Below are 51,886 nucleotides of genomic sequence, written 5' to 3' on the forward strand. Positions count from 1 at the left end.
CGAGAAAGTGCGCATTGCCGCGCAGTGCACGACGGCCGGCGCTGCCTGCCCGGGATGCGGAGCCTACTCGACGGGAGTTCACAGCTCCTACCTGCGGTTTCTCGCTGATGTCCCGAGCGCCGGACGAAGCGTCGTCCTCCAGCTGTGGGTCCGGCGGTTCCGGTGCCGGAACACCAAGTGCCCGCGCCGGACGTTCGTGGAGCAGATACCCGGCCTGACCCGCAGGTATGGCCAGCCCACCGAGCGGCTGCGTTCCACCCTGGCCGCAGTCGGCCTTGCCCTGGCCGGCCGAGCGGGCGCCCGCTCGGCTGCCGTGCTCGGTATGTCCATCAGCCGGAGTACGGTCCTGCGCCTGGTCGAGGCTCTTCCCGAACCGGAAGTGCCCGCGCCGCGGGTGGTCGGCGTCGACGAGTACGCCACCCGCAAGGGCCGCCACTACGGCAACCTGGGTGACCAGGTTCATGAAGGGGACGATTCCGGTCTTCGGCTCGCAGCGGCCGAAGACTTTCGCGCGGTGGACGTCGTAGGCGGCCAGGTAGGCCAGCGCGCCGCCGCGACCGTACTCATGGTTGACGCGCACCGCCCGGGCCCGACCTGGTGCCAGGGTCGGATGGCAGCGGCAGCGGGCCTGGACGGAGGCCTTCTCGTCGCTGGAGACGACGTACTCGTCCTCGCCTAGCGGGACACCGTCGAACGTGCGGGCGTACAGGTCCAGGACACGCTGGGCCTTGGCACGGAAGTCCGGGTCACGGATGAAGATCCAGGACCGGTACTGCCAGGGCTTGAGCGCGTCCTCGCGCAGCCAGCGGCGCACCGTGGACGCGGACACGGTGTTGGTGATCCCGCGCGCGGTCAGTTCGGCGGCCAGCTCAGGGCAGGACCAGCGCGACAGCGGTACGCCGGTCTCGGCGGGTAACTGGCAGGCCAGCGCCTTGGCCTCGGCGACCTGCACGGGAGTGAAACGGGCGGGGCGCCCTGGGCGCTTGCGGTCGGCCAGGGCCGGCAGCCCGCCATGAGCGAACCGGCCCCGCCAGGTCCGGACCGTGTCCACGTGCAGGTGGGTCTCGGCGGCGATCCTGGCATTAGCCAGGCCACGTGCCGCAAGGAGGACGACTGAGGCACGCTGCCGGGCTTGGTGTGGAGTCTTGTGACCGTAAGCCATCTTCTTCAGCCGGTGGCGCTCGACGGCGGTCAACACCACTGCCACGGCAGCGCGTATGGACAAGTACCTGTCCCCTGGATCCTGCGGCAGGCTGATAAGCCCGAGCGATTTGACTGTCCCCCGCTCTTCCTGCCACCTCGTTGGACGTTCGGGGAGGTAGGAGGAGCGGGTAGTGACTGGCACGTATGACGGCCCACCGACCGCGAGGTCGGAGGGCGGCGTGATCGTTGAAGGTCCGTCGGCACCGAGGAAGGCGGCCGGTTGCCTACGCGCGTGTCACCGAGGATCAGGGCGCTCACACAGCGGACCGCACCTTGATTGCGTGGCTGAGGGCGGTCTGCTCCTCGTCGGGAAGGCGACGCTCGGCATGGAGCATGCGCAGGGCGGCGGTGATGCTCTCCTCGTCCTCAGGTGTGCCGAGGCTGCCCATGTACGGAGGCAGCAGCAGACTCAGGGCTTCGAGGTCCGTGCGTGCGCAGAGCTTGGTGAGGAGTTCGCCGACCGGGTCTTCGTGCTGCTGTGGTGCGACCGGGGTGGTGGCACGCAGTCCTGCGGCGATGCGGTAGCGGAGCCATTGCTGGTGGGGGCCTGCTGGGACGTCGTCGATGTGCTTCGCTGCGGACTCGAAGTGTTCGCGGGCCTGGTCGATCTGGCCCAGGTCCCGGTGGGCGCGGGCCATGTTGCCGTGGAGTGAGGCGTAGAAGCCGCGGACACGGTCGTCGCCGACCTTGTCGGCCCGGTTCAGGCACTCCTGGTTCCAGCGCAGGGTCTCCTGCGGGGTCGGCTGGTGCCGGGCGAGGTAGTGGGCGGCGATGCAGGCCTCGTAGTCGTCCTCAGCCGCTTCCCACGCTTGGAGGAAGAGGTCCCGCGCTCGGGCATCTCGTCCTTCGGTCTCGGCCTGCATTCCCTGCACGCACAGCTGCACGACGATGTTCTGGGGGTCGGTCATGGTTCTCCTGCGGTGATGAAGGTGTGGTGTTGAGGCAGAGTCAGCTGGAGGTGTTGAGGGCGACCGGCATGACGAGGGTGGTGAAGCTGCCCTGGTCTGCGGAACGCACCACGACAGGTCGGTCAACGGCGGAGATCTCGAGCAGGACGTCGGGCCCGACACTGGCCTCCAGAGCGGGAGCCAGGACGGCAGGGTCGAACCCGATCCGCTGGGGCAGGTCTCCATGGCAGACCGCAGGCAGGGTGACGGCGTTGGAGTGATCGGCGAGAGAGACGACCAGCTCGTCGCCGGCGAAGCTCAGAGCGATGCGTGCAGCGTCTCCATGGCTGTCGACCGCGTCACGAAGGGCCAGGCGATCCACGATCACGCGGTATTCGGGCGGGGCCAGAGCCGAAAGCATCTCGCGGTAGGCAGGGAACAGGTCATCGGTCGTCACCAGGACACGGGACTCTGACGTACTGCGTGCTCGAGCCCCGTCCGGTCCGACCTGGATGGTGACTTGGTGGACTCGTGCCGCCCATTGCCCGAACCCGATCAGGTCAGCCGCGTGCACCAGCAGACGGCAGGGCCTTCCATCGAGTGCCGTCGGCGTCAGGACGCGCATCGACAGGCGATAGCGATCGGTGGCCACCAGACGGACCTCGCCGTCATCGATTTCGATGAGGACGCAGCCAAGCGCAGGGTGCTCCATGTCGGAGGCTGCGGCTGGCACCACCTGGCGTACTGCACTGGCCAACTCCACGCCGCCGATCCGCGCTTCCGTCGTACCGTCGGCAGTCGACAGGGAACGCAGAGCCACCGCGATGGCGGCCTTGGCGGTCTGAGTCTGGTCCCGCATCCTCTCCAGGTGCTGCTCCAGCACCTCTCGGCCCTCACGCTCGGGCCCGTCGAGCACCACGGTGACCTCGGCCAGCGGCAGTCCCGCTTCTCGCAGACTGCGCAGGAGAGCGGCACGGGCCTCCTGAGCAGGGCTGTAGAAGCGGTATCCGGTCGCCCCGTCAACCCACGCCGGCCGCAGAACGCGGCAGTCGTCGTAGAAACGCAGGGCGCTCGGAGCGAGACCCACTCGCCGCGCAAAGGCGCTGATGCTCAGTAGTTCCGTGGTGCCGTCCATGGACCCGATTGTTGACCTTCATGCAACTTGAAGGTCAACTCGCCCCTCGGCCGCGTTCCACGCCACCACCAGGCACGGGAGCTTCCTCAGCGTCAACCCCCGAAGGACTTCCAAACTCGACCACTTAGTCAACCGCAGTGCTCAGCCACATGTGTGACTGAGCACTGCGAAGCGCTCCGGCCGGCGGGCCGCCCTCTCTCCATGACGTGGCCTACGACGTCTTGATGATGACTGCCAGCTGGTCGGCGCACGGCGTGCGCCTACGGCGCGGTGACCCTCACCGGTGCCGTGTCGGCCGCGCTGTGCCGCTCGGCCCAGTCCTCCAGCGCCGTGCGGCAGGCGTGGTCGACGTGGTGCAGCCCGGACAGGTCCAGCTCCACCGGGCGGTCCTGAGGCAGCGCCTCCAGACTGCCGAGGATCTTCGGCAGCCGCAGGAAGGTCGCGTTGCCCGAAAGGTACGCCTGGACGGGGCCCGCGCCCTTGTCGATGACCTCCAGCTTCACGTGCGAGGCCTGCCAGGCGGTCTTGGCGACCGACAGCGCCAGACCGATCAGCACGCCTTCGAACATGTTGACCGCGACGATGGACACGGCCGTGACCACGAGGATCAGCGCTTCACCGCGGTACGCCGTCCACAGCAGCACGACCTGCCGGAACGGGATCAGCTTCCAGCCCGCGTACACGAGGATGCCGGCGAGGGCGGGCAGCGGGATCAGCTTCAGGACGGACGGGAGGAGCGCCGCGAACAGCAGCAGCCATACGCCGTGCAGCACGCGGGAGGCCTTGGTCTTCGCGCCCGCCTGGACGTTGGCCGAGCTGCGCACGATCACGGCGGTCATCGGCAGCGCGCCGAGCAGCCCGCACACGGTGTTGCCCGCGCCCTGCGCCATGAGTTCCTTGTCGTACTCGGTGCGCGGCCCGTCGTGCAGCCGGTCCACGGCCGCCGCGCTGAACAGGCTTTCGGCGGAGGCGATCAACGCGAACGCCAGGATGGTGCCGAGGACGGCCGGCTGGGCCAGCTGACCGAAGGCGTCGGCCCCAGGCGGCTGGATCGCGCCGAGCAGTCCCTGCACCTCCACCGTGGCGACTGGAAGCCCGAACGCCAGCGAGGCCAGCGTGGCCAGCAGTACCGCCGCGAGCGCGCCCGGCACCGTCCGGGCCCGTTTCGGCATGCGCTCCCACAGCACCATCACCGCGATGGTGGCCGCGCCCAACCCGAGGGAGGCCAGGGCCTCAGCGCTGCCGACCGCGCGGACGAGCGCCCCCGGCAGCCCGACGATCTTGTCGATCCCGGACGCCGGTGCCTTCAGGCCGGCCGCCGCGTACAGCTGGCCCGCGATGATCACGAGCCCGATGCCGGCCAGCATGCCCTCGACCACCGAGACCGAGATGGCCCGGAACCAGCGGCCCAGCTTGAACGCGCCCATGAGAAGTTGGAGCAGCCCGGCGGCCAGCACGAGCACGCCGAGCGCGGGCAGCCCGAACTGGCGGACCGCCTCGAAGACGAGCACGGTCAGACCCGCGGCCGGCCCGGACACCTGCAGGCTGCTGCCGGGCATCAGTCCCGCGACGATGCCGCCCACGATGCCGGTGACCAGGCCCAGTTCCGCCGGGACGCCGGAGGCGACGGCCACGCCGACGCACAGCGGCAGCGCGACGAGGAAGACGACGAGGGAGGCGGCGAAGTCCTGCCTGAGATGCGGAGACTTGATCACAGCATTCATGGCGCCGCTCACAGAGCCTCGAAGGCATCGGTGTCCGCGCGGTGTTCGAGAACGGCCCCGGTGTGCACCTCGTAGTACCAGCCGCGCACCCGCAGGGACCCCTCGGCCAGCCTCTTCTCCACACAGGGGTACGAACGCAGGCGCAGGAGTTGGGCGAGCAGGTGGTGCTGCACGGACGCGGCGACCGCCGGGTCGTCCGGGTCGGCCGACGCCGGCGGGCTCGCAGCGTACGCGAGCCAGTCCCGTACGGCGGGGACGGTGTCGAGGTCGTCGCCGCGCACCAGCGCGCCGACTGCACCGCAGTGCGAGTGGCCGCAGACGACGATGTCCTGGACGCCGAGCACTTCCACGGCGTACTCGATGGTGGCGGCCTCGGAGGTGGGCCGCTCGGAGGCATACGGCGGGACGATGTTGCCGGCGGTGCGCAGCTCGAAGAGCTGACCGGGGGCGGCGCCGGTGATCAGGGCCGGTACGACCCGGGAGTCGGAGCAGGTGATGAACAGGACCTGGGGGGACTGGCCTTCGGCGAGTTTGGCGAACTCCTCAGGGCGCTGTCCGAACGTGCGGGCGTTGTCGATGAGGGGCTGCATGCGTGGTCATTCCTCCTGGCGCGCCGTGACGGCGCGTCGGACGGGCAGGACAGTGGGTGCGCCGCTTCGCTGTCAGCAGCGGAAGACCTGGAGCGCCGCCGGGACGTGGCGGGTGGGCGGGTGGGCCTGCCGGCCCGCCGCGGCCGCCGTGACCGGCGAGGGCGCGCGGCGCCTACCCCGATGACTCAATTCCGGACTGGGCTTCGGCCGCGGCACGACGGGCACTGTGCGCTTGTGCGAACGCCGCTGGGTGTGCCGGGAACAGGCGGCGAGCAGGACGGCGAAAAGGATCGCGAGCGCAGGCCCGGCTGTCGCACCTCGCACCATCCATCCCTCCAGCACAATCGACACCTCTTGTGCGCTCCAAGAACGAGTCAACGGTTGGTCAAGAACACGTTAACCCGACGAAGTTGTTTGCGCGGTTAACACAACGCGTCCGGCCGAAGAGAGCCCGAAAATGCGAGGATCGCTGGCGCGATCTTGTCCCTGATCTCGCACAGGCGAACGACCGAAGGCCTCGACGCGGACCCGCCCTCACGCGTCCCGTGCCGGAGCCCCGCTCGTTCCCCTGGCCCAGCCCCCCTGGCCCAGCCCCGCTCCTGGCCTGCACCTCGATGTTCGCGGCCTGGCAGCCATCGCAGACGTTGCAGCGTTGGTTGAACTGCACCGGGCAGTGGGGACACCTGGACGGTGTACCTCGACGAGGGATGGGTCTAGGCAGTGTCTGATGGCTCTTGCCAGGGCTCCGATCGCCGTGATCAAGGACAGCGAGGATGCGCCCGCTACCCTCGCTCCGGGTGAGAAGGCATACGCAGCCCTGATGACCACCGGCGGCGGCATGGATACGTACGACACGAACACCATCCCCCTCAGCCTCCAGCGCCCCACCCTCGGCACCAAGGTGAGCGAGCCGATCAACGTCGAGTTGCCCGGCCAGGTGGCGTTCGACAACGGTGCCCGCGTCACCTACTGGACGACGGCCTCCGGCCTTGCCCTGCGCTTCATCATGTCGTCCTGACGGACCTCGCCCCGAACCAATCCGCCTCCAGCCGACCAGAACAGGAAGCGGTGAACAGCGGGTCCCGGCATTCCCGATGCCGGGACCTGTCCCCGGCTGCCCCGCCCCCGCGGTTGTCGAGCGCGGGGGCGGGCAGCGGGGGGCCATGTGCTTATGGAAGCGGCCAGCGCCGTCGGCGGCAGTGCCAGGTCGATGAGCGGGTGGGCATTTCCGTTCTGCGGAGCAAGGAGCAGGGCAGCCCACCCTTCGGCGCCAAAGGCGGCTCGGCTTCGGCATCGCCTGTGGGGACGACGGCCTTCTCGTAGGGGGTGTACTGGCAGATCGGCCGGTCAAGGACAGGCCGACTCGGTTCGGACGCGGGTGGCCGCTTCGGGGGCCACAGCGCGTACACGCACAGGGTGGCCGCGTCGTAGCCGAACGGGGGGCGTCCGCACCAGGTCGTCCGCCTGGGTGGGGAGCATTCAGGAGGTCTCCAGGGGCTCGATGTTGCTCACAGCGGTCGGTAGGTCGCGGCCGCAGGTCTCGGGGCGGATGTCGGCGCGGCGGGTCCAGCGCGGGCCGGTGTGGGTGGAGACAGCCTCGAGGACGACGGCCATCAGCTCGCCCTCGGTACCGGAGGCGGCGTCGCGGACCCGGCGGCCCAGCAGCGGGTGATCCTCGTGTCCGAGGCCGAGGCCGGCGGTCTTCTTCACGCCTCGCCCCTGTCGGCGGCGCTGTCTGGGCCCTCGTCCTGGTCGCCGAGGAAGCGGGCCAGGCCACGGTTCGCGCGGGCGGGCAGCTTGGGGGAGGGGGTGCCGTAGCCAGTCTGGGCCGGAGCCCACCGGGTGGGCTCCGGACCGTTGGGGGGTTCGCCCTTCAGGGGGGCCTCCATGCTGCCGGTGGAATCCCAACACCCTTGAAGCCAGGGATCCCTCGTGGCCCGTACTCAGGGCAACTCTGCCAGGACGCCCCGCCGAAGCCCGGAATCGACGTGCACACTCTCTGGCTGACCCTGGTTCCAGTGGCGCCGCCCGTGCCGCAACCCGAACACCCGACCGGTGACCCCTGGGCGGCTCCCGGCGGAAGGACGTTCGGCTTGACGGTGTCCGCAATCGGGGTCACCTACCGAGGGCTGTGTCCTTCTCTTGTTCCCGGGCTGCCGCACGTGTGAGCAGGAGCCACGCAGCATGCGTGCAGCGGACTGCCCCGCTCAGAGCCCGGCGACTTTGGCGCTCGCCGAGAGCTCGTAGACAAGGGTGAGGGTGCGTCGGCTGCCGGGTGGAAGGGTGATGTCCCAGCGGGCGATGCCTTCGGCGTCGACCTCCTCGGGCGTCGGGGAGCAGGCGTCCTTCCGCAGGCGTACCTCCACCGCCGAGACCTCGGAGACCGGGATCCGCTCCCGGAGCACGACCACGCGATCGCCGTGCTCCCCAGGGGCGGAGAACCGGGACAGGTGCACCCGGACCGTGCGGGTGACCACGGTCCGCTGCATGATTCCGGCGGAATCGTGGGACTCCTCGGCCTCCCGGGCCACCGCGTAGTCGTCGCAGCTGCCGAAGGCGAGCTCGACGAGGGCGCCCGGGGCGGTGAAGTCCAGCGTGCTGCGGCCGCTGAATCCACTGCCGCGGACCAGGTCCACCGGCCCGGCGAGCAGCGCGTGGCCGGACCGGTTGTCGAACCGCACCACCTGGGTGACCAGCGGCGACACCTCGGGCGAGCAGGCGTACTCGCTGCTCGCAGCCGTGGTGAAGACGGAGAGCGGCACGCGGTGGGCGCGGCCGTCCCCGGGCACGGAGGCCGGCGCGGGGGAGCTCAGTACGCGGGCCTCGCCGCCGTCGTCCACCCCTGGCAGGCCGAGCACCGGGGCCGGACCGAGCGCCTGGATCTCCTCCTCGCGCAGCTCGACGTCGATGGTGCGGCGCTCCGCTGCGGAGCGGTCCTTGAGCGTGAGCCGGTCCTCGCCCAGCCGCGGCGGATCGGTGGCCAGCCCCGAGCGGGCGGTCGACAAGGTCAGCCGTACGTCCGACCAGTCCTCACCTGTGCGCTGCCAGACCATCGCCTCGGTCTCCAGCGTCAGGGCGTCCCCATCGAGAACGGCCCGGTAGGCGGGCCGCCACAGCGCACACGGGGTGAGGTGGCTCAGGCGTAGTTCGGCTGGCCCGGCGGCCGCGGCCTCCACGGTCAACTCGATGTGGCCGACCAGCTCGGCGGGCTCCTCCTCGGAGATGTGCAGGGCCTGCTGGACTTCCCGGAGTTCGGCGGCGAGAGCGGCCAGCCGGGCCTCCACGGCCCGCAGTTGTTCGCCGTGCGTGTCGCGTTCGTCGTCCACCCGGTCCAGTTCGCGGGCCCAGCGGGCCCCTTCGGTCTCCCCGGAGCCGGCGCCCTCGCCGATCTCCCGCAGCAGATCGGCGGCGAGTCGGCCCAGCAGGCCGAGGCGGGCGTGCAGCCGGTCGCTTCGCCGCCCCAGGGCCAGCCGCTCCTCTTCGAGGGCGTGTAGGCGGTGGCGCAGGGCGGAGTCGTCGGTAGACGGCAGCAGACCGCGCGGCGTCCAGCTGCGGACGATCCGCACGTCGAGCACGGTCGCGGGCGAAACGGAGGTCAGCTCGGCGTGGAGGCTCCGATCGACGGCCAGCGCGCTGACCGGACCGAGACGCAGCCGCTGGACCCCCGCCTCCAGGTCGAGCACGACGGCGCGCTCGACGTGGGCGCGATCCTCGAGGCACGTAACGGAGGTGACGGGGAGGGCGATCGGCTTCGGGGCCGTGGACATGGGGTGTGTCAGCTCCTGCGGTTGCCGCCGACCAGGGCCTTGCCGGTCGGGATGCGGATCTCGTAGCCGCCGTCGAGGGCGGCGGTGGCGCCTGCGGGCAGGTCCAGCCGCCAGACGCGGGTGCCCGGGGCATGGTGCTCGGGCCCGGCGCCTTGCTCGGGTGTCGTCCAGTTGGCCCGTTCCTCGATCCGGACATCCGGTTCGGAGGTGACCGGCACCCGCTCGCGGACCTCGACGGTGACGGGCCGCGCGAGCCGGTTCGCCAGCCCCACGTGGACGCGGTGGTCGAGCACGGTGGTGTTGTTGCGCAGGCCCGAGGTCGACTCGCGCAGGCTCGTACGGCGGGTGACCCGGATGCCTTCGGCGGGCCCGAGCCCCACCCGGCGGACACCGCCGGGGGCGAGCGTGGGCAGTGCGGCGGTCAGCAGGAAGTCGTCGTCGACGATGACCTCCACCGGGCCGGCCAGCAGTGCCTGGTCGGTGGCGTTGGAGAGTACCAACGTCGCGTACACGGTCTGCTCCACGGACGGCACGCAGAGGTACTCGGTGCGCAGGCCGACCGGGATCTCGGCGATGGTGACGGTGTGCCAGGTGCCGTCCGAGGGAACGTCCGCGCGGGCGGCGGCATCGAAGCGGTGGTCGAAGGAACCCGCCGACTCGCGCGGCCGCACGGCCTGTCCGGGCAGTGGTAGCGCGGCGACCGCCTCGGCGCGCCGGCGGTACTCGGCCGCCCCCGGGTCGGAGGGGGAGTCGGGGAACAGTCGACCCCTGCGACCGACCTGCTCGTCGGGGCCGCACAGGACGAGGACGGCGTAGTCGAGCTCGGCGGCGCTCGGCCGCGGCGGACCGGTCACCGGTGCCGGAGGGGGTGGCGGCGCAGCCCGGCCGGGAGCTGCAGGTGCCATGGGGGCGGGGGCCCCCGCGAAGGGGCCGGCGCCGGTACGCGGCCTGGCGGCCGGCGGTGGAGGGGCCTGCTGCGCGAGGGCGGGCATCGCGCCGCCGTAGACCTCCGGGGACAGCCCGTCGACGCCGCCGGGCATCGGGAACGCGGTCGGCGGACCGCCGTAGGCTTGCGGTGCCGGCGGCGGGGGAGGCGCCGGTGGCGGAACGGGACCGGACGCGGGGCTGGCAGTGGCCGCCAGGGGAGCGGATCCGGCCCCGACGGCGACAGGTGCGGCGGTCGGGGCAGGGCGGGGGCCGGCCGCCTCGTACCCGGCGAACAGGCCGGCGAGCCCCGCCGGAGGCTCGCGCCAGCCGGAAGGCGCGGGGGCGGGCTGACGGCGTCCGATGCGGATCGAGCGGAGCTTCGGGAGGTCGGTGCGGCGCCGGAGATCGGCGGTGGCCAGGGCGATTCGCACCCCGGTCCAGTCCTCGCCGGTCCGCTGGGCGACCGAGGCACGCATCACCAGACGGCCGCTGCCGTTGCCCTGACGGTGAGTGAGCCGGTACGTCGGCACCCAGACGGCGCCCGGCACCCCGTACTCCAACTCCAGTTCCACCTCGGTGTCACCGGCGCCGTCGAGGGTCAGGACCGCGCAGACCGTGGTCTCCACGTGCGCCGACGGTGCGTCGGTGGAGGCGCGGGCGAGCCGGTCGGCGGCGACGGTGAGCTCGTGCCCGACATCGCGCAGCGCCTCCTCCAGCTCGACGAGGCGGGCCTGCAGTGCCCTCAACCGCTCGTCGACGAAGTCGGCGAGCTCCAGCCACGCGTCGACCGGGGTGCGGCGGTGCGGGTCCTCGGGGCTGAGCTCGGGTGGGACCGGGTGGAGGGCCCTGACCTCCTCGATCCGGCTCAGCTGTCGGTCCCGGCGGCCCTGCGCCGCCGCGTACGCGTCGCTCAGCCGCTCGACCTCGCGCCGCAACGTGTCGGGCGTGCCCGTGCCGAGCGGCTCGGCCTCGACTTCGACCCGGGCCTCGGTGACGCGTACCCCGGGGGCGCCCAGGACCCGTGCCCGCAGTGAGCCGGGGTCCAGCGAGCGGGGCAGTCCCGTCACCCGCACCCGGCTGTCAGGCGGCACGATGCCCCGCGCCAGGCGGCGGCAGACCGCGCCCTGTGCGTACACCACGACCGAATCGAGGCTCGCGCCCCACCTGTGTGCTGTCTCTGCCCTCATGCGCTCCGCCCCCGCCGCGTCCATGCTGAGCGAAGCCTACGCCCGAGCGGTCGGCGCATCGCGCCGAGTCCGACGACGTGATGCGCACGCTGCAGAGCACCGCGTACGAGGCCGGCGCGAGGACGGGCGTCCTGGTCGGCACGCCCGAAGGCCGGGCGCTCTACTCCTCGCCGGGCTGGACCATGTGCTCCCCGATGACGAGCCTCTGGTACGAGCCGTCGGATCCCGCCCTGTGAGCCGAGTCTGATTCACCGGACCGACCGAGCCTTGCGCTTCGACAGTGGGGCGGCATTCTGTGGCTCCGCAGCCTCCAACCCGCCATGTGATCTGAACTCAGAACGTCCCTTCAGGTCCCAGCACGGGAGGCTGGCCTTGTGGGCGCTCACCAGCGTCCCGAGCCCGACGGAGGCGTATGTGGCGAACACCGTGACGCGGTCGAACGGGCGCCCCCAGGGCGCGGATTACCGCGTCCACGGCTTCTCGCTGGTGGGGCCGGAGTTCCTCGTGGTTGCAGCACCTTGAGCGCGGCCACGTACTCCTCGTCGCTGATGTGTCCGGCGGAGCCGCAGTCGTGCATAGTCCCGTTCACGCCCTGATCGCGGACAGGCACCCGGTTTTCGGTCAGAGTGGACGCCGATGCCGCTCCGGGCGCTCCGTCCGCCCATGACGGCAGACGCGGTCCGGACTGCCCCTCGGCTCGATCGATCGACCGCTAGGCGTTCGCCGCACCGCTTCCTCAGCGTCTCGCACTCCTACTCCACCTGCGTAGCTCAGGAGCCGGGTCTCGCGCAGCACCCGCACAAGGACCACCGCCACGAGTCATGCCCATGATGGATACGCGGCGTCAGGGGCTGCCGGCAATCGCACGGTGAAGTGCGCGCCTGAGACCGTGGGGTTGAGGGTGAGGGTGCCGTGGTGGAGCGCGGTGATGTGGTGGGCGATGGCCAGGCCGAGACCGGCCCCGCCGGTGTCGCGGGCGCGGGCTTCGTCCAGGCGGGTGAAGCGTTCGAAGATCCGGGCCTGGTGTTCCGGGGGAACACCCAGCCCGTCATCCTGTACCTCCAGGGTCAGTGTGTGCCAGCCGGGTCCCTGGCCCAGGCGGACGATGACGGTGGTGGTCGCGTGGCGTTCCGCGTTGTCGAGGAGGTTGGCGAGGAGGCGGGCGAGTAGGCCGCGGCTGCCGTGCACGAGGAAGGGTTCCTGCCCGATGTGGGGGACGAGGGTGAGGCGGGACGGCGTTCGTCGGCGCCCGAGTTCCTCGCGTACCAGGTCGGCCATGTCGATCAGGTGGCTGTCGGGTGGGCCCGCGTCGGCGGTGACGGCATCCAGCCGGGCCAGCAGGAGCAGTTCGGTGGTCAGGTTCTGTAAGCGAAGGGTGTCTCCGAGGGCATCGGTGACGACCTGTCGCCAGTCGGTGTTCTCCGGTCGCCTCAGGGCGAGTTCGAGTTCGATGCGCAGGGCTGCCAGAGGCGTACGCAGTTCGTGGGAGGCGTCGGCGACGAAGCTGCGCTGCTGATCGACCTCTGCCTCGAGCCGGCCGAGGGTGTCGTTCACCGTCGTGGCCAGCCGGGCGATCTCGTTCCCGCCACGGGGCACGGGGACTCGCCGGTCGAGATGATGGGCGCCGAGGTCGGCGAACCTGGAGCGGATGGCCTCGATGGGGCGCAGCAGCCGTCCGGCCGCGAGCCACGTGCTGCCCGCGATCAGGAGGGTGAGCCCGAGCGCACTTCCGCTCAGGGACCACATGGCGTTGTTCAGCCGGGCCTGGTGGACCGCCGGCAAAGGGACGACTTGTGTTCTGCCGCCCGAAGGGGATCGTACGGGCGGAGACGCCTGCGGATCGGACCACGGCAGGAGCGACAGCGTCGCCGGTTCGAGGTGAGTGTCCGGCGGGCTCGGCAAGGAGGTCTTCTGGCGGGCTTCCTCAAGAAGCCCGCTCCTGACAGTGATCCCGACCGTAACGGCACACGCGGTCAGCGGGACCAGAGCGACGCAGGCGACCATCAGCGTGATCCATACGCGCAGGGTGCGCGGGCGCAGCCGCTGCCAGACCGCGCGCAGCCGTGGGCGTCTCACCGGCGGAGCCCTTCCCCCGCTTCGAGCCGGTAGCCGATCCCGCGCACCGTACGGATCGTGCGCCGTTGGAACGGGGCATCGATCTTGCGGCGCAAGGTGCTGACGTAGACCTCGACGACATTCACGTCACCGTCGAAGGTGTGGTCCCACACGTGCTCCAGTACTTCCGTCTTGGAGACGGTCTCGCCACTGCGGCGTGCCAGATACTCCAGCACCGCGAACTCCCGCAGCGTGAGCGTCACCGGTGTCGTCCCGCGCCGGCAGCTGCGGGTGGCGGGGTCGATCTTCAGGTCCCCGACCTGGAGGACGGCGGGGCGCTCGGGCCTGCCACGCCGCAGCAGGGCACGCAGCCGGGCGGTGAGCGCGACGAAGGAGAACGGTTTGGTGAGATAGTCGTCGGCACCGGTGTCCAGGCCTTCGACCTCGTCGTACTCTCCGTCCTTGGCCGTCAGCATCAGTACGGGAGTCCAGAGAGCGGCCTCGCGCAGCCGGCCGCACAGCCGGTAGCCGTTGAGGCCCGGGAGTATCACGTCCAGGACGACGGCGTCGTAGCCGTTGAGGAACGCCAGATCCAGTCCCGACCGGCCGTCATGGGCGACGTCGACGGCGTAGCCCTCGCCCACGAGCCCTCGGCGCAGCAGCTCGGCGAGCCGCAGGTCGTCCTCCACCACCAGTATTCGCATGCCCCACAGCGTGGACCACCGCTCGCGTGGGGTTCCTGAAGAAGTCTTCAGACTCCTTCAGAGTCCTCACAGCGGCCTCCTGGCACCGTTGTTTCCACGCCACCGACGGCTACGGCTACGGCAACGGCAACGGCAACAACAGCGAGGAAGCGGGGGATCATCACCATGACGAAGAGGGAAGTCCGGGTCTGGTTCGCCGCGCTGCTGATGGCGAGCACCCTGGTCGGCTGCGCTGCCGGAAGCGGTGACGAGCCACGAGCGGACGGGCCGAGCGAGGCGGCGCCTCGTCCGGAGGAAATCCGTGACCTGACTACCGGGGAGGAGATCCTGGTCGAGCGGGCCGAACGGATCCTCGTCAAACGGTGCATGGAGGGCAGCGGCTTCACGTACTGGCTGCGGCCGCCGGTCAGCGCCGCGGAGCGTGGGGGACGCGGCTTCGTCCTGGACGACATCGCGTGGGCCCGCACCTACGGATATGGCGGAGAGCTCGAACAGCGGGCCGAGAAAGCCCGCTTGAACGATCCGAATGCCACCTACGCCAACGGCCTTCCGGAATCGGACCGCATCCGCTACTCCAAGACGCTCGACGGTGACCCTGACCAGGGCATGATGTCGGTCCGACTGCCCTCGGGCGGCACGGTTCAGATGCCCCGCACCGGCTGCTGGAACTCGGCCGGCGAACAGCTGTACGGCGACATCGCGACATGGTTCCGCGCCAAGAAGACAGCCACGAGCCTGACGTCGCTGTACGTACCGGATCTCCTCAAGGACAGGCGTCTGACCACGGCGGTCGCGGCATGGGCCCAGTGCATGAAGAAGAAGGGCCACGTTTACGCGAGCCCGGATGACATCCGCGCGAAACGGTATTCCCTCGTCGAGGGGATGAGTCCGCGACGGGCCCACGCCACGGAAGTGGAGCTGGCCGTCGCCGAGGCCACGTGCGCCGTGGAGACGTCCCTGGGCAGGACGGCAAGCGCCCTCGAAAGCGAGTACCGCACCAAGAAGCTCCAGCCGTACAGCGACGACCTCGCCACCTACCAGCGCGCGAGGCTGACCGCGCTGGCCCGGGCCGAGACCATCACCGGCTCGAAGGCTTGACTCACCGACTCGTCCGGATGCCCGGACGTCCCCTGTCCCGAGCCTCGCGGCTACGGGATGTCCCACCACACCCTGGAACAGAAGGAGCGAATCACCATGCGTAAGATTCCGGCGATCCTGGCCACCGCCGCCCTCGCGGGCCTCGGCGTCATCGTCCCCACGGCCACCGCCCAGGCGGCCGACACCTGCAGTGACAACTACACGAACCTGTCGTCCGGATACATGGCCGCCTACGACGGCGCCAACTGCACGGGGGCGGAGCTCGGCAAGTCTGCGGGCAACGACACCGACTGGGGCAACAGCACCGGCTCCTTCCAGGGCTGGGAAGAGAACGAGGCGTCGTCCATCCTCAACAAGGGGAACGACTACGAGGTCAAGTTCTACAGCCTGACGAACTATGCGGGCGGCCACATCTGCCTGTCGAGGAACGAGGCCTACGCCTCCGACCTCTCCAACGACACCATGCACAACGGCGTCAGCGCGAACAACACCATCAGCTCTCACCAGTGGGTGAGCTCGAGCAACTGCTCCAAGTGGGCTTCGTGACCGGTTGGCCATGAGAGGCAGAGTGCTCTGACGGTCCTGGTGGGCGCGGCGGTTCCCGTCGCGCCCATCAGGCGTGTGCGGAAGGACCGGCCGCGGCCCCTCAGCGGTCTTGAAGGAATTCTGAAGCGGTCGGCGTCATGATCCGCCCCGGCCGGCTACCGGCCATCCGCCGCCGGTTCGGGGGTGAGCGACGCGACACGGAGGGCAGAGGGCTGGATACCGTATCGCTGTTCGACCCGAGGGTCGCGGCGGTCGAGGTCCGGGAGTGCGGAGAGCCGCTGATCGATCTGCGCGAGGTCGACGCGCTGCGGCTGGACCGGCGGCCGGCCGGCCGACGCGACGACGCACCCGTCAGGCTGCGGCTCGGCGTCGTCGACCGCCTGGTCACCGCGCAGACGCTGCTCCCGGCGGGCTTGCGCCTGTACGTGGCCCGGGGCCACCACCCGGAGCCGCCGGAGTCCCCGCACGCCACGGGCGCCGCCGTCGACCTCACCCTGTGCACCGTCGAGGGTGCCCCCCTGTGGGTGGGGTCCGATCCCCGGGTCGCGTGGTCACCGCACCGCCCCATGGAGGCGTCGGCCCCCGATCCCGTCGCGGCCGAGAATCGCGGACACCTGAGGAGAGCCATGACTGCGGCGGGGTTCATCAACTACCCTGCCGTATGGCGGCATTGGTCCTACGGTGATCGTTACTGGGCTTGCGTGACGGGGATGCGGTTCGCAGGCTATGGCCCGGTTCGAGGGCCGGGCCGCCGCTCCGGGTGACCCCGCCGCGACAACAGGCGGTCGTACCGGCGACGTTGTGGGGGCAACGTGTTACAGATCCGACTGCTCGGCCCGGTCGAAGTCCATACGGCGCACCAGCCGATTCCGCTGGGCGGCGGCAAACCGCGCGCCCTGCTCGCGGCCCTGGCGCTGGAACAGGGCCATGTGATCTCCACCGAGCGTCTCATCGACGTCGTCTGGGAGCACGACCCTCCTGACAGTGCCCGCGCGCTGATCCAGACGTACATATCGACCCTGCGCAGGGCGTTCTCCGACGCCGGCCATCCCGAGGTGATCACCTCCCGGAAACCGGGATACGCGATCCGGCCCGAAGCGGTGACGGTCGACGCCACGCACTTCGCCGCGCTCCTGGCCGAGGCAAGGCAGCGTGCCGAGAGCCGGGAACTCGTCCCGGCGGGCGCGCTGCTGCTCGACGCGGTGGCTCTGTGGCGGGGGCCCGCCCTCTCCGGTCTGGAGGGGTCGCTGATGTCGGGCGAGGCCGGAAGGCTCGACGAGCTGCGGGTCACGGCTCTGGAGGAGCGTTTCGGTGTGGAGCTGGCGCTGGGCAGACTCGATCACCTGGCCGAGCTGACCGGGCTGGTCGCGCGGCACCCGGCCAACGAGCGGCTGCGCGGGCAGCTCATGGTGACGCTGTACCGGCTGGGGCGTCAGGCGGACGCACTCGCCTGCTACCGGGAGGGACGGGCCGCGCTCGTCGAGGAGCTGGGCATCGAACCCGGCCAGGAGCTCGGCGCCCTGCACGAGGCTCTGCTGCGCGGCGACGGCGACGGAGCGTCCGGGGCTCGGGCGTTGCGGCCCTTTCAGCCGCACCAACCGGTCCGGCCTCTCCAGCCGCCTTCATCGCTCCAGTCGCTCCAACCGCTCCAGTCGCTCCAACCGCTCCAGTCAAGCCAGCCAGGCCAGCCACACGAGGCTCTCCAGCCGCTCCAGGCGAGGGCTCCCGCGCACCTGCCGCCCGCCCCCGCCGACTTCACCGGCCGCACGGAGGAACTGACCACGTTGACCCGCGCTCTCAGCGAGAGCTCGTCCTCCCTCCATGTCGTGGCCGGCCCGGGGGGCAGCGGAAAGTCGACGCTGGCGGCGTACGCGGCCCACCAGGTCGCCGCCTCCTTCCCGGACGGCCAGCTGCACGCCGAGCTGCGCGGCCTCTCCGACAGTCCCGCCGAGCCCGCCGTGGTCCTGGGAAGGTTTCTGCGCTCCCTCGGTGTGGACGCCGAGCGCTTACCGGACAGCCTGCAGGAACGTACGGAGCTGTACCGCACCCTGCTCGCCGACCGCCGCCTGCTGATCGTCCTCGATGACGCCGCCGACGAGCGGCAGGTCCGGCCGCTGCTCCCGGGCGGCCGTGGCTGCACCGTCCTCGTCACCTCGCGCGACCGGCTCGGCGGGCTCTCCGGAGCCAGGCTCGTCGAACTGGACGTGCTGGCGCCGGCCGAGGCCCTGGAGCTCCTCACCCGGATCGTCGGTCATGAGCGGGTCGCGGCCGAACCGCAGGCCGCCGCCGGCATCCTGTCCGCCTGCGGCAACCTGCCCCTGGCCATCCGTATCGCCGGCGCGCGACTCGCCACCCGGAGCCGGCTGCCGCTGAAGGTCCTCGCCGACCGGCTGACCGACGAGCGCCGGCTGCTCGACGAGCTGGCTGTCGGCGACCTCGCGGTGCGCAGCACGATCGGGCTCAGCTTCCAGTCCCTGGACCGGCTGCCCAGGGCGGCCCTGGAGCGCATGGGATTCTTCGGTCTCCCCGAGTTCTCGCCCTGGGTCGTCGGCCGCCTGCTCGACGTTCCGGAGACGGAGGCCCAGCGCCTGCTCGAACTGCTCGTGGACACCCAGCTCGTCACCTTCGCGGGGGTGGACCGGACAGGCCTCTGGCGCTATCGCCTCCACGACCTGGTACGGATCTTCGCGCGGGAGCAGGCCGAGACCTCCGAGTCGGCCTTCGAGCTGTTCGAGGCCGTCGCCCGTGTCTTCCGCGGCTGGATCTCCCTGCTGCACCGGATCGCCGCGAGCAGTCCGTCGCCCCAGGTCAGCTGGCGTCCTGCCGCACAGCAGCCGCTCGGGACGATGCCGGACGAGCTCGGCGACCGGGTCCTGCGCGAGCTCGCGCTCGGAGACGCCTTCGGCTGGTTCGATGGCGATCAGGCCGCGCTGGCCGTGGCTGTCGACCGCGCCGCCGCGATCAGCCTGGACCACCTCGTGTGCGACCTGGTCTCTGCGTACAACACGGTGGATATGCGCACCAACCACTTCGGCTTCCGGACCCGGATCACCGGCGCCGCGCTGGCCGCGGCACGGCGCATGAAGGACCAGCGGCACGAGGCCGCCATGCTGGCGGAGCTGGCCCAACTCTGTTACGACCAGGACCGGTTCACCGACGCGCGGTGCCACTTCGGCGAGGCGCTCAGCAGGTTCCGCGCCCTGCACGACGTGCGCGGACAGGCATTCGCCCTGGCCGGCCTCGGCACGGCATGCCGTGAGCCGGGACGCCTGACCGAGGCGGTCCACTTCCTCGACCAGGCCGCCGCGCTGCTGCACGCCCTCGACGACCACCGCGGCGTCGGCCACGTCCTGCGGACCCGGGCGTCGGTACGGCTGGAACAGGGACAGTACGGGGCTGTGCGCGCCGACCTCGAGACGGCGCTCGACGCGTTCCGCCAGGGTGGCAGCCGCCGGGGCCTGGCGCTGACGCTGCGCTCGATGGGCCTATACCACCGGGCCATGGGCGAGTACGAGGCCTCACTGGGGCTGTGCGCCGAGTCAGCTGCGATCCTCGCCGAGCTCGGCGTACGAGTTCATGCACTCGTACGCCGTACGTGCCCATGCCAAGGCGCAGATGCGGCTCGGCCACCGGGCGGAGGCGCTGCCCCGGCTCGAAGGGGCGCTGGCCACGGCGCGCGCCTGCCACGACCGCTTCGGGCAGGCGGTCACCCTGCGGATCATCGGGCAGCTCCATCTGGCCGACGAGCGGTTCGACCTGGCGCGGAGCTGTCTGGACGCGGCCACGTCCATGTGGGACGCCATGGACACCCCTCTCTGGCGGGCACGCACGGAGTATGACCTCTCCCTGGTGCACGAGGCCCGCGGTGAGACCGGGGCCGCCCTGGCGGCTCGGACGCATGCCCTGGTGGTCTTCCGGGAGCACGGTGCGCGCGAGTACGCGGAACTCAACCCCGCTGTAAGGGCGCCTGCAGGTTCCTTGAAGGGGAGTTGAAGAGGCAGTGCAGAACCTTCTCGGTGAGAAGCAGCCACCTCACCGAGAAGGACAGCCACCCATGCGCACTCCGCTCAGACGCGTCACCGCCGCTCTCACCACGCTGTTCGCCCTGGGCAGCCTGGCCGTCGGCACCACCGTGATCTCCGAGGTCGCGGCTCCGTCGACCGCGTACGCCGCGGCGTCGTCCACGGTCGGCGGCTCGATCACCCGGACCGAGATACTCGACCGGGCGAAATGGTGGATCGACACCTACGGCGTCATCTACAGCCAGAACCAGTCCGACGCGAAGGCCTCGGTCACCGGCGAGAAGTACCGCCCGGACTGCTCCGGCTTCGTGTCCATGGCCTGGCGGCTCCCCAAGAAGAGCGACGGATGGGACCGCAACACCGGTGACCTCGACGCCTTCGGGGACAACACGTACGTCTCCCTGGACAGCCTGCAGCCGGGTGACGCGATCCTCGGCAGCGGCCATGTCGCCCTCTTCGACAAGTGGACGGACTCCAGTAAGACGCAGATGTGGGTCTACGAGGAGTACAGCACCGGCGACGCCGGCCACCACGTCATCAAGACCAAGGCGCACTACTCCTCCAACAACTTCAAGGGCCTGCGCTACGACAAGGCCACCAGTCCGGGGAAGGCCGAGCCGGCCACCGCGTACGACCAGGGTGACGGCACCATGCGGATCTACCGCTGGACCTCCACCGGCAGCGCCTTCGACCGCGCCACCGACTTCGACTCCGGCAGCTTCTCCCTCGCCAACGTCGATGACCGCATGGCTTCCGGCGACGTCAACGGGGACGGCAAGGACGACGTCGTCATGGCCTACCAGTACGGCGACGGCACCTGGGGCTTCTACACCTTCCTGAACGGCAGGACGTACGACGGCATCTGGTACACCGGCGGCAACTACAACCTCGACAAGGTCGGCGGACGCCTCGTCGTCGGTGACTGGAACGGGGACGGCAAGGACGAGCCGGCCATGGCCTACGACCAGGGTGACGGCACCATGCGGATCTACCGCTGGACCTCCACCGGCAGCAGCTTCAACCGCGCCACCGACTTCGACTCCGGCAGCTTCTCCCTCGCCAACGTCGGCGACCGCATGGCCTCCGGCGACACCAACGGGGACGGCAAGGACGACATCGTCATGGCCTACCAGTACAACGACGGCACCTACGGCCTCTACACCTGGCTCAACGGCCTGAACTACGACGGCATCTGGTTCACCGGCGGCAGCTACAATCTCGGGAACGTCGGCGGACGCCTCGTCCTCGGCGACTGGAACGGCGACAGCAAGGCGGAGCCGGCCATGGCCTACGACCAGGGCGACGGCACCATGCGGATCAACCGCTGGACCTCCACCGGCAGCAGCTTCAACCGCGCCACCGACTTCGACTCCGGCAGCTTCTCCCTCACCAACGTCGGCGACCGCATGGCTTCCGGCGACACCAACGGCGACGGCAAGGACGACATCGTCATGGCCTACCAGTACGGCGACGGCACCTGGGGCCTCTACACCTGGCTCAACGGCCTGAACTACGACGGCATCTGGTTCACCGGCGGCAACTACAACCTCGACAACGTCGGCGGACGCCTCGTCCTCGGCGACTGGTAAGCACCGCCCCGCGATCGACTTCGCCGCGCACCACGACCTCATCCTCATGGGCCGTCCCGAACTGGAGAAGTGGGTGCACGGCCAGCACCTGTACGAGGTCTTGGGCATCCAGAGCACGACGCAGTGACGTCAGGCCGCACAACACATGCCTGCCGGACCCGTGCGCCGCGCGGCCGATGCTCTGCCCGGGCTCGGCGAGCAGCCGGTCCGGGCCGTCCCTCATCGACTCCAGGGCCACCACCGGCATGGCCCGTGCGTCGGCCCAGGCGTAGCGATGCTGGATGGGGGAGCGTGCGGGGCCGCAGTACGGTCGGGCGGCAGGCCGACCTTGGGCTCGTGTGCGGGTGCCGGGGTGCGTGGCCGCGCACGGAGACGCGCGTCGGCCCACAGCTTCGAGGACCGTCGGAAGGAGCTGCGGGAGCTCGACGGATTGCAACGGAATCTCGGGCCGCGGTTCTTCCGCGGCTGCCCTTTCGGCATGGCGCACCCGCAGGGATCACCGGAACGGCGATGATCAGAGAATGGCGAGGATCGGAGGGCGCGGTTACCGTCGCTGGCGGGTGTGGCTGGCCGTAGTGGGTGGACTGCTGGTTGCGGCAAGCGTGCTGTACGCGGGGGTGCATTTGGCTCGTGGGGGTCTGGAGTCTTCGGATGCCGTAGGCCTCATTGGGCTGCCCCTTGGTGTGGCAGCCCTGGTGGTCTCGTTGGCCGGCCTACGACAGCCCCCCGCGGGCGATCTGGCGCAGCTGGCTCGCGGTTGGGCTGCCACCTTGGCTGAGCAGGTGAAACAGGATCAGCAGCGCCAGTGGCGGCAGCTGATCGGGGATGACACCCAGAGGATCAATCTCAGGTTCACTCTCCGCCCGGAGCCCGGGCGTACTGCGGCGGCCCCTGCCGAGGGAGGGCGCATGTTCGGGGGGACTCCGGCCCTTCTGGACGTAGCTGCGTACTACCGCCGCACGTTCCCGCGTCGACTGGTTGTCATTGGTGAGCCAGGATCGGGCAAGACCGTGCTGGTCCTGGAACTGATGCTGGCCCTTCTGGAAGAACGGGCGGAGGAGGACCCGGTCCCCGTGCGTCTGTCTCTGGCAGAGTGGGACCCCGCTGTGCCCCTGCCGAAGTGGCTGGCCCGCCACCTTGTGGACGTATATGACTGGCCAGCCGAGATGGCCGGGGAACTGGTTAGTCAGCAGCGCGTGTTGCCGGTGCTGGATGGCCTTGACGAGATGGACCCGACTGCCCACGACGGCGCCCCCTCGTCGGCCGCCCCGCGTGCCCGGGCTGCCCTGGAAGTGCTCAACGCCTACCAAAAGGGCCGCGAGGCGGGTCCGGTGATTTTGACCTGCCGCACCCTCCACTACCAGGCTCTGGACAGCCGGGTTCGGCTGATCGACGCGGCGCGCATCGACATCGACCCTGTCACCACCCCAGCAGCCTGCGCATACCTGCGGCAGCGGGCCAGGGATCCCGCGCGCTGGCAGCCGGTACTGGAGGCACTGGAAGGTGACCCCACCGGAACGCTGGCCACGGCCTTGTCCACACCGTGGCGGCTGAGCCTGGCCGCCACGATCTACTCACGAGACGGTGACCCCGCCGAGCTGCTGCATCACGCCACCGTCGGCGACCTCGACGAATACCTGCTCGCCCGCTTAGTCCCCGCGGCCTCCGCCCTCCACCCACGCCCCGACAGCCCATACTCCGCAGGTGATGTCCACTGCTGGCTGGCCCGCCTCGCCGGCCACCTGGAGACCTCATCGTCCACCCCGGGCGCACCAGCGGGTGCAGGCACTGGCGCTCGCACGGACCTTGTCCTGCACCAGTTGTGGCCCTTGGCCGGGTCCGGCCGGGTCCGCACCGCCGACGCGGTGCTGACTGCGCTCACGGTCTTGACGCCGCTCGCCACGGCATGGGGAAGTCCCCATCCGGGACTGAAGACCATGTCCATTCTGGCAGCCGTCGTGGCCGGCTGCCACGCCGCACGGACTTCGGTGGATCCACCTGCGCGCGTGCGCTGGGGACGTCTGCGCACCACGGCCGGATGGCGCGACCTCGGGTTCGGGCTTCTGTTCGGGCTGGCGTTTTGGCCCGTGTTCTGGCCGTGGTTCACCCCTCTGGCCGCTCTCGGGTTCGGGCTCGCGCTCGGACTTGGGGCCGGACTAACCCGCGCCATCGGGCGCGAACCGTCGACAGCCGCACGGCCCGGTGACATCGTGCGTAGGGATCTTCTACGAGGGATCCTCGTCGGGCTCGTGTTCGTGGCCGGGTTCTTGATCGCGGCCGCACCCAGGGAGGGACTTCTGCCCGGGCTCATGATCGGTCTTCTCTTCGGGCTAGTGGTCGGGCTCGCGGTCGGCTTCACCCGCACCATCGAGTGCGAGCCATCAACGACCGCACGGCCCCGTGACGTCATCCGTAGTGATCTTCTTCGAGGGCTTGTGGCTGGAATCGCGGCTGGGATCGCGGTCGGACTCGGGTGGGGGCTCCTGTACGGGCTTACGCAGGGGCTAGCGGTTGGGCTGGCGGCTGCACCCGGCTACGGACTCGCGGTCGGACTCATGGTCGGGGCTGGATTCGGCGCCCCGTCCGGACGCCGGTACCTGGTCTTCGTGCTGTGCTCTAGGGGAAAGCTGCCATGGAGGCTCGGGGCCTTCATGGATTGGGCCTGCAGCGCCGGCCTGCTGCGCTTCGCGGGCACCGCCTACCAGTTTCGCCACCGTGAACTGCAGCAATGGCTGGCGCGTCACCCAGGGCCCCCGCTGGCTTAGCCGCTGGCTGGGCGGGCGGGTTCGTGCCACACGCCCGCGAGCACCAACTCGATTTCGCCTTCGGGTGGGCTGAAGGCGAGTCGGTCGAGGGGAGAGGGGGGAGGAACCCTGGACATTTCGCATCGCCCGGTACTCCTCCACCACCGGGAGAATCCCCGGAAGCCGCGTCATAACGCCCGGCACCTCCGCCAAGCCCGTGCCCGGGCACTCGTCGACCAGGGCACCCCGGCGAAGGTTGCCTGCCGCGTCATCATCAAGACCAGCTCGAAGAGGCCGCATCAACGCCGAATACCGGTGCGCCGCCGATTCAGCGAACCCCGACGGCCTCTGCCTGAGATGGCTACCTTGGTCGCCCCCATCAGAGCCCTGGCGCGTCCGTGCCAGCCGTCCGCCACGCTCGGGCTGCCCGCCAAGGGTGTAGCGATGCCCGTCGGCCGGATCGAAGGGCGCTTCACGGCACGGCCAGTCGAAGACGACGAAGCCCTCGCGCGGATACCGCAGTGCGGGGCAGATCCCACACAGGCGGTGGTCCGAGTCGGTATCGGTGTGCGGCGGTGTACCGTCCATGGCGCCGCAGCGTATCGGCGGCTCGGGCGGGCCCCGGTACCGGCCGACGCGCGACGCCCACACGAGGCTCTCCGATTGCGGGAGCAGCTGGCACGGGGGCTGGGTGGGTCATGTCACAGCAGGTTTTGACCGAATCGTTTCAGCCCGCCGGGCACACGGGGGATGGGCGGTGATGCCGTGTTCAGCCTGTGCCACTCAGGGCTGCTCACCCAGAGCGGAAGCGTCGGGTCAGGCCGCATTCGCCGACCACCCGTGCTCGGCCCCGACTTGGCGCGAAGGCTTCTCGGCGCCAGCCCTCAGGCCATCTCGCGCATGAGCGGATCTGATGCCTCGACGCCTTCGCTGTTCGGTCGGCGGCGGTGCCGCTGCCCCAGGTGACAGACGCTCAGTGGCTGTTGTTGTTCCGAACTTGAGGAGTGCTGGTCGAACGGGAGTCACCTGAACTCCCGACCCGACCGGTCCTCCTCCGCCGTCGTGACCTCCGCGTCCATCACATCGAGCGGCAGCATGACCGCGCGCACCGGGTGGACGTCACGTCGCCGAGGTGCCTGGCCGCACGGCGAGGCCAGAGCACCCACAGGCACGACTCCTGGCGTACCGCCGCCACCAGCGTCCTGGCAGCAGTGCGCGGCTTGTCACCCGAGCGGTGGGAGGCGAGGACGTCCGCAATGGCCAACCGGCGGCGACTGTGAAAATCGCTGTCTATCACCGGAGCACGGTGATAGACATCCGGCGTGGAAAAGAATCTTGAGTTCCCTGACCTGTTGCGACTGATCGATGAACGGTCGACCGCCTTCCGCGCCGTGGTCGCCGCCGCGCCCGGTCTCGACGCGCAGGTGCCGACCTGCCCCGGGTGGACGCTGTTCGACCTGGTGAAGCACCTGGGTGGGGGAGACCGTTTCTGGGCCGCCATCGTCGGCGCGGGGTCTGCCGACGCTCCCCCGGCCGAGGCCGTCGCCGCGCGCGCCGCGCTGGAAGTGCCGCAGGAGCGTGAGGCCCTGCTGGCCTGGCTGGACGCGTCGACGCAGCTTCTGCTGGGCGCCCTGCGCGCGGGGGGACCGGAGAGCGGTTGCTGGACGTGGTGGCCCGCGTCGCAGTCACCGCAGACCGCCGGCGGCACCGCCCGGCACCGGGTCCAGGAGACCGCGGTGCACACCTACGACGCCCAGCTCGCCGGGGGCGCCCCGCAGCCGCTGCCGGTCGAGCTGGCACTCGACGGTGTGGAGGAGTTCCTGTTCACCGTCTGCGCAACGCCGAGTGCCTGGCCGCACAAGCCCACGGCCTTCGACTTCCACGCCGCCGAGGGCCGCTCCTGGCGCCTCACCGTCGACGGCGACGGCGCACGCACCACCCGCATCCCCGCGCCCACCGCCGCGACCGGCGAAGACTCGGACGCAGCCGGCGCCTCCGTCCACGGCACGGCCAGTGAGCTGGTCCTCTACCTGTACGACCGGATCCAGGCCGACTCCTTGCACGTTGACGGAGACGCAGGGCTGCTCGACCTGCTCCGCGCCTGGGAGCCGGAGGAGAAGTAGGACGTAGCGGGGCGGTTGGCCGCGCCTCGAGCCGGTAAGACACGACTCTTCGCCAGGTTCGTCAGTCGCGGCACCGGGCTCAAACCCGCGAGGCGGCCTCGGGGCGTCACCAAGCCGACCGTCTACCTGGATGGCAGTGCGAATTTGTCCGTCCCGGCGATCACGAGAAGCGACGCGACTGCCGTCGTCCCGATCTCGTCGAGAAGTCAGTCGATCGGATGACTGCGGCGGCTGCCGTGCATGAGAGCAGGGCCTCTTGGCAGCTCGAAGGGTGTCGAAGCCAACGTGCGGTCCAGGAGGCCCTGTTGTCGCATTTCTACGGCAACGCGGGAGTGGGGTCCACTTCAGCCACGCTCGCGTGTGACTGTCTGGCTCACAGGTTCGGGAACGCCAGAGACCACGGGGCGCGCGAGCGCCGGTATCCCACCGACATGTCGGACGCCGAGTGGGCGGTGGTCCGGCCACTGCTGCCGGTGCCGGGCTGCCTGCGGGGCCGGGGCGGGCAACCGGAGGCTTGTTGCCACCGCGCGATGCTGGACGCGATCCGCTACCTGGTCGACAACGGCACGAAGTGGCGGGCCATGCCTGCCGACTTCCCACCGTGGGACCGGGTCTACGCGTTCTTCCGGCGCTGGCGCAACCACGATCTGGTCCGCGAGTTCCACGACCGGCTCCGCCGCCTGGTCCGCGCTCTGACAGCCGCGGCTTCGACGGCGGCAAGCTGATCAACGGGCGCAAGCGGCACGTCGTGGTCGACACCCTTGGCCTGCTGCTCGCGGTGATGGTCACCGCAGGATGTGGGCGACCGCGCCGCGGCCCAGGTCCTGCTCACCCAGGTCACTGCCGCGCACCACCTGCTGGCCCTGGTCTGGGCCGACGGCGGATACACCGGCAGCCTCGTCGAGTACTGCCTCGCGGCCCTCGCCCTGGTCCTCGCCATCGTCAAACGCAGCGACGACATCCGCGGCTTCGTCGTGCTGCCCAAGCGGTGGATCGTCGAGCGGTTCTTCGCCCACCTGATGCGAAGTCGCCGTCCCGTGCGCGACTTCGAGCGTTCCATCGCCAGCGCGGAGGCGATGGTCTACTGGTCGATGACGATGCTCATGACCCGCCGCGTTGCCCGGCCACGCCCTTCGCGAGCGTGAATCGGCCAGGTGCCGGCTCAATCAGCCAGCCGCGCGCCGTCAGCCGCTTGGCCTTCGATCGCAGTGCCTCCACCTTTCCCGGTACGGGGTCCAGGCCGAAGCAGGCGGCCATCTCCTGGCACCTCAACGCTCCTTGACCGAGTCGGTTACGGTCGCTGAGGGCCTGCAGGATGCGCTGGTAGTCCACCGACAGCGCCGACCAGGCCAGCCGCGCGCGCCACACCGGCACCACTGTTTTCGGCTTCGCCGCCTCCGCCGGTCGGGCCGCGCCGGTTGCACACCGGGAGCCGGCAGACCGTCGGAGGCGGCGGGGCCGACGACGGCGTCGTTGCCCGGGGCCCGTACCTCGCCAACGCGTGAGCGGGCGATGACCCACTCGTTCCACTCCCGCTCAGCACAAGGCCAGCTCCGCCTGGAGGCGGTCGGCCTCCTCCCGCAGATCGTCGACACGACGGCGAGCGGTGAGCTCACGCTGTTCCAGCACCCACGACCGACGGCATCCTCGACCTCCACCAAAGCAACGACACGACACGTCACCACTGCCACGAGACCGCCGACCCTATGCCTGACCAGCGACCAGATCAGTGGGCGCCTGCGACGAGGCGAGAGCCTGTGCCGTCTCGACCGAACCGTCTACCGGCGTCGCAACGTCGTCGAACGCTGCTTCAACCGGCTCAAGCAGAACAAGGCCCTCGCAATCCGGTACGACAAACGAGCCCGCCACTACAAAGCCCTGGTCACCCTCGCCTGCCTACGACTCTGGCTCCCCACCTGACATTGCGGACACCCCTAGGGCATGTTCGGTGGGGTCGTGTAACGGTCTCATCAGCGGATCGTTCGACGCGGTATGGGGCGGGACGATCTGGCCGCCGATCCGTCGACGTGGGCGCGGCCGCTGGAACCGGCACCCGAGCAGGGCACCAAACTACGGCCCAATCCTGTAGCGGAGGATGTAGTGCGAACCATCCCCCGACAGCGTTATCTCATGCTCGCCCGGGTTGTCCCAGGTGACCAGGAACGATCCGATCTCGTCATCACCACTCCCCGAATCCGACTCCCACACGGACACCTTTTCAGACGCCGTGAATTCCCGGGATTGATTTAGATCCCACTCGTCCCCCTCCTCCATATTGTTATCGAAAAACATCAAGTCATCAAAACCAAAGTAGATTCGCACCTGGTCGGCCCCAAATCCGTCCGTGGTTTCATAGCACGTTAGCCCTACCAATTGAAAGTAAGACATGCTCTAGCCTTCCCTTCCGCCTGGCTTCCAGATCAAAGATCTCCAGCAGGTTCGCGGGTTCTGGGTACGCCGGTGTTATCCGACATCCGGAGACGGACGCTCGCATGGGAGCCCCACTTTCATGATTCTGCCGTGATATCAGTCATGCAACTCGGGTGCACTCATGGCGACTGGGCGTGTCCGCTAAGCTGGAACGGACCCGTCCGACAGGTTTTAGGTCGCGTCCGACGGGTCGGGTGACGGGTAGGTGCTTGTATCGTTCCGCCTCTCGTGGGGCGGGGTGATCTATCTGACGCGGAGTGGGCTCGGCTGAAGCAGCACTTGCCGTGGAACGTCGGGCGCGGTGGTAGATGGAAGAGTCACCATAAAGTGATCAACGGCATTCTCTTCCGTCAGCGGACCGGCATCCCGTGGCGGGATCTGCCGTCACGGTTCGGGAAATGGAAGACGGTGTACGACCGTCATCGCCGCTGGTCGGCGGATGGCATCTGGGACAGGCTGCTGCGAGCCGTCCAGGCCGACGCTGACGCGGAGGGCCGGATCGACTGGACCATGGTCGGCGTCGACTCGACGTCCTGCCGAGCCCATCAGCACGCCGCCGGCGCCCGTGAACGCCCACCCCGCGTTCCGGGCCGACGCGGCCGACCGGCCCAGCACCGCGACGATGAAGCTCTGGGCCGCTCCAGGGGCGGACTGACCTCCAAAATCCGTCTGGCCAGTGACGGCCGCCGACGTCCCCTCGACATCGTCATCACACCGGGACAGTGGGGTGATGCCCCGCAACTGATCCCCGTCCTCGAACGCATCCGTGTGCCCTGCCCTGGCGGAGGCCGCCCGCGCACGCGGCCCGACCACGTCAGCGGCGACAAGGCGTACACCTCCCGCCGTAACCAGCGATACCTGCGCCGCGGCCAGATCAAGCACACCACCCCCGAACGCCAGGACCAGCGGGCAAACCGCCGCCGCCGGTGGAGCGCAGGCGGTCGTCCCACCGGCTTCGACCAGGCGATGTACAAGCGCCGCAACGAGGTGGAACGGACCATCAACGCGCGCGCCACCCACGGCGAGAGCCCGGTACGCCACGGCGTACGGGGCTCTCGTCTGCTCCAGCTGCTCTGCTGGCCTCACTACCTGTTCCATACGGTGCCCCCGCAGGTGAAGGCAGCCGTAGCCCCGGCGTGACACCCGCGCTCCGGGCCTTCCCGCGCGACCCATTGCGCGAGGGCCTCCAGGCCCCGCTGGCACGCCTGCTGTGCCTTGCTCGGGTCCTTCGCCGTACGACCTGTCGCTGGGAGGGCGGGAGACGGTGCCTGGGTGGGCTGTACGCCGAGCTTGGTCAGCCGCTCCTGCTGCTCGGGCAGGAGCCGCGCCCAGGTGCCAGGCTGCTTCTGCTGCTGGAGCAACTTGCCGATGTCGTCGCCGTCCATCAGCACACCGGGCTGGATCTCGGGCAGGCTGCCGTCGGCGTCCACCAGGTCCGCCAGCACGCGGTGGTGCCGCTGCCAGTCCAGCGGCCACGGGCAGTCCGAGTCCTGGTTGATCGCGCTCAGCTGCGCCGCGCGCACGGCGGCCCGGTCCGGGTCTTTGCCCGGGCCGTTCGTCGCTCCTTCCTGCGGAGGTTGGCCATGTTCTGAAGGGGTTCTGAGGGTGTTCGTGGGGCCGGGGCGGGTGTCCCGCGCTGCCGACCGCGGGGACTGTAGAAGGGGGGTGTGGTCACGTGGGGCCCGTTGAAGGGGAGCTGGGTCACAGGGAAGAGAGGCAGGTGTGCGTAAGGTCGGCACGGCCGCCGGCGCTATCGCCGTCGTGGTGACCTGTCGGAGGAACACGTGGAAAATGCTGAGCCCCAGCGGCGGTCGCACTCTGATGCGGGGCGTCCTGGTCCTGTAGGCGTGGAGGGTCTGCGCGAGCGCGGGTTCGCCCGCTACGGCGCTGAGCAACTCGGTATCGACCCGGTCGGCTCCGCTGCGGGGGACTTGGCCCAGATCCGGGACGTCTTCGCGGCTCTGCCGCCCGACCCGTACGCTCCGGGAACGAACCGGTTCCGCCGCTACTCCCATGCCGTGTACCTGCCGTGGAAGGACGAACTGTCCTGGATTCCCGGAACCCCCGACCCCGTACACGGTACGGTCACCAATTTTTCCCAGGGCGAAGACGACCCAGAGCACCCGCGAAAGCGTCGCGTGCTCCCCGACATTCCCGAGGCGCTGCGCGGCAACGCCCTGCTGCTGCGGCTCCTGCACTGGGACATCGAGCAGGTCCTGTCCCTGCAGGACCTGAGGAGACGGCCGCTGTGGGCTGGGGTCCACCTGATCAGGCTCGGCGTCGACGGTCCAGGCCAGGACGCTGTTTCTTCCCCGAACTGCCTGCACCAGGACGGTGGTTCGGCCAGCACGTTCACTTTCGCCCACCTGATCAGCCGTACCAACGTCACCGGTGGGCAGAACGTCATCGCCACGCCGGGCAGTGCGGGCCTGCAGCCCGAGGACCCGTGGGCGGACACCCACACCAGTTTTACCCTCACCGACCCACTGGATGGCTACGCCGTCCACGACCACAGAGTCAGCCACTACGTCGGCCCGGTTCGCACGGGCTCCATGCCGGGGCCGGGCGAACGGTCCGTCCTTATCGTCGGCCTCGCCCCGTACGTGCCCCAGCTGTGACACCAGCACCGCCCGACCCCGCCGAACCAGCGCCGCACAGGGCGGCCTGTGCCGGGTCTGCCAGTCGGCTGCGGACGATGTGACTCGTCGGGAGGCGGAGGAACAGGGGTGGCAGGCTGCGGACCGGTTGCGGGTGCCGTGGGCGGCGTGGCGGCGGGCGGTGGTGACGGGTGCCGACAAGCCTTCTTGATGCCCATCAGTCCGTGAACATCGGCAGTAATCACGCAATTCACTCATCTCGTGACTGCAAGCCGCACGCCCCACCCGCCCCGGCTCGAGCCGCCCAACGCCCGTGCCGGGGTGCGGCGCCGTGTTCGGCCCCGTGACCGACCGGGCGCCTACCAGGGCAGCGTGCGCGCCTACACCGCACCCCTTCCGCACTCGCACGGGTCTGGTCAGGACTGGTACAGGGCGGTGTCTGTGAGCCGGGCGTGACCCGGACGGGTCAAGATCGTTGGCAGCGCATGAACAACACCAGCCGGACACTCACCGCGCTCTCCCTTGGGGCTGCCGCTCTCGTCGGGGTCCTAGCCGCACCCGCAAGCGCCGCATCACCAGTCCCCGGGTTGGGCCTAGACGTCTGCAAGACCCTCCACGGAATCCCGATCGCCGGTTCGGTCGGCGATGTCAGCTGTGCACTGGTGGATGACGGTTTCGGCACGGTCATCGGGCCAGCGGACCCGAAGTCCTGAAGTGTCTTGAGCCGGTGGCACGGACGGCAGAGCCGAACGTTCCCGTCCGTGTCCGTTTCGCGATGCCCCTCACCCCTCACGGTGGGGGCATTCTGACGTCTTCCCTGTCAGAGGGCCCATGTGTCACCTGACAGTCGGTTCAGTTTGCGCACGCCAATGCCAAGGCCAGTGACGGCAAGGTGGGTTGTCCGTCTACGGCAAGGGCTGCGGGTGGACGACAGTAGGGCTTGGTCAGGTTGGAGTTGGTGTGGGTATGTCGCGGTGGCAGGTGGGGCAGGTGCCGTTCCAGGTGGCGAGGGGTGTCTGTAGTTCGCGGACGACCTGGTAGAGGCTCAGGCTGGCCGTGTCTTTTGGGGCTGCTCTGGCCAGTCGTTGCAGGGTGCAGAAGGCGTGTGCGACGGAGACGAGGGTGACGTGGTGGTGTCAGCCGGTCCAGGTGCGGCCCTCGAAGTGGGCAAGTCCCAGGGCCTGTTTCATCTCGCGGTAGTCGTCAGCACGCGGGAGCAGAATGGGCGTCGCGGTGACCGCGCTGCCGGTCGGTGTGGCAGATCCACGGCACCCGGGCCGGTGTGCAGCACCTGGACGCGGTCCCGACCATGCTCATCGACCAGTACCGGGACGGACATGGCGTGGACGCGCTCCGCCGCACCGCGGCGTTCGCCCGCACGCGCCGCGCCGCACTGTGACCGGTGCTGGGGCAGGCGGCCCGCACCGAGCGAACCCCCTACCTCCAGGCCCTCGCCGCACTGTGGGACTGTGTGAGGCCGCGCGGGTCCAATCCTCCCGAGTGCTGTCACGTTTCTGCGGTGAATCCCTGCCGCCAGGTGGGTGAGCGTCCACGGCCAGCCCTGTCGCCCCCGCAGGGGACCCGCTACAAACCGCGCGTGATCAAAAACCTGGTGCGGAGCGTCCCGGCGCTCTTCCTTGCCTTCATTCCGTTGTTTCCCGCCGCCGCCCCTGCCTCGGCGGCCGGCAATCAGCACAAGGCGCCTGCCCCCGATCCCGTCATCTTCGTGCACGGCTGGAACCCCGACCCCTCCCCTTGGCAGACCATGGCCACCCGCTTCCAGTCCGACGGCTGGCCGGCCGACCACCTCGACCAGTGGAGCTACGACTTCACCCAGTCGAACGCTACGACCGCCGCGCAGCTTGCCGATGAGATCGAGCGCGTCCTGACTCGCACGGGTGCCAGCAAGGTCGATGTTGTCGCCCATTCGATGGGAGCCCTGTCCTCCCGCTACTACCTCAAGAACCTGGACGGCGCAGCCAAGGTCGATGCGTGGGTGTCGTTGGCCGGTCCCAACCACGGCACCGAAACGGCACGCTGGTGCGGCGGCGCTCCCTGTGTCGAAATGCGACCCGGCTCCGCCTTCCTGAACGAGCTCAACTCCGGTGACGAAACCCCCGGCACCACCCGGTACGCCACCTGGCGCTCACCTTGCGACAACGTCGTCAACCCCGCCAGCAGCGTCTCTCTGACCGGAGCGATCAACACCACCACCGCCTGCCTTGGCCACAGCGCACTGCGCACCGATCGATCCGTCTACGACGAGGTCAAGGCCCACGTCCGATAGGTACGCGCTGCTCGCGCTTCCCAGCCGCTTGATAGACTGCCGACTCTCGGCCGACCTCTCCTCCATGCCACCCCACCGCAAATCAAGGCTCGTAGCTGAGGAGATCCAGGGAGCAGGTCTGGAGCCACCCCGAGTACCGGGTGGGGAGATTCGTCGAGCCCCATCACCGAGCGCGCGGGTTCCGGCGAAAGCGCATCTGGAGGGTCCGGGTCGCGCCGTGCGCTGCGCCATCGTAGACAGAAGCGATGAGTGAGGAGAAGACGTCGTGGCATCCCGGTGAGGTCGTGCCTACCAGCGGGATCTACGAGTGCGACTGCGGTGGTGAGCACCATTGGAGTACGGATGTGAAGGGGCACCGCTTCCGGCCGCTGCCGTCGGGCTGCTCGGGCGAGTTCTGGACGCTACAGCAGCCGGCGCATCCCGAGAACTACCTCGGCTGACCCGGGCCGGGGCACGCAGTGGTGCTGAAGCCTCCCGTGGAGCCGATGCTCGCCCAGTCCCGGGTGACGGAGCCCGGACCGGGCGTCCTGCCGGGTAATCTGGCGTTCGAGGCGAAGTTATGGACAGGGTTGCCAGCTGTCCGTTGTCCGCTGCGGTGTTGGCGGTATGCGTCAGTCCGTCGGGGCAACCGAGTCGTTGGTGCCGTGCCAGGTCCTGCGGTAGCCCTCGCGGAGGGGGCCGCCGACGAGGTCGAGCACCTTCGACGCTGCGCTGATCAGTGCTGCGGGCTCGCCTGAGCCGCACAAGTGATGGTGCCCTGCGAGAAGGGCGGCTCCGCGCTGTGGGTCGGCTTCCAACAGGCGGCGGGGCAACCACTTCCCGCCGCCGATCCACGCGTGGTGGTGGTCGCAGAGCAGATCGGCGGCGGCGTTGACCACGTACCCGGCCACGGCCAGACGCTCGATGGGGTCACCCGCGTCAGCGAGGTCGTCCAGTGCGTCCGTCAGACCGTAGCGTTTCGTATCGACGGTCTCTGGTTCCAGTGCAGGCGGACCTTCACAAAGGTCCGCTTCGGCCAGGGCGCGAGCGCGCCCGGCCTCGCCATCTCGGCCGAGGTCGTGGTGTTTCCAACCGGCCAGGCAGGCAAGCTGGGCGGCGGCCCCGAAGGCGTCTTTGCGTACGGCTGCGGAGGGGAAGCGGGCAGCGAGCATAGGGGCAACGGTGTCAGTCAGGTAGGTGGTGACCGTGGTCAGCCCGTGTCCGCCCCCGAGCTCCTCGTCCGCGCTCCTGAACATTTCGGTGAGCTGACGGACCACCGCGACTTCCTCCGCGCCGACGCTGCCGCCGCTTCCGGCCGCCTAAAATGTGGCGGCCACGGCCTCGTGGTCGTGGCCAGAGGGAGGCTGACCGCCGCGTTGGCGAATGCTGCGTTGATGAACATCACGGATCTCCCGAGGCCGCCGGCGCTAGCCAGAGCATCAGCACGCATGGCCTTCCCGATGCCTGCGGAGGCGTGATTATCTATGCCCATTCAGAGCTGTCAAGCCCCGCATCTTCGTGCTTTTCTGTCGATGGCCCCGCGCGGGCAATCTGGATTCAAGTAAAGCGCCACACCATAAAAGGGAAGCGGCCTCCCTCTCCGGGGGGCCTCGAATTCAGGAAATGCGAGAAATCTAGGAGAAAATGTCATGGTTATTAAGAAGCGCGTCCCTTACGTCGTCGGCGTGTCTTGCGTGGCCGCGATATTCTCCGGGACAGCCGGCGTGGCCGGCGCCGAGGCGGCACCCGCACCTGCACCTGCACGCACAGTGGTCCAGGTCCAGGTCCAGCACGAGCAGAAACCGAACCGGGAGCCGAAGCCGACGACGCCGAACGCCCCGCATGACTCGAGCGCTCCTGCGGGTCAGGGCCCCAGGACTCCTGGTACCCCCACGGTGCCGATGACGCCGAACGCCCCGCATGACTCGAGCGCTCCTGCGGGTCAGGGCCCCAGGACTCCTGGTACCCCCACGGTGCCGATGACGCCGAACGCCCCGCATGACTCGAGCGCTCCTGCGGGTCAGGGCCCCAGGACTCCTGGTACCCCCACGGTGCCGATGACGCCGAACGCCCCGCATGACTCGAGCGCTCCTGCGGGTCAGGGCCCCAGGACTCCTGGTACCCCCACGGTGCCGATGACGCCGAACGCCCCGCATGACTCGAGCGCTCCTGCGGGTCAGGGCCCCAGGACCCCGGAGTGAACACACTGAGATAAACAATGCCGGCGCCGCCATTGTTTATCTCAGGTCATAGCTCCAGAGGCTTAGCGGCGGTCGAAGGGCAGTCGAAATTCACCCGTGTCGAGGGCATCGACGTGCTGGCAGAACTGGGCGAGTTCGGTGTGTTCGGCGTCAGTCCACTCGAGCCGCCCAGTCGCTCATGGAGCTTCTTCAGCGCCGCCGCTCCAGGGTGAGGATGGCCTTGGCGATAGACGGCATGCGGTTCGGACTGCACCGGGATCTGCGGAAGATCCGCCAGGACTTCAAGCGTGCGACGCCGCGGTCGACTGGTGCTCGTGCCGAGGCAGGCCCCGTTGAGGACCATCACCTGATCAGTGGCCAACTCGAAGAAGCTAAATGGGAGGACGGGCTCGTCTCGGCTTTCTTCGCGAGTTAAAGGAACGCCTGTAGCAACCTGCTGAAGCACTCGTCCGGGCGTCATCCCAGGCCACCCGTGACAGCCGGCCCGGAACCTCTGCCGCTGATCCGTAGGCGTGCGTCAACTCAGGTCGCCGAACATGGCTCAGGCCCTTGAGTATCGTCCCCACCGCGCACTCCAGTTCTACTGTCGTCCTTCGACGCCAAGCGCTTCCATTTCACCTCACGGACCACATGGGCCTCGAGCCTGCCCCGACACGCTGAAGAGGCGTTCTCAGAACTCGGTTCTGGCACAGATCTTGGGGAGCGGTCACGGAGGGTGTCCAGACCGCTTCGCGTGCGCTGGCTCGTCGTCGAACGGGTGAGAGCGGGCCCCTGCATGCTGGCCGGATGGACGTCCGTCGGCCGTGCCTGAGCTGTGGCCGCCGCGCGTCCGATCACCCACCAGCAGGCAGTGTGGAACGCAAGCGCCTGATCGTCCGCAAAACCTCGGTCCGGTTCTTCGCGACCTTCAACCAGGTGGGAAGCCGCTCAACCAGACTCATCGGGGCCCAAGGCGCAAGCTCTCCGCGCTCACGAAGCTTGGCCCCCACGTAGGCCTCCAGCAGATCGAGATGACGCACGTTATAGGCCCACAGGACGTGTCCACAGCAGCTCGTCTGCAACCACACCGGTCGCTGGAAGTAGGGATCGACAGGGCTGCCTACGACAGCAGAGTCGACCTTCCGATCCTTGAAGAAGCCGCACCCCGTGCACCGCAGCCGCCGATGGAGATTCAGGCTCCCGTAGCCGGCAGCCTTCTCACCTGCTGGGATCTCGGGGTGGGGCCTGACAGTGGCGCACCCATCACACCGAGGACAGTGCACCAGAACCTCATCGAGGAAGTTATATCCGTACTTGCGTTCGCGTCGATCTCGAAACCGGTCGCCGGACGCCTCTACATTCCCGCTCACTTGGTCAGCCTGCCAGAACCCGACTCGCTGCCCGGCAGGCACCCAACTCGCTCGTCGTGGGCACTGACGGACTGCTGCCCGCAGCAGGGGGCCCTGGAATGAGCGGGTCACTGGAGCAGGGGCAATGGGGTGGTTTTGAAGTCCTGAGGGCTCCGCGGCTGTTACCCCGTTACCCGTGGCGGGAGGACCCGGCTGCGGCCGAGCCGACCCGGCGGCTCAACGCGCCCAAGTAGCGGCAGGCTGCCCCGCACCGCCTGCCGTCGGCTGCATCGACGGGCGCTCCCCGGCCGGGGAGCGCCACGGGCAGTCCGGGGTCAGCCGCCACCCGAGCCGGCCGAGGCCGAACCGCCGGAGAACCAGGTCGAGTGGGACCGCGGCTGATCGCGTGTGCTGCGCTCGGTGCGCAGCTCCACCACGATCGCAGCCGGGCCGAGCAGGGCCTCCAGTGCGTCGGCGAGCTGCTGCGGGTCGCCGCCGAACGGGAGGGGGGCGAGCCGCTCCCGGCCGCCCCGCAGGACGAGTTCCAGCGCGAGCGTGGAGACGGCCGGCTTGCGGTCCCCCTGGTAGGGCTCCTCCACCTCGTGCGTCAGCCGCACCTCGCGCAGGGTGTCGAGGGGCAGCCAGTCGTCCGGCCCGGCGGCCCGGACCAACCGCAGGGACGCGGGCACCCCTGTCGGCGCGAACTCCACCCGCAGGATGTCCCGGGCCCGGGAAAAGGCCAGCGCCAGCCAGCCGAGCAGGTACTCTAGCCCGGCGATCACCCCCACCACCACGAACACGGTCGACGCCCGCGCCCCAGCCAGCGCCATCCAGAAGGCGACGAGCAGGGTCGGCACGCCCAGGACAAGCGGAGTCAACAGCGCCGACCCCGCCGAGGTCAGCGCGTTCCACGCCGGCCCGGCCGGGCCGGCGCGCAGGACCAGATCCGTCGATTCGGGGCCTTGTCTCAACAAGGGATCGGTGGCCATGCCTCCAGCGTAGGACCGGTCCGCAAGAGCGCCTCGACCCCATTCGCCCGTGGAGGCACGACTTCTGACGGCCCGTATCCCCCAGCCGGCGGGCGCGGCGGGCTCCCAGGGCTCGAACCACGGGTCGGGCCACTGCTCGGCGACGGCCATCAGCGGCTAGAGGGTGGCGCCGTCCAGGGGTACGCGGTGATCAGCCGCTTGAACCGCGGATACGCGGTCCGTTCGATCGAGGTCACAACCCACCCCAGGCTCCAGACGATGGTCAACATCACCACCAACGACACTGCCCGCAGTACCGGCCGGCCCCGGACGCCGCGGCCCCCGTCGCCAGGGCGATCAGGGACCAGCCGGTGCGGGATGCGCTCAAGGAGAAGAAGGTCAGGTTGACAGAGGCTGTTGCGGACTGGGCGCTCGCGGCGCAGTCAACCTTGGCTGCCGCTGCCGCTGCCGCTGCCGCTGCCGCTGCCGCTGCCGCTGCCGCTGCCGCTGCCGCTGCCGCTGCCGCTGCTGATGCTCCTGGCGGACTTCGTCCGTGACGTAGTTCGGTCAGGCTGGCGTTCCCCTGCCGAGGGCGGACACGAGCCGCTACGGTGGTGGCATGGCACGGGAAATCCGGATTGAGATCAGCGACGAGGCGTACGAGCAGCTGCAGCGCGCCGCCGCGGAGAAGCAGGTGCCGGCCGAGGCGTACGTCGGCCGAGTGCTGGACGCCGACCTCGCCCGGGCGCGGTTCCGTGAGGGTGCGCGGCTCTTCGTCAACGAGCACGCTTCCGCGTTCGCCGAGCGCTTCGGTGCCCCCACCGCCAGCGCCGCCGACGCAGCCTGATCCGATGGCCATGTTCCTGCAGGTAGACCTGCCGTGGCTGCTCGAGATTGCGCACCGGGACCTTCCTGGGGACCCAGAAGTGGCGGATTGGGGCGCGCTGGAAGCCGCCCGGGCGCGACACGCCTACCGCGTCATGGACGCGACGCCGGCGTACGACCAGCCGCACCACCGTGCCGCAGCACTCCTCCAGCAGCTCGTACGGATCCCGGCCCTGGAGCACAGCAACGAGCTGTTCGCGGCCACGGTGGCCGCTGCGTACCTCCACGCTTCCGGGATGCCGGTGAGGGTGACTTCGAAGGAGGCCGCCGACCTGGTCGAGCAGGTTGCCGCAGGGGCCATCGACGTGCGGGAGATCGCGTCGGCGTTGAAGGACTGGGCGCGCTAGCTCTCGGCTACGGCCTTGGAAGGCGGAGCCCGTCGAAGGGGTCGAACCCCAGCTGCTCGATCTTGCGGCGCCGGGTGGACTCCCGGGGCCGCCACTCCTGGTTCGCGGGGTAGATGAGCTCGAGGGCAAACGCTGGCGGATGCCGCAGGAAGTCGGCATTCGGGCAGTCCGCGATGTGGGGGCACTCGTCGACGGTGCAGTTGCAGAACCGGCAGAGAAGGCCTCGGACGTAGCCCGTTTCGTGGTCGTGATCGACCACCTCGCCGGGGTAGAGGCCGCAGATCTGGCAGTCAGGCCCGAAGGCCGTGACGAGAGCTTCGCGCAGGAGCCGGATGGCCCGGCTGCGCGCCGGCGGCGGCGGCCAGTGGGGGCCGCCGGAACGACAGCGCGTTGCGCGGCCCACGGCGCCAGGGTCTTGGGCGGGGCCCAGGCTGCGGACCGTCCAGAGGTGCATGAACGAGCGCCCTTCGTGCTCCAGCGGGACGTAAGGTCCGCCGGTCCAGTCCTCGGGGCCGTTCCCCCGGTCGATCCAGGCGATGCATGCCTGGTGCTCCCAGCCGTTCTCGGTCTCACCTTCGGCGCAGAGCATGTGCCCAGCGCGTACGAGGTGCAGGCGGCCGTCGTCGCCCGGGACTGCGGCCAGCGGGCCCGGGGGCACCTTCGGCGCGATGGGCATCCGGCAGGGCCGGCCTTCCGCCTCGCGGACCTTCTGCTCGAGTCGGTCGACGCCCTGGTGGGACCAGCGCCACAGGAGCTATGCTCGACGGTACCGGGGCAGATCGTCCAGAGAGACCACAAGGGCATGGTGGCGCAGGCCACTGACAACGCACGCAGGGGCCAGGGGAAGCTGGTGCGCCCTCGCCGTGGGCCGGGGCGCACTGGCTCAGTCGTGTTACCGGCGGATGGCCGCCGCGGCGAGCGCTGCCGGCAGCTCCTTCTCCTCCCACACTTCCTCGCGTCCGGCGAGCGCCTGGGGCCGTTCTTGCCAGAGCTCTCGCTTCACTTCGCTCAGGCGGTTGAAGCGGAGCTGAAGTCTTCCGGGGCGTCCGTCGGTGGCGGCGAGGTCGGTCTGGCAGGCGTGGGACCAGGGCATGCCGCAGGTGCAGTAGTGGTCGACGGGGGCGAGGCCAAGTCCAATGCGGGGGTGCGGCCCGGGCCAGCTGGCCAGGAGCACTATCTTCCGCAGGAGAGCCAAGCCGGCGCCGGCGGGGGAGGTTCGTGGCTGCTCAGTGCTGGCGGGCGTCCTGGACGATCCGCCACCGGCCCTGTGTTCCCGACCGAAGCCAACCCGGGCTGCGCCACTGGTGCCGGGCCGGGGGGATTGGCCGCTGAGCGCGGTATCTGGTCGGCTTGGCCATGTACGCGCTCACTCCTTGTGAAAGCCTCGTTGGGGTTGGGGGCTGTGTCGGCGGGTGACACTGCCAGCAGATGAGGTGGCCTGAGACGGGGGGTCTGGAATGCGATGGCTGTTCCGGTGGTTGGCGCGAGGTTCGGGCGGGGGGATCGGGCCTCTGGATGTGTACGAGGTTGCGTTCTTGGCGGGCGGGGCCGAGCGTGTGGCGGACAGTGTGATCATCGAGCTGAACAGACGCGGGCTGTTGGTGGTGCACGAGCGGTGGGTGCGTGCTGTGGGCGGGAAGCGACCTCCCGGGCATGCGGTCGAGCGTGCTGTGGTCGCCTTCTGTCGGCGTGGCAAGACCATCGAGGCCGTGCGCGCTGCCATGCGGCGCTTCCCGGAGGTAGAGGAGATCATCGGTGGCCGGCTGGCAGCACGGGGCCTGGTGGCGGGCGCGGGTCGCCGGGTGACCCGCAGGGGCAGGCGAAAACTACGGGTGGCCGGGCGCGACGCGAGCGTGCCGGCTTACGTTTTCAGCGGGATCACCGTCGCCCCGGACGGACCGGAGCAACCCCGGGCGCGCCAGGGGTCGCCGGGTGGATCCCGTGGCGGCCGGAGTCGTAGGCGCACGGGCGGTGGGTTTGACGGCGGCTCCGGTTCCGACTGGGGCACGGGCACACACTTCGGCGGACATTCCAGTGGCGGTGGCGGTGGCGGTGGCGGGGGAGGGGGCGAGTAAGGCCTCGCGAGCCAGTTCGCCACGGCTGACCTTCGTTGCGCAGGAGAGGCCGAAACGGGTCTTCTCAGACGACGAGCAGATCCACCAGGAAGACGAGCGTGGAACCCGCCGGGATCAACTACGAGGGGGACTGGTTGTCGTAGCCTAGGCGCGAGGGCACGATGATCTCGCGCCGGCCCCCGACCTTCATCCCCTGAGTCCCCGGTCCCGCCCTTGTTGACGCTGCCGCCGACCACGGCGAACTTGAACCGCTGGCCCCGGTCCCAGGCGGCGCCACTGCCTCATGGGGCTGTTACGGGATGAGCAGGTAGAACGCCTGGTTCGCCGCCCTGCCGTTGGTGCCGGCGCTCGCCGATAGCGGTAGGAGCCGTCCGTCGAAATGTTCACACACCCTGATCGTTGGGACCGATCCCAAGCGACACTAGGCCGTAGGGACAGGACGTCCGCCGCGACAAACGCCGACGGCAGCACCTCCACCCACACCAGCGCCGCCCCGACCCATCCGCTGGGGCGACAGACCGCTACCTATCGCAGCCTGACCACCAACCCGGCAAACCTTTCCGGTCACAGCACTAGTGACCCGCCGGACTCACGCAGCCATCCTCCCCGTGCCCGGGCCTGTCACCACCGAGCCAGGACCTGACATCACGCCTTCAACCTCAGTAACCAACCGCCCGCCTCGCGCGACTGCATCACGCCCACTCGCAGGCGCTGCCGGGCGCTCACACAGCATGATGCGGTGTCGGGCGACTCGGCGTTACGCTCCCCTCGGAAGTGGACGTCATGGAGTCACCGCGCACCCTGTTCGCGGCCGCAGCCTGGGCAGTCCCGCTGACCAGCCTGCTGGCTCTGGGAGCGGCTGCCGCCGCCGTAGCCACGACACGATGGCGCCGCCGCACCATCAGCGCCCTGGAACAGGCCGACGCAATGAGCTGCACTGGTGCCCCTCGCCCAGCCCTGGAAAGGCGACGCCATCCCAGCGCCGATCTCGCGGGCCCCGGGCCCGCCGCCGGACCAGGATGCCTGTGTGATCCACCGCTTGGGCTGTGTACTCTGGGCGAGATTTCGAACTAGTTCAACCGCAAACAGAAAATGGGGGGCCGGTGCGCCATCGCCGACTCGTAGCTTCCGCCGCCGTCATCGCGGCTGGCGTGGGTTTCATACCGGGCATAGCCCGGGCTGCCGAGCCAGAGAGACCTCACGCCCACGGGGTGAGTGCCGCGGAAACGGATCTGGCCGCTGCAACGGCGTCGAACTTCAGCACCTTCACGAGCCCGGCCGAGCGTACGGTCCGGGCGACGCCTGCCGGTAGAGGCGAGGCCACCCCGCAGACTCAGGGGGCTGGCGCACTTGAGCCATCGGTCGGGCTGAAGGCCAAGGGTACGAGTGCCCGTGGGATCAGTTTGGACCTCGCTGTCAGCGTCGAACCTGACACCCAGATGTCGGGCTTCATCGACTGGGGCGACGGCACCACGGACGTCTTCGACACGTACGGACCCATCGATGTGACCGCGGACCACTCCTACGAGGAGATTGGCGCCTACACGATCAAGGTGACTCTGCGGGACGGTTCAGGCGAGCGTGCCGCCAATACGCTCGCCATCGTCACGTCTGGCTCCGACTTCACGCCGTACACGCCCACCCGCCTGCTGGACACCCGGAACGGGACGGGCGCCCCCAAGGGGAAAGTCCCCGCCTACGGAACCACCCGAGTGAAGATCGCCGGCAACGGCTCGATCCCTGCCGGCGTGACGGCCGTGGTCCTCAACGTGACCGCCACCAACACCGCGAGCGGTGGCCACGTCACGATCTGGCCTGAAGGCAGCGAGCGTCCGATCACGTCGAATGTCAACTTCGCCAAGGGGCAGAGCGTCCCGAACCTGGTGATCGTACCGGTCCATGAAAGCGGCTACGTCGACCTGTACAACGGCGGCTGGCAGCCGGTCGACCTGATCGCCGACATCACCGGCTACTTCACCCACACCAGGGCGAGCGGCTACACCCCACTGGAACCCTCGCGCGTCGTCGACACGCGAAACGGCACCGGAACGGCTCCGGGCCAGCTCCGAGGGCAGACCACGTTCGGCATCCGGCTCGCCGACGGGCGAGGGATTCCCGAAGACGCCACAGCGGTCGCGCTGAACGTGACCGTCACCAACCCGCGCGAAGACGGCCACCTGACCGTGTTCCCCAGCGGAGGCACCGTCCCAATCACCTCCAACGTGAACTTTCGCGCCGGCCAGACCGTCGCCAACTCAGTGATCGTCCCGGTCGGACCCGACGGATCGGTCAACTTCCGCAACGGCGCCTGGGGTGCCACCGACGTCATCGTTGATGTCGTCGGCTACTACCAGCCCGGCGGTCGCGGGGCCTACCTGCCGTTCGCTCCGGAGCGGATACTCGACACCCGCGACAGCGCCGACTGGGCGTGGGGCCCTCTGCCCGGACAGAGCTACATCTACATGCCGCTGTCCACCCAATACCCCGCCAACACCGCCTTCGTACTGAACACCACGGTGACGAACACCCAGGGCGAGGGGCACCTGACGGTCGCCCCCGACCCGAACGCCTTGAGCGCCTACAACGGCGGCTGGGCAAGCTTCCCCACGCCGCCCAACTCCTCCAACCTGAACTGGAAACGGGCAGAAACCATCCCCAACCTGGTCCAAGCCGGCACGGGGTACCACGGCATCATCGACTTCTGGAACCGCGGCTGGGACGACATAGACCTGGTAATCGACATTTTCGGCGTGTACCAGACGAACTGATCCGGCGGAAACCGCGAGCGCCCCCGGGAACCCCAGCCCCAGGCCCCTCGCGGGGCGCTTCACCCGCCCGATGCACCTCGACGTCGCCATCATCTGGGCTGACTCCGCTTGAGATCCCGGCGGTGCCCTCGCTTGGTCGGTGGTCGGCCATGGGGTTCACCGGGTGAGTGACATCCATGAGCTGATGATCAGCGTCGACCTGCAGGACGAGATCTCCGCGCAGGAGCTCGCCGAACTGAGCTGGCATCTGGGGATCGGACCCCAACCGGAGCGACTGTCCATCATCACCGAGTTCCCGGTCGTGGTGGTGGACGACTCGGGGATCCCCGTGATTGAGGACGACCCCTACCCACTACTCGCCGGGCAGGGCGTGGCATCGCGGGTGGGTGGTGTGCTCTGCTCGACACTGGCCAGTCGCACCGACCTGCCGCGGAAGGGCTGGTCGCTGACGTCCCGACAGGAGATACACCCGGACGAGTTCGAGAAGGTCGGCGAGCTGCTCTGCTGGCGCCACAAGGGCTCACGAAACGCAGCTGCTCGAGAATGGCGCGGTAGAGGTCGGACTCCTCAGGTTCTACGAAGCCGAGGTTCCCGATGTACTCCAGGTCAAGAGCGGGCAACTCAGCTGGCCAGCCTGAAGAGCCTGTGCGGTCGCGGACCAGGGCAGTGAAGCGCTGGGCGGCCTGTGGAGCACCAGTCCGGTGCGGTGGACGTGGGAGAAGAACTGCCGCAGCCCCGCGAGCCAGGAAGATCGGCGGGCCGGGTTGCGGGCCAGGAATGCCTCCAGGTCGGTGACGTTCACACTCGCCCAGGTGGTGTGACCCCGGGCGTGAAGGTGGAGTGCGAGGTCTCGGACGGTGTCGAGGCGGATCTCGATGGTCTTGAGCCCCGTTCCGGGCGACAGCTCCTGATGTCCTGGTGCGCGTCCTGCACCGGACCATCGGCGGCCCGTACGATCGCCAGGATCTTGCGGTAGTCACCGGGCAGGGCGGTCTCGTCCGGGTCATCGCCGCGGTGCGGGATCAGCAGCACCGCACGCCCCGCCACCTGTGCTTTCACCAGCCTGGACCCGGTCCTGCTCGGCCAGCCGGTTCAGTACCCGCTCAGCGATCAGCAACTCCTCCCGCTCCGCCTCGACCTCCCCAAGCCGCTTACCCAACTCCTCGGCGAGCGTGTCCAGCTCGCTCCGACGAGCCGTGATCCGCTCCAGCTCGGACATCCCCTCACCCTCCCCGCGATCCAGCGGCGCATCCGTACGGCGACGGATCGTAGGCGGACCTTCACGACGGGCGCAGCAGAACCCGAGAACCGTCTCGGCCGCCCTGACAGACGATCTTCACCGTGGACATCGGCCGCCGACCAGCGCGAGCACGGTAACCCGCCTGCACACCAGCCCCGTGACCTGCAACTTCACGATGCACACCGCTCATTGATCTTTCGCAACCGCCCGCCGCAGCGTGAAGGCACCCGTCTCCGTCCGGAGTGCAGCGGGCGGGATGTCAGCTACCGACATTAGGTTGGAGGACATGAAGCCCTTCACTATCGATGTTCCCGACTCAGTGCTCGACGACCTCAGGGCCCGATTGGCCCGGACCCGTCTGCCTGTGCGTTCCCCAGGCACCCGCTGGTCGGCCGGGACAGACCCGGATTACCTTCGCGAGCTACTCGATTACTGGGTGGCCGGTTTCGACTGGCGAGCACGTGAGGGCTGGCTCAACTCGTTCCCGCAGTATCTCGCCGATGTGGATGGGCAGACCGTCCACTTTGTCCACGTACCTGGTGTCCGTACAGCCGGCGGGCCCGCACCACTGCCCCTGGTGGTGACGCACGGGTGGCCGTACTCGTTCGCGGAGATGCTGCCGCTCGTGCCGCTCCTCACCGATCCGGTAGCGCACGGTGGTGACCCCGGCGACGTGTTCGACGTCGTGGTGCCGTCACTCCCGGGGTTCGGCTTTTCCACACCTTCCGGCAACGGCCCGGTGACTGGTCCGGCGGTTGCCGAGACCTGGGCCCGGTTGATGAGCGAGGTGCTCGGGTACCGGCGTTTCGGTACGTATGGTGAAGACATCGGCAGCAGTGTCAGCCACTGGCTCGCTGCTGGGCACCCGGACAAGGTCGTCGGGATTCACGTGGCCCAGGCCGCATACCCGCCGGTGGAGCGAAGCGGCGACCTCACCGCTGCCGAGCAGGAGTTCCTGGCCTCGTCGGCGACGAAATGGGACAACGCCACCGCATACGCCGAGCTCCAGTCCACTCGCCCTGACACACTCGCCGCAGCCCTGCTCGACTCACCGTCCGGACTGGCCGCATGGCTGGCGGAGAAGTTCCGGGAGTGGAGCGACTGCGACGGTGACCTCGAGCGCCGGTTCAGCAAGGACGAGCTCCTGACCACGATCATGCTCTACTGGGCGACCGGCACCATCGGGTCCTCGTTCCGTCCGTACTTCGACCAGCGGGGGGACCGCAGACTGCCACTGCCCGTGCTCACCGTCCCGGCCGGGATCACGGTTGGCGTCGGTGACCTCGGCATGCCCAGATCACTGGCCGATCGCACCTACACGGACATCCGCTACTGGCACGACCTGCCCGCAGGCGGTCACTTCGTCGCCAACGAGGAACCCGAGCTCGTCGCGGCCGACATCCGCGCGTTCTTCCGCCCGCTGAGGGATCAGAGGGGAGAACCATCGTGACGCTGCCCACCCGGCGCCCCATCCCGACTGCTTGCAGCGAAGAGTCCCGAGCTGCTCAGGCCGTTGCACCGCTGCTACGTGGTCTAGGCAATGTTTCTCGGATCTCCTGACGTGCGTGGGGTGTTGGGGTCAGGCTGTCTGTATGGGCCGTGGGGATCTGACGAATGCGGAGTGGGACCGGCTGGAGTCGTTCTTACCTGCTGGTGGTGCGCGTGGGGGCCGGTGGAGTGATCACCGCAGGGTGATCAACGGGGTGTTGTACCGGGTGCGGACCGGTGTGCAGTGGCGGGATCTGCCGGAGCGGTTCGGGCCGTGGGAGAGCGTCTACAAACGCCGTCGCCGCTGGTCAGCAGATGGCACGTGGACGATGCTGCTGTCTCGAATCCAGGCGGCCGAGGACGCCGCGGGCCAGATCGACTGGGACGTGTCGGTGGACTCAACAGCGGTGTGGGCCCACCAGCACGCCGCCGGCGCGAGGAAGACGCCGGCGGCCAGCGGACGGCAGCCCTGGCAGACTTCCTCCACACCTACAACCACCACCGCTGCCACACCGCACTCGACGGCAAGCCGCCCATCAGCCGAGTAAACACCCTGCGGGTCAATACACCTAGGCCGTGTTTTAGATCGGGGTTCCGGACCGCGAGGACGGATACGAGATCGTCCGCCGCGACACCACCCGTCGCGAGCACGACGTCACCGTCGAGAACAGCCGCGACCGTATCGCGGGCGACCTCACCAAATGGCTGGCCGCCCGCGCTTCCTAAAAACACGGCGGCGCGGGGCCCGTGTAGCGCGCCGCAGCCGTCGGGCACAGGCTGGAGGTGAATGGAGGTCCCCAGGTCCCTCGGTGGACCGGATGTGGAGGAGTCATGGTGGCGACGACGCGCGACGACGCTCCGGTCGCGATCGAAGGCGGTGGCGTGGAGCTGCGCATGCAGGAGCTCGGTGGCGACATGACCGCCGCCTTCGTCCGCTTTCCCAAGGGCACGGACATGGCACCGGCTGTCAAGGGCATGCCCGGCGACCAGTGCCGATGCCCCCACTGGGGGTACCTGTTCAAGGGGCGGCTGAAGATGCGGACGGACCACGGGGACGAGATCTACGAGGCGGGGCAGGCGTTCTACTGGCCACCGGGTCACGTTCCGGAAGCGCTTGAGGACTGTGAGTACGTTGACTTTTCGCCGACGAAGGAGTTCAACGAGGTCATCGACTACGTCAAGGCGCACATGGGGTGACCCTCGCATCCGCACGGCCGGGGCGCCTATGGTCGTCTTTCAGAACTCGCTGTCGGATCTCGTCTCACGTCGTGATGATCACGGTGTGGGATGAGGGGCTCTCTCTGATGAGCAGTGGTCGGTGCTGGAGCCGTTGTTGCCGGTAGTGGGGTTGGGCCGCCGGTCGCGGAACCGTCGGCGGTTGATCGACGGGGTGCGATGGCGGGTGCGGACCGGTGTTCCCTGGCGGGACCTGCCGTGTGAGTACGGGCCGTGGCAGACCGTGTATGGACTCTTCCGCCGCTGGCAGCGCGAGGGCGTCTGGGCCGGGCTCCTGACCTTGTTGCAGGCGCGGGCGGACGCGGCCGGGCTGATCACGTGGGAGGTGAATGTCGACTCCACGATCTGCCGGGCCCATCAGCACGCGGCCGGAGCCCGCCGGGACGGGGCAGGTCAGAAGGAACCGCCCGGCGGCATCAGCAGCGAGCTGGACGACCACGGACTCGGCCGGTCCAGAGGCGGGTTCACCACAAAGATCCATCTGGCGTGCGAGCAGGGCCAGCAACCGTTGTCTCTGCTGGTCACAGCAGGCCAGCGGGGTGACAGCCCGCAGTTCGAGCCGGTCCTCGAAGGGATTCGGGTGCCCAAATCGGGCGGTGGACGCCCCCGGAGCAAGCCGCTGCGGGTGCGGGGAGACAAGGCGTACTCCTCACGTGCCAACCGCGCCTACCTGCGGAGACGCGGAATCCGTTGCACCATCGCCGAGCCGGCCGACCAGATCCGCAATCGCAAGCGCCGCGGCCGCTTGGGCGGCCGACCGCCGGCCTTCGACCGGGAGGACTACAAAGCCTGGCACGCAGTCGAGTGCGGGATCAGCCGCCTCAAGCAGCACCGGGCGGTGGCAACTCGATACGACAAGCTCGCCGTCCGCTTCGAGGCCACCGTCCAGATCGCGGCGATCCACCAGTGGCTGTGAACCACCGGCCGTCGGCACGGGTCGTGCCATGCTGACCACCGGCATTCAGCAGCTCATCCAGGGGGAGAACCAGTGGCCGCCCAGTACTACTGCGCCGACAGCGAGAACGGCGACCACGTCGATGACCCGTCCGAGGACGCTCTGTTCATGCTGATCGGCGACCTAAACGACAGCGACAACACCTTCGTGGTCATCCAGCCCGACGAGGACGACCCCTCCTGGTTCGCCTCGGTTGCCGCATTGGACGAGGGCGGCTACGAGATCGTCCGCCGCGACACCACCCGCCGCGAGCACGACGTCACCGTCGAGAACAGCCGCGACCGTATCGCGGGCGACCTCACGAAATGGCTAGCCGCCCGCGACTTCTAAAACACGGCCTAGGTGATGTTCCGCGGGACACCCGGCCGCGGCTCGTCGCCCAGCCCGTCCAGGACGTGCTCCAGGAAGCGCCGCCGCCAGGTGCGGACCGTGTCCGGAGCGATCCGCAACCGGCGTGACATTTCCATGACCGAATGTCCGTCCGCGCACTCCAGCACGATCCGCGACCGCTGAGCCAAAGCCTGTGCCGTGTGCGACGGCGTAACCAGCCTTCCAGCACAGTCCGCTGGGCATCGGTCACCGGCAACGGCGGAATCTTCGGACCCGGACGACTCATACCGAACTAACGCCAAACCTAAGCCCGGCGGTCGTCCGCAGGCTGGGGGTGCGGATAATCCGGGCACGCCGTTGCCTTCCGTCGCAATGCCGCGGGACAGGCTCTCTCGTACACGTTCAGCAGCGGCGTCGGCATCGATTACGCATATGACGACCAAGGCCGCCGTACCAGCCAGCAGGTGACGGGCCAGGCTGGCCGCGTCCTGAACCAGCGCGACTACGCCTACCGTGCAGACGGCGTCCTCACCTCAATCGAGGACGCAGCCACCGGGATCCGTATCTTCACCCCGGACGACGCTTCCCGCATCACCGCCGTGGACGCGGCTGGGTGGGCTGAGCGGTACGCCTACGACGACATCGGCAACCAGATCGACGCCACGTGGCCGAACTCGCATCCTGGGGCGGAAGCCAGAGGCTCACGCTCCTACCAGGGGACCCGCCACAGCCGGGCCGGTGCAGTCCGCTACGAGCACGACACCGCAGGCCGGGTCGTCTTCCGACAGAAGACGCGCCTGTCCCACAAGCCGGCCAACTGGCACTACACATGGGACGCCGAAGACCGCCTGACCTCCGTGGTGACGCCCGACGGCATCACCTGGCGCTACCGATACGACCCGCTGGGGCGACGCACTGCCAAGCAGTGCCTGTCCGCCTCCGGAGATGTGGTGGAGGAGATCCTTTTCACCTGGGATGGCCCCGTGCTCTGCGAGCAGACCGAGTCCTCCCCCAACTTCCCCACCCCGTCATCACCAGCTGGACGCATCAGGGACGCCATCCGCTCACTCAGACTGAATGCATCGCCCACGACGGAGGCCGGCAGGAAATCGACTCCCGCTTCTTCGCCATGGTCGCAGACCTGGTTGGCACTCCCACCGAACTCGTCGACGAACAGGGCGACATCGCCTGGCAGGCGCGGAGCACACTCTGGGGGACCACCGCCTGGAACCGGGACGCCACCGCCTACACACCGCTCCGCTTCCCAGGCCAGTATTTCGACCCGGAGTCCGGTCTCCACTACAACGTCGCGCGTACCTACGACCCGGAAACCGCCCGGTACCTTTCACCGGACCCGCTGGGTCTTGCCCCGGCTCCCAACCCCGACACTTACGTCCACAACCCCCACACATGGGCCGACCCACTCGGCCTGGCGCCGGACGATGAATGCCCATATCGAATAGAGCGTGTCCCCGAGGACGAACTCGGTACTCTTTACCACTACACGAACCAAAAAGGATACGAAGGAATCCTGGACAGCGGGGAGATGTGGCCATCAATTAAGGCGGACAATCCGAAGGACGCCCGATTCGGCGACGGACAGTACCTGTCGCCGATCGAACCAGGCACCAGGACCCGCGGTCAGCTCTCCCATGGATTCGTACGCGTACCGTGGGCAGGCCACAGATTCACCCACTATTTCGAGATCGACATGGGTGGGCTCGAAGTCTGGCGCTCCGTCGAGCGACCAGATGTTTACGTTATCCTGAATGATCAGAGCCTGGATATTAGTGGTCGAATAGTAAGTCACGGAGAGAGCTGATCGCCATGGAGTACTGGCACGTCAACTGGCTGCATGACCTCCCTGAGGAGCCCATCACGATCTACAGCGAGATCGGCGAGAACGGCTACGAGACGCGCAAGGTGCACGTCTATCGAGACGGTAGGACGATCCGGGCTGACGAGCAGCACGAATCAGCGGAAATTGGCCTGAGTGAGATTCCGGTCGGCGATATCTCCGATGTCACCTGTCAGCCGGAATTCCAGGCCAGTGTCGTAACGCGAGCGGTGTTTGAGCAGGCGTGGGAGGCGGCCTCTTGGTCATCTCGGGTGAATCCATTTCCACCCCGATAGCGCATGATCGTCGGCGGCACTGCGCTGGGCTGCCGATGAATCGCCGCCGCCTGAGACCGAGGATACGCTGCTCCAAGGAAACTAGAGATGCTGTCAGTGATATCGGTACAGGACCTGATCGTGGCCTTGCGTGCTCCCTGTGGAAATGGGCATCGACATCATCAAGATCAGCAGCGGCACGGCCATCGAGTCCGGGCGTCTGGAGAACGCCCTTAGAGGTCCTAACAGAAGCTGTTGATCATGTGGCCTTCAGTCCGGATGGTCGTTGGTCTGGCCGTGGGGAAACGTCAGTCGCGGCCGTGGATCGTGTCGGATGAACTGTGGTCGCTCATCGAGCC

The 51,886-nt window shown here is 69.0% G+C and carries 43 protein-coding genes and 11 pseudogenes; 31 read left to right on the forward strand and 23 right to left on the reverse strand.

The features are described from left to right. Nucleotides 1-7: 7 nt before the first annotated feature. Nucleotides 8-112, forward strand: a pseudogene (locus ACIPUC_RS14875) (hypothetical protein); the annotation flags it as partial. A 390-nt stretch (nt 113-502) separates the two neighbouring features. Here ACIPUC_RS14875 and ACIPUC_RS14880 read toward each other — a convergent pair. The 5 genes and pseudogenes from ACIPUC_RS14880 to ACIPUC_RS14900 form a co-directional block, all read right to left on the reverse strand. Then, nucleotides 503-1,162 (reverse strand): annotated as a pseudogene (locus ACIPUC_RS14880) (IS630 family transposase); the annotation flags it as partial. 295 nt (nt 1,163-1,457) lie between these two features. Continuing rightward, on the reverse strand, nt 1,458-2,111 hold the full coding sequence (locus ACIPUC_RS14885; RefSeq protein WP_446589640.1) for a hypothetical protein: 654 nt from the start codon (nt 2,109-2,111) through the stop codon (nt 1,458-1,460). Nucleotides 2,112-2,151: 40 nt separating this feature from the next. After that, nucleotides 2,152-3,225: a DNA polymerase III subunit beta family protein gene (locus ACIPUC_RS14890; protein WP_446589642.1), complete on the reverse strand. Its 1,074-nt coding sequence runs from the start codon at nt 3,223-3,225 to the stop codon at nt 2,152-2,154. Between the two features lie 260 nt (nt 3,226-3,485). Then, nucleotides 3,486-4,949, reverse strand: a complete 1,464-nt coding sequence (locus ACIPUC_RS14895) for a SulP family inorganic anion transporter (protein ID WP_446589644.1) — start codon at nt 4,947-4,949, stop codon at nt 3,486-3,488. Nucleotides 4,950-4,957: 8 nt separating this feature from the next. Continuing rightward, the gene (locus tag ACIPUC_RS14900) at nt 4,958-5,539 is read right to left on the reverse strand and encodes a carbonic anhydrase (RefSeq protein WP_446589646.1); all 582 of its coding nucleotides are present in this window, start codon (nt 5,537-5,539) and stop codon (nt 4,958-4,960) included. A 727-nt stretch (nt 5,540-6,266) separates the two neighbouring features. Between ACIPUC_RS14900 and ACIPUC_RS14905 the strand changes: the two genes are divergently transcribed. Next, nucleotides 6,267-6,557, forward strand: a complete 291-nt coding sequence (locus ACIPUC_RS14905; RefSeq protein WP_446589647.1) for a hypothetical protein — start codon at nt 6,267-6,269, stop codon at nt 6,555-6,557. 461 nt (nt 6,558-7,018) lie between these two features. Here the strand turns inward: ACIPUC_RS14905 and ACIPUC_RS14910 are convergent, their stop codons facing one another. From ACIPUC_RS14910 to ACIPUC_RS14925, 4 genes are all read right to left on the reverse strand, one after another. Continuing rightward, nucleotides 7,019-7,249 carry a hypothetical protein gene (locus ACIPUC_RS14910; protein ID WP_446589648.1) on the reverse strand — a complete coding sequence of 77 codons (231 nt, stop codon included), beginning with the start codon at nt 7,247-7,249 and terminating at the stop codon, nt 7,019-7,021. Next, nucleotides 7,246-7,428, reverse strand: a complete 183-nt coding sequence (locus ACIPUC_RS14915) for a hypothetical protein (RefSeq protein ID WP_446589649.1) — start codon at nt 7,426-7,428, stop codon at nt 7,246-7,248. The genes ACIPUC_RS14910 and ACIPUC_RS14915 overlap by 4 nt, the downstream gene beginning before the upstream one ends. Nucleotides 7,429-7,746: 318 nt before the next feature. After that, nucleotides 7,747-9,306 carry a mucoidy inhibitor MuiA family protein gene (locus ACIPUC_RS14920; RefSeq protein WP_446589650.1) on the reverse strand — a complete coding sequence of 520 codons (1,560 nt, stop codon included), beginning with the start codon at nt 9,304-9,306 and terminating at the stop codon, nt 7,747-7,749. A gap of 8 nt (nt 9,307-9,314) precedes the next feature. Then, nucleotides 9,315-11,420: a DUF4139 domain-containing protein gene (locus tag ACIPUC_RS14925; RefSeq protein ID WP_446589652.1), complete on the reverse strand. Its 2,106-nt coding sequence runs from the start codon at nt 11,418-11,420 to the stop codon at nt 9,315-9,317. Between the two features lie 80 nt (nt 11,421-11,500). Between ACIPUC_RS14925 and ACIPUC_RS14930 the strand changes: the two genes are divergently transcribed. Then, entirely contained in the window at nt 11,501-11,656 is a 156-nt protein-coding gene (locus tag ACIPUC_RS14930) for a hypothetical protein (protein ID WP_446589653.1), read from the forward strand. A gap of 583 nt (nt 11,657-12,239) precedes the next feature. Here ACIPUC_RS14930 and ACIPUC_RS14935 read toward each other — a convergent pair. Together ACIPUC_RS14935 and ACIPUC_RS14940 are read right to left on the reverse strand one after the other, a co-directional pair. Beyond that, nucleotides 12,240-13,496: a sensor histidine kinase gene (locus ACIPUC_RS14935; protein ID WP_446589654.1), complete on the reverse strand. Its 1,257-nt coding sequence runs from the start codon at nt 13,494-13,496 to the stop codon at nt 12,240-12,242. After that, nucleotides 13,493-14,179, reverse strand: a complete 687-nt coding sequence (locus ACIPUC_RS14940; RefSeq protein ID WP_446589655.1) for a winged helix-turn-helix domain-containing protein — start codon at nt 14,177-14,179, stop codon at nt 13,493-13,495. The genes ACIPUC_RS14935 and ACIPUC_RS14940 overlap by 4 nt, the downstream gene beginning before the upstream one ends. Before the next feature lie 207 nt (nt 14,180-14,386). On the opposite strand from ACIPUC_RS14940, the gene ACIPUC_RS14945 reads away from it, so the two are divergent. The 9 genes from ACIPUC_RS14945 (at nt 14,387) to ACIPUC_RS14985 (ending at nt 27,446) form a co-directional block, all read left to right on the forward strand. After that, on the forward strand, nt 14,387-15,277 hold the full coding sequence (locus ACIPUC_RS14945; protein ID WP_446589657.1) for a hypothetical protein: 891 nt from the start codon (nt 14,387-14,389) through the stop codon (nt 15,275-15,277). 96 nt (nt 15,278-15,373) lie between these two features. Continuing rightward, nucleotides 15,374-15,823 (forward strand): hypothetical protein, encoded by a 450-nt coding sequence (locus ACIPUC_RS14950; protein WP_446589658.1) that lies wholly within the window; start codon nt 15,374-15,376, stop codon nt 15,821-15,823. Between the two features lie 137 nt (nt 15,824-15,960). After that, the gene (locus ACIPUC_RS14955) at nt 15,961-16,587 is read left to right on the forward strand and encodes a M15 family metallopeptidase (RefSeq protein ID WP_446589659.1); all 627 of its coding nucleotides are present in this window, start codon (nt 15,961-15,963) and stop codon (nt 16,585-16,587) included. 48 nt (nt 16,588-16,635) lie between these two features. Beyond that, nucleotides 16,636-19,662 (forward strand): AfsR/SARP family transcriptional regulator, encoded by a 3,027-nt coding sequence (locus ACIPUC_RS14960; RefSeq protein WP_446589660.1) that lies wholly within the window; start codon nt 16,636-16,638, stop codon nt 19,660-19,662. Between the two features lie 215 nt (nt 19,663-19,877). Then, nucleotides 19,878-21,434: an FG-GAP-like repeat-containing protein gene (locus ACIPUC_RS14965; RefSeq protein ID WP_446589661.1), complete on the forward strand. Its 1,557-nt coding sequence runs from the start codon at nt 19,878-19,880 to the stop codon at nt 21,432-21,434. A gap of 770 nt (nt 21,435-22,204) precedes the next feature. After that, the gene (locus ACIPUC_RS14970; protein ID WP_446589663.1) at nt 22,205-24,199 is read left to right on the forward strand and encodes an NACHT domain-containing protein; all 1,995 of its coding nucleotides are present in this window, start codon (nt 22,205-22,207) and stop codon (nt 24,197-24,199) included. A gap of 1,301 nt (nt 24,200-25,500) precedes the next feature. Continuing rightward, nucleotides 25,501-26,301: a maleylpyruvate isomerase family mycothiol-dependent enzyme gene (locus ACIPUC_RS14975; protein WP_446589664.1), complete on the forward strand. Its 801-nt coding sequence runs from the start codon at nt 25,501-25,503 to the stop codon at nt 26,299-26,301. 431 nt (nt 26,302-26,732) lie between these two features. After that, the gene (locus ACIPUC_RS14980; RefSeq protein WP_446589665.1) at nt 26,733-27,026 is read left to right on the forward strand and encodes a transposase; all 294 of its coding nucleotides are present in this window, start codon (nt 26,733-26,735) and stop codon (nt 27,024-27,026) included. Between the two features lie 72 nt (nt 27,027-27,098). Beyond that, complete coding sequence (locus ACIPUC_RS14985; protein WP_446589667.1) at nt 27,099-27,446, forward strand: transposase; 348 nt, start codon at nt 27,099-27,101, stop codon at nt 27,444-27,446. On the opposite strand, the pseudogene ACIPUC_RS14990 reads toward ACIPUC_RS14985, so the two are convergent. Then, nucleotides 27,403-27,946, reverse strand: a pseudogene (locus tag ACIPUC_RS14990) (hypothetical protein). The gene ACIPUC_RS14985 and the pseudogene ACIPUC_RS14990 sit on opposite strands and share 44 nt — an antisense overlap. A gap of 74 nt (nt 27,947-28,020) precedes the next feature. Here ACIPUC_RS14990 and ACIPUC_RS14995 point away from each other — a divergent pair. Then, nucleotides 28,021-28,221: pseudogene (locus tag ACIPUC_RS14995) on the forward strand (IS5/IS1182 family transposase); the annotation flags it as partial. A gap of 150 nt (nt 28,222-28,371) precedes the next feature. Here the strand turns inward: ACIPUC_RS14995 and ACIPUC_RS15000 are convergent. Next, entirely contained in the window at nt 28,372-28,689 is a 318-nt protein-coding gene (locus ACIPUC_RS15000) for a hypothetical protein (protein WP_446589668.1), read from the reverse strand. 270 nt (nt 28,690-28,959) lie between these two features. Here ACIPUC_RS15000 and ACIPUC_RS15005 point away from each other — a divergent pair, with 270 nt between their 5' ends. Beyond that, the gene (locus ACIPUC_RS15005) at nt 28,960-29,871 is read left to right on the forward strand and encodes an IS5 family transposase (RefSeq protein WP_446589669.1); all 912 of its coding nucleotides are present in this window, start codon (nt 28,960-28,962) and stop codon (nt 29,869-29,871) included. Here the strand turns inward: ACIPUC_RS15005 and ACIPUC_RS15010 are convergent. Further along, nucleotides 29,817-30,254, reverse strand: a complete 438-nt coding sequence (locus ACIPUC_RS15010; RefSeq protein ID WP_446589671.1) for a helicase associated domain-containing protein — start codon at nt 30,252-30,254, stop codon at nt 29,817-29,819. The two genes, ACIPUC_RS15005 and ACIPUC_RS15010, sit on opposite strands and share 55 nt — an antisense overlap. A gap of 324 nt (nt 30,255-30,578) precedes the next feature. Between ACIPUC_RS15010 and ACIPUC_RS15015 the strand changes: the two genes are divergently transcribed. After that, on the forward strand, nt 30,579-31,349 hold the full coding sequence (locus ACIPUC_RS15015; protein WP_446589672.1) for a 2OG-Fe dioxygenase family protein: 771 nt from the start codon (nt 30,579-30,581) through the stop codon (nt 31,347-31,349). A 1,028-nt stretch (nt 31,350-32,377) separates the two neighbouring features. Here the strand turns inward: ACIPUC_RS15015 and ACIPUC_RS15020 are convergent. Continuing rightward, nucleotides 32,378-32,530: pseudogene (locus ACIPUC_RS15020) on the reverse strand (IS701 family transposase); the annotation flags it as partial. Nucleotides 32,531-32,580: 50 nt separating this feature from the next. Here ACIPUC_RS15020 and ACIPUC_RS15025 point away from each other — a divergent pair. From ACIPUC_RS15025 to ACIPUC_RS15035, 3 genes are all read left to right on the forward strand, one after another. Beyond that, complete coding sequence (locus ACIPUC_RS15025; RefSeq protein WP_446589673.1) at nt 32,581-32,727, forward strand: hypothetical protein; 147 nt, start codon at nt 32,581-32,583, stop codon at nt 32,725-32,727. A 201-nt stretch (nt 32,728-32,928) separates the two neighbouring features. Then, complete coding sequence (locus tag ACIPUC_RS15030) at nt 32,929-33,615, forward strand: esterase/lipase family protein (protein ID WP_446589731.1); 687 nt, start codon at nt 32,929-32,931, stop codon at nt 33,613-33,615. 245 nt (nt 33,616-33,860) lie between these two features. Continuing rightward, entirely contained in the window at nt 33,861-34,055 is a 195-nt protein-coding gene (locus ACIPUC_RS15035) for a hypothetical protein (protein ID WP_446589675.1), read from the forward strand. 171 nt (nt 34,056-34,226) lie between these two features. Here ACIPUC_RS15035 and ACIPUC_RS15040 read toward each other — a convergent pair whose 3' ends face one another. The 3 genes and pseudogenes from ACIPUC_RS15040 to ACIPUC_RS15050 all read right to left on the reverse strand — a co-directional run bounded on the left by ACIPUC_RS15040 (nt 34,227) and on the right by ACIPUC_RS15050 (nt 38,112). Beyond that, a complete protein-coding gene (locus ACIPUC_RS15040) occupies nt 34,227-34,871 on the reverse strand; it encodes a hypothetical protein (protein WP_446589676.1) in 645 nt (214 codons plus the stop codon). Between the two features lie 1,113 nt (nt 34,872-35,984). Beyond that, nucleotides 35,985-36,119, reverse strand: a pseudogene (locus tag ACIPUC_RS15045) (IS5/IS1182 family transposase); the annotation flags it as partial. A gap of 1,339 nt (nt 36,120-37,458) precedes the next feature. Then, nucleotides 37,459-38,112 (reverse strand): hypothetical protein, encoded by a 654-nt coding sequence (locus tag ACIPUC_RS15050; protein WP_446589677.1) that lies wholly within the window; start codon nt 38,110-38,112, stop codon nt 37,459-37,461. A 598-nt stretch (nt 38,113-38,710) separates the two neighbouring features. Between ACIPUC_RS15050 and ACIPUC_RS15055 the strand changes: the two genes are divergently transcribed. Further along, entirely contained in the window at nt 38,711-38,938 is a 228-nt protein-coding gene (locus ACIPUC_RS15055) for a hypothetical protein (protein ID WP_446589678.1), read from the forward strand. Between the two features lie 10 nt (nt 38,939-38,948). Continuing rightward, nucleotides 38,949-39,323: a fic family toxin-antitoxin system, toxin component gene (locus ACIPUC_RS15060; RefSeq protein WP_446589732.1), complete on the forward strand. Its 375-nt coding sequence runs from the start codon at nt 38,949-38,951 to the stop codon at nt 39,321-39,323. Nucleotides 39,324-39,330: 7 nt separating this feature from the next. Here the strand turns inward: ACIPUC_RS15060 and ACIPUC_RS15065 are convergent, their stop codons facing one another. Both ACIPUC_RS15065 and ACIPUC_RS15070 read right to left on the reverse strand, forming a co-directional pair. Beyond that, entirely contained in the window at nt 39,331-39,999 is a 669-nt protein-coding gene (locus ACIPUC_RS15065) for an endonuclease domain-containing protein (protein WP_446589679.1), read from the reverse strand. 216 nt (nt 40,000-40,215) lie between these two features. Beyond that, a complete protein-coding gene (locus ACIPUC_RS15070; protein WP_446589680.1) occupies nt 40,216-40,416 on the reverse strand; it encodes a hypothetical protein in 201 nt (66 codons plus the stop codon). Nucleotides 40,417-40,780: 364 nt separating this feature from the next. On the opposite strand from ACIPUC_RS15070, the gene ACIPUC_RS15075 reads away from it, so the two are divergent. Further along, nucleotides 40,781-41,398 (forward strand): TIGR04222 domain-containing membrane protein, encoded by a 618-nt coding sequence (locus tag ACIPUC_RS15075; protein ID WP_446589681.1) that lies wholly within the window; start codon nt 40,781-40,783, stop codon nt 41,396-41,398. Between the two features lie 118 nt (nt 41,399-41,516). Here ACIPUC_RS15075 and ACIPUC_RS15080 read toward each other — a convergent pair. Next, a pseudogene (locus ACIPUC_RS15080) lies at nt 41,517-41,670 on the reverse strand (FKBP-type peptidyl-prolyl cis-trans isomerase); the annotation flags it as partial. Nucleotides 41,671-42,609: 939 nt separating this feature from the next. Here ACIPUC_RS15080 and ACIPUC_RS15085 point away from each other — a divergent pair. Both ACIPUC_RS15085 and ACIPUC_RS15090 read left to right on the forward strand, forming a co-directional pair. Then, nucleotides 42,610-44,166 (forward strand): hypothetical protein, encoded by a 1,557-nt coding sequence (locus tag ACIPUC_RS15085; protein ID WP_446589682.1) that lies wholly within the window; start codon nt 42,610-42,612, stop codon nt 44,164-44,166. 163 nt (nt 44,167-44,329) lie between these two features. Continuing rightward, a complete protein-coding gene (locus tag ACIPUC_RS15090) occupies nt 44,330-44,836 on the forward strand; it encodes a hypothetical protein (protein WP_446589683.1) in 507 nt (168 codons plus the stop codon). 333 nt (nt 44,837-45,169) lie between these two features. On the opposite strand, the gene ACIPUC_RS15095 is transcribed toward ACIPUC_RS15090, so the two are convergent. Continuing rightward, nucleotides 45,170-45,385, reverse strand: a complete 216-nt coding sequence (locus tag ACIPUC_RS15095) for a hypothetical protein (RefSeq protein ID WP_446589684.1) — start codon at nt 45,383-45,385, stop codon at nt 45,170-45,172. Nucleotides 45,386-45,692: 307 nt separating this feature from the next. Here ACIPUC_RS15095 and ACIPUC_RS15100 point away from each other — a divergent pair, with 307 nt between their 5' ends. From ACIPUC_RS15100 to ACIPUC_RS15125, 6 genes and pseudogenes are all read left to right on the forward strand, one after another. Beyond that, nucleotides 45,693-46,856, forward strand: a complete 1,164-nt coding sequence (locus ACIPUC_RS15100) for an epoxide hydrolase family protein (RefSeq protein ID WP_446589686.1) — start codon at nt 45,693-45,695, stop codon at nt 46,854-46,856. Between the two features lie 142 nt (nt 46,857-46,998). Further along, nucleotides 46,999-47,355: pseudogene (locus ACIPUC_RS15105) on the forward strand (IS5 family transposase); the annotation flags it as partial. Beyond that, a pseudogene (locus tag ACIPUC_RS15110) lies at nt 47,352-47,467 on the forward strand (IS481 family transposase); the annotation flags it as partial. The pseudogenes ACIPUC_RS15105 and ACIPUC_RS15110, both read left to right, overlap by 4 nt. 258 nt (nt 47,468-47,725) lie before the next feature. After that, on the forward strand, nt 47,726-48,091 hold the full coding sequence (locus ACIPUC_RS15115) for a hypothetical protein (RefSeq protein ID WP_446589687.1): 366 nt from the start codon (nt 47,726-47,728) through the stop codon (nt 48,089-48,091). Nucleotides 48,092-48,185: 94 nt separating this feature from the next. Then, nucleotides 48,186-49,046: pseudogene (locus tag ACIPUC_RS15120) on the forward strand (IS5 family transposase); the annotation flags it as partial. A 72-nt stretch (nt 49,047-49,118) separates the two neighbouring features. Beyond that, nucleotides 49,119-49,415: a hypothetical protein gene (locus ACIPUC_RS15125; RefSeq protein WP_446589689.1), complete on the forward strand. Its 297-nt coding sequence runs from the start codon at nt 49,119-49,121 to the stop codon at nt 49,413-49,415. An 8-nt stretch (nt 49,416-49,423) separates the two neighbouring features. Here the strand turns inward: ACIPUC_RS15125 and ACIPUC_RS15130 are convergent, their stop codons facing one another. Next, a complete protein-coding gene (locus tag ACIPUC_RS15130) occupies nt 49,424-49,552 on the reverse strand; it encodes a helix-turn-helix domain-containing protein (RefSeq protein WP_446589691.1) in 129 nt (42 codons plus the stop codon). A gap of 207 nt (nt 49,553-49,759) precedes the next feature. Between ACIPUC_RS15130 and ACIPUC_RS15135 the strand changes: the two are divergent. Together ACIPUC_RS15135 and ACIPUC_RS15140 are read left to right on the forward strand one after the other, a co-directional pair. Next, nucleotides 49,760-51,237, forward strand: a pseudogene (locus ACIPUC_RS15135) (HYD1 signature containing ADP-ribosyltransferase family protein); the annotation flags it as partial. Between the two features lie 5 nt (nt 51,238-51,242). Then, nucleotides 51,243-51,548, forward strand: a complete 306-nt coding sequence (locus ACIPUC_RS15140) for a DUF6881 domain-containing protein (RefSeq protein ID WP_446589692.1) — start codon at nt 51,243-51,245, stop codon at nt 51,546-51,548. Nucleotides 51,549-51,886: the final 338 nt, after the last annotated feature.

It is taken from the genome of Streptomyces sp. LARHCF249, from assembly GCF_052871255.1.

What these genes read in the sequence shown, in the direction of transcription:
- ACIPUC_RS14885 (WP_446589640.1), bottom strand. Translation starts at nt 2,111, where the DNA reads ATGACCGACCCCCAGAACATCGTCGTGCAGCTGTGCGTGCAGGGAATG.
- ACIPUC_RS14890 (WP_446589642.1), bottom strand. Translation starts at nt 3,225, where the DNA reads ATGGACGGCACCACGGAACTACTGAGCATCAGCGCCTTTGCGCGGCGA.
- ACIPUC_RS14895 (WP_446589644.1), bottom strand. Translation starts at nt 4,949, where the DNA reads ATGAATGCTGTGATCAAGTCTCCGCATCTCAGGCAGGACTTCGCCGCC.
- ACIPUC_RS14900 (WP_446589646.1), bottom strand. Translation starts at nt 5,539, where the DNA reads ATGCAGCCCCTCATCGACAACGCCCGCACGTTCGGACAGCGCCCTGAG.
- ACIPUC_RS14905 (WP_446589647.1), top strand. Translation starts at nt 6,267, where the DNA reads ATGGCTCTTGCCAGGGCTCCGATCGCCGTGATCAAGGACAGCGAGGAT.
- ACIPUC_RS14915 (WP_446589649.1), bottom strand. Translation starts at nt 7,428, where the DNA reads ATGGAGGCCCCCCTGAAGGGCGAACCCCCCAACGGTCCGGAGCCCACC.
- ACIPUC_RS14920 (WP_446589650.1), bottom strand. Translation starts at nt 9,306, where the DNA reads ATGTCCACGGCCCCGAAGCCGATCGCCCTCCCCGTCACCTCCGTTACG.
- ACIPUC_RS14925 (WP_446589652.1), bottom strand. Translation starts at nt 11,420, where the DNA reads ATGAGGGCAGAGACAGCACACAGGTGGGGCGCGAGCCTCGATTCGGTC.
- ACIPUC_RS14930 (WP_446589653.1), top strand. Translation starts at nt 11,501, where the DNA reads ATGCGCACGCTGCAGAGCACCGCGTACGAGGCCGGCGCGAGGACGGGC.
- ACIPUC_RS14940 (WP_446589655.1), bottom strand. Translation starts at nt 14,179, where the DNA reads ATGCGAATACTGGTGGTGGAGGACGACCTGCGGCTCGCCGAGCTGCTG.
- ACIPUC_RS14945 (WP_446589657.1), top strand. Translation starts at nt 14,387, where the DNA reads ATGGCGAGCACCCTGGTCGGCTGCGCTGCCGGAAGCGGTGACGAGCCA.
- ACIPUC_RS14950 (WP_446589658.1), top strand. Translation starts at nt 15,374, where the DNA reads ATGCGTAAGATTCCGGCGATCCTGGCCACCGCCGCCCTCGCGGGCCTC.
- ACIPUC_RS14955 (WP_446589659.1), top strand. Translation starts at nt 15,961, where the DNA reads ATGATCCGCCCCGGCCGGCTACCGGCCATCCGCCGCCGGTTCGGGGGT.
- ACIPUC_RS14965 (WP_446589661.1), top strand. Translation starts at nt 19,878, where the DNA reads ATGCGCACTCCGCTCAGACGCGTCACCGCCGCTCTCACCACGCTGTTC.
- ACIPUC_RS14980 (WP_446589665.1), top strand. Translation starts at nt 26,733, where the DNA reads ATGTCGGACGCCGAGTGGGCGGTGGTCCGGCCACTGCTGCCGGTGCCG.
- ACIPUC_RS15000 (WP_446589668.1), bottom strand. Translation starts at nt 28,689, where the DNA reads ATGTCTTACTTTCAATTGGTAGGGCTAACGTGCTATGAAACCACGGAC.
- ACIPUC_RS15035 (WP_446589675.1), top strand. Translation starts at nt 33,861, where the DNA reads ATGAGTGAGGAGAAGACGTCGTGGCATCCCGGTGAGGTCGTGCCTACC.
- ACIPUC_RS15050 (WP_446589677.1), bottom strand. Translation starts at nt 38,112, where the DNA reads ATGGCCACCGATCCCTTGTTGAGACAAGGCCCCGAATCGACGGATCTG.
- ACIPUC_RS15055 (WP_446589678.1), top strand. Translation starts at nt 38,711, where the DNA reads ATGGCACGGGAAATCCGGATTGAGATCAGCGACGAGGCGTACGAGCAG.
- ACIPUC_RS15060 (WP_446589732.1), top strand. Translation starts at nt 38,949, where the DNA reads ATGTTCCTGCAGGTAGACCTGCCGTGGCTGCTCGAGATTGCGCACCGG.
- ACIPUC_RS15065 (WP_446589679.1), bottom strand. Translation starts at nt 39,999, where the DNA reads ATGCCCATCGCGCCGAAGGTGCCCCCGGGCCCGCTGGCCGCAGTCCCG.
- ACIPUC_RS15070 (WP_446589680.1), bottom strand. Translation starts at nt 40,416, where the DNA reads ATGCCCTGGTCCCACGCCTGCCAGACCGACCTCGCCGCCACCGACGGA.
- ACIPUC_RS15075 (WP_446589681.1), top strand. Translation starts at nt 40,781, where the DNA reads ATGCGATGGCTGTTCCGGTGGTTGGCGCGAGGTTCGGGCGGGGGGATC.
- ACIPUC_RS15095 (WP_446589684.1), bottom strand. Translation starts at nt 45,385, where the DNA reads ATGTCCGAGCTGGAGCGGATCACGGCTCGTCGGAGCGAGCTGGACACG.
- ACIPUC_RS15100 (WP_446589686.1), top strand. Translation starts at nt 45,693, where the DNA reads ATGAAGCCCTTCACTATCGATGTTCCCGACTCAGTGCTCGACGACCTC.
- ACIPUC_RS15115 (WP_446589687.1), top strand. Translation starts at nt 47,726, where the DNA reads ATGGTGGCGACGACGCGCGACGACGCTCCGGTCGCGATCGAAGGCGGT.
- ACIPUC_RS15130 (WP_446589691.1), bottom strand. Translation starts at nt 49,552, where the DNA reads ATGGAAATGTCACGCCGGTTGCGGATCGCTCCGGACACGGTCCGCACC.
- ACIPUC_RS15140 (WP_446589692.1), top strand. Translation starts at nt 51,243, where the DNA reads ATGGAGTACTGGCACGTCAACTGGCTGCATGACCTCCCTGAGGAGCCC.